The organism is Aerococcus sp. 150760013-2 (genome assembly GCF_053627715.1).
In genome coordinates, this window is record NZ_JBSEYI010000015.1 from 1 (window position 1) to 55,028 (window position 55,028).

At 40.6% G+C, this 55,028-nt stretch carries 51 protein-coding genes and 2 other annotated features; of the genes, 43 read left to right on the forward strand and 8 right to left on the reverse strand.

Translation table 11 applies throughout. The annotated features are described in order from the left end of the window. The first annotated feature begins 215 nt into the window (after positions 1–215). From ACUW85_RS08355 to ACUW85_RS08380, 6 genes are all read left to right on the forward strand, one after another. On the forward strand, positions 216–653 hold the full coding sequence (locus tag ACUW85_RS08355; protein ID WP_048727177.1) for a LytTR family DNA-binding domain-containing protein: 438 nt from the start codon (positions 216–218) through the stop codon (positions 651–653). 13 nt (positions 654–666) lie between these two features. Next, positions 667–1,074 carry a hypothetical protein gene (locus tag ACUW85_RS08360; RefSeq protein ID WP_048727180.1) on the forward strand — a complete coding sequence of 136 codons (408 nt, stop codon included), beginning with the start codon at positions 667–669 and terminating at the stop codon, positions 1,072–1,074. Between the two features lie 139 nt (positions 1,075–1,213). After that, positions 1,214–1,801 (forward strand): chromate transporter, encoded by a 588-nt coding sequence (locus tag ACUW85_RS08365; protein WP_182023586.1) that lies wholly within the window; start codon positions 1,214–1,216, stop codon positions 1,799–1,801. Continuing rightward, complete coding sequence (locus tag ACUW85_RS08370) at positions 1,798–2,367, forward strand: chromate transporter (protein WP_149256134.1); 570 nt, start codon at positions 1,798–1,800, stop codon at positions 2,365–2,367. The genes ACUW85_RS08365 and ACUW85_RS08370 overlap by 4 nt, the downstream gene beginning before the upstream one ends. A gap of 84 nt (positions 2,368–2,451) precedes the next feature. Then, positions 2,452–3,465, forward strand: a complete 1,014-nt coding sequence (locus ACUW85_RS08375) for an LLM class flavin-dependent oxidoreductase (protein WP_182023585.1) — start codon at positions 2,452–2,454, stop codon at positions 3,463–3,465. A 240-nt stretch (positions 3,466–3,705) separates the two neighbouring features. Then, positions 3,706–3,956, forward strand: a binding site (T-box leader). 77 nt (positions 3,957–4,033) lie between these two features. Then, positions 4,034–4,870, forward strand: a complete 837-nt coding sequence (locus tag ACUW85_RS08380; RefSeq protein ID WP_182023584.1) for a MetQ/NlpA family ABC transporter substrate-binding protein — start codon at positions 4,034–4,036, stop codon at positions 4,868–4,870. A 114-nt stretch (positions 4,871–4,984) separates the two neighbouring features. Here the strand turns inward: ACUW85_RS08380 and ACUW85_RS08385 are convergent, their stop codons facing one another. Further along, a complete protein-coding gene (locus ACUW85_RS08385) occupies positions 4,985–6,013 on the reverse strand; it encodes a 3-deoxy-7-phosphoheptulonate synthase (RefSeq protein ID WP_048729001.1) in 1,029 nt (342 codons plus the stop codon). A 431-nt stretch (positions 6,014–6,444) separates the two neighbouring features. Here ACUW85_RS08385 and ACUW85_RS08390 point away from each other — a divergent pair, with 431 nt between their 5' ends. The 13 genes from ACUW85_RS08390 to ACUW85_RS08450 all read left to right on the forward strand — a co-directional run bounded on the left by ACUW85_RS08390 (position 6,445) and on the right by ACUW85_RS08450 (position 17,951). Then, a complete protein-coding gene (locus ACUW85_RS08390) occupies positions 6,445–6,768 on the forward strand; it encodes a hypothetical protein (protein WP_182023583.1) in 324 nt (107 codons plus the stop codon). Between the two features lie 202 nt (positions 6,769–6,970). Then, positions 6,971–8,356 (forward strand): L,D-transpeptidase family protein, encoded by a 1,386-nt coding sequence (locus ACUW85_RS08395; protein ID WP_182023582.1) that lies wholly within the window; start codon positions 6,971–6,973, stop codon positions 8,354–8,356. A gap of 227 nt (positions 8,357–8,583) precedes the next feature. Beyond that, entirely contained in the window at positions 8,584–9,330 is a 747-nt protein-coding gene (locus tag ACUW85_RS08400; RefSeq protein ID WP_182023581.1) for a methionine ABC transporter ATP-binding protein, read from the forward strand. Next, entirely contained in the window at positions 9,323–10,006 is a 684-nt protein-coding gene (locus ACUW85_RS08405; protein WP_048728993.1) for a methionine ABC transporter permease, read from the forward strand. Before ACUW85_RS08400 ends, ACUW85_RS08405 begins: the two co-directional genes overlap by 8 nt. 111 nt (positions 10,007–10,117) lie before the next feature. Continuing rightward, positions 10,118–10,969 (forward strand): MetQ/NlpA family ABC transporter substrate-binding protein, encoded by an 852-nt coding sequence (locus tag ACUW85_RS08410; protein ID WP_016897782.1) that lies wholly within the window; start codon positions 10,118–10,120, stop codon positions 10,967–10,969. A 649-nt stretch (positions 10,970–11,618) separates the two neighbouring features. Beyond that, positions 11,619–11,856: a binding site (T-box leader), on the forward strand. Positions 11,857–11,957: 101 nt separating this feature from the next. Beyond that, positions 11,958–12,524 carry an NAD(P)H-dependent oxidoreductase gene (locus ACUW85_RS08415; RefSeq protein WP_048729004.1) on the forward strand — a complete coding sequence of 189 codons (567 nt, stop codon included), beginning with the start codon at positions 11,958–11,960 and terminating at the stop codon, positions 12,522–12,524. Next, positions 12,506–13,066, forward strand: a complete 561-nt coding sequence (locus tag ACUW85_RS08420; RefSeq protein WP_048728991.1) for a GNAT family N-acetyltransferase — start codon at positions 12,506–12,508, stop codon at positions 13,064–13,066. The genes ACUW85_RS08415 and ACUW85_RS08420 overlap by 19 nt, the downstream gene beginning before the upstream one ends. Before the next feature lie 83 nt (positions 13,067–13,149). Next, positions 13,150–13,929, forward strand: coding sequence for an amino acid ABC transporter permease (locus tag ACUW85_RS08425; protein WP_026465481.1), 780 nt, complete (start codon positions 13,150–13,152; stop codon positions 13,927–13,929). After that, a complete protein-coding gene (locus ACUW85_RS08430; protein ID WP_154836962.1) occupies positions 13,929–14,759 on the forward strand; it encodes a transporter substrate-binding domain-containing protein in 831 nt (276 codons plus the stop codon). Before ACUW85_RS08425 ends, ACUW85_RS08430 begins: the two co-directional genes overlap by 1 nt. 25 nt (positions 14,760–14,784) lie before the next feature. Continuing rightward, entirely contained in the window at positions 14,785–15,624 is an 840-nt protein-coding gene (locus tag ACUW85_RS08435) for a transporter substrate-binding domain-containing protein (RefSeq protein WP_182023580.1), read from the forward strand. A gap of 24 nt (positions 15,625–15,648) precedes the next feature. Further along, positions 15,649–16,479 (forward strand): transporter substrate-binding domain-containing protein, encoded by an 831-nt coding sequence (locus ACUW85_RS08440; RefSeq protein WP_059349119.1) that lies wholly within the window; start codon positions 15,649–15,651, stop codon positions 16,477–16,479. Between the two features lie 18 nt (positions 16,480–16,497). Then, the gene (locus ACUW85_RS08445; protein WP_059349118.1) at positions 16,498–17,211 is read left to right on the forward strand and encodes an ABC transporter permease subunit; all 714 of its coding nucleotides are present in this window, start codon (positions 16,498–16,500) and stop codon (positions 17,209–17,211) included. Then, a complete protein-coding gene (locus tag ACUW85_RS08450) occupies positions 17,208–17,951 on the forward strand; it encodes an amino acid ABC transporter ATP-binding protein (protein ID WP_182023579.1) in 744 nt (247 codons plus the stop codon). Before ACUW85_RS08445 ends, ACUW85_RS08450 begins: the two co-directional genes overlap by 4 nt. A 363-nt stretch (positions 17,952–18,314) precedes the next feature. Here ACUW85_RS08450 and ald read toward each other — a convergent pair whose 3' ends face one another. Beyond that, entirely contained in the window at positions 18,315–19,427 is a 1,113-nt protein-coding gene (ald, locus tag ACUW85_RS08455) for an alanine dehydrogenase (RefSeq protein WP_182023578.1), read from the reverse strand. A 77-nt stretch (positions 19,428–19,504) separates the two neighbouring features. Next, entirely contained in the window at positions 19,505–20,617 is a 1,113-nt protein-coding gene (locus ACUW85_RS08460; RefSeq protein WP_182023577.1) for a YkvI family membrane protein, read from the reverse strand. A 233-nt stretch (positions 20,618–20,850) separates the two neighbouring features. On the opposite strand from ACUW85_RS08460, the gene trmL reads away from it, so the two are divergent. The 13 genes from trmL to ACUW85_RS08525 all read left to right on the forward strand — a co-directional run bounded on the left by trmL (position 20,851) and on the right by ACUW85_RS08525 (position 39,711). Then, complete coding sequence (gene trmL, locus ACUW85_RS08465; protein WP_182023576.1) at positions 20,851–21,366, forward strand: tRNA (uridine(34)/cytosine(34)/5-carboxymethylaminomethyluridine(34)-2'-O)-methyltransferase TrmL; 516 nt, start codon at positions 20,851–20,853, stop codon at positions 21,364–21,366. Positions 21,367–21,987: 621 nt separating this feature from the next. Further along, positions 21,988–23,748 carry a DUF4153 domain-containing protein gene (locus ACUW85_RS08470; RefSeq protein ID WP_182023575.1) on the forward strand — a complete coding sequence of 587 codons (1,761 nt, stop codon included), beginning with the start codon at positions 21,988–21,990 and terminating at the stop codon, positions 23,746–23,748. A gap of 279 nt (positions 23,749–24,027) precedes the next feature. Then, entirely contained in the window at positions 24,028–26,121 is a 2,094-nt protein-coding gene (locus ACUW85_RS08475) for a transglycosylase domain-containing protein (protein ID WP_182023574.1), read from the forward strand. A 168-nt stretch (positions 26,122–26,289) separates the two neighbouring features. Then, positions 26,290–26,673, forward strand: coding sequence for a YlbF family regulator (locus ACUW85_RS08480; protein ID WP_026465470.1), 384 nt, complete (start codon positions 26,290–26,292; stop codon positions 26,671–26,673). 247 nt (positions 26,674–26,920) lie between these two features. Next, entirely contained in the window at positions 26,921–28,198 is a 1,278-nt protein-coding gene (locus ACUW85_RS08485) for a metallophosphoesterase family protein (protein ID WP_225968949.1), read from the forward strand. Positions 28,199–28,200: 2 nt separating this feature from the next. After that, positions 28,201–30,948, forward strand: coding sequence for an ATP-binding protein (locus ACUW85_RS08490; RefSeq protein ID WP_154836976.1), 2,748 nt, complete (start codon positions 28,201–28,203; stop codon positions 30,946–30,948). A gap of 24 nt (positions 30,949–30,972) precedes the next feature. After that, positions 30,973–32,016, forward strand: coding sequence for a 3'-5' exoribonuclease YhaM family protein (locus tag ACUW85_RS08495; RefSeq protein WP_069286246.1), 1,044 nt, complete (start codon positions 30,973–30,975; stop codon positions 32,014–32,016). A gap of 214 nt (positions 32,017–32,230) precedes the next feature. Beyond that, positions 32,231–33,355 carry an ABC transporter ATP-binding protein gene (locus ACUW85_RS08500; RefSeq protein WP_048728965.1) on the forward strand — a complete coding sequence of 375 codons (1,125 nt, stop codon included), beginning with the start codon at positions 32,231–32,233 and terminating at the stop codon, positions 33,353–33,355. Next, positions 33,352–34,242: a carbohydrate ABC transporter permease gene (locus ACUW85_RS08505; protein WP_048728962.1), complete on the forward strand. Its 891-nt coding sequence runs from the start codon at positions 33,352–33,354 to the stop codon at positions 34,240–34,242. The genes ACUW85_RS08500 and ACUW85_RS08505 overlap by 4 nt, the downstream gene beginning before the upstream one ends. Positions 34,243–34,257: 15 nt before the next feature. Beyond that, positions 34,258–35,106 carry a carbohydrate ABC transporter permease gene (locus ACUW85_RS08510; RefSeq protein ID WP_048728959.1) on the forward strand — a complete coding sequence of 283 codons (849 nt, stop codon included), beginning with the start codon at positions 34,258–34,260 and terminating at the stop codon, positions 35,104–35,106. A gap of 145 nt (positions 35,107–35,251) precedes the next feature. Then, complete coding sequence (locus tag ACUW85_RS08515) at positions 35,252–36,604, forward strand: ABC transporter substrate-binding protein (protein WP_154836978.1); 1,353 nt, start codon at positions 35,252–35,254, stop codon at positions 36,602–36,604. Between the two features lie 211 nt (positions 36,605–36,815). Beyond that, complete coding sequence (locus ACUW85_RS08520) at positions 36,816–38,111, forward strand: MBL fold metallo-hydrolase (protein WP_083227218.1); 1,296 nt, start codon at positions 36,816–36,818, stop codon at positions 38,109–38,111. Between the two features lie 22 nt (positions 38,112–38,133). After that, on the forward strand, positions 38,134–39,711 hold the full coding sequence (locus ACUW85_RS08525; protein ID WP_082148259.1) for a bifunctional metallophosphatase/5'-nucleotidase: 1,578 nt from the start codon (positions 38,134–38,136) through the stop codon (positions 39,709–39,711). 367 nt (positions 39,712–40,078) lie between these two features. On the opposite strand, the gene ACUW85_RS08530 is transcribed toward ACUW85_RS08525, so the two are convergent. The 3 genes from ACUW85_RS08530 to ACUW85_RS08540 all read right to left on the reverse strand — a co-directional run bounded on the left by ACUW85_RS08530 (position 40,079) and on the right by ACUW85_RS08540 (position 42,133). Then, complete coding sequence (locus ACUW85_RS08530) at positions 40,079–41,218, reverse strand: peptidylprolyl isomerase (protein ID WP_069286249.1); 1,140 nt, start codon at positions 41,216–41,218, stop codon at positions 40,079–40,081. 116 nt (positions 41,219–41,334) lie between these two features. Continuing rightward, a complete protein-coding gene (locus tag ACUW85_RS08535; RefSeq protein WP_016897757.1) occupies positions 41,335–41,697 on the reverse strand; it encodes a YtxH domain-containing protein in 363 nt (120 codons plus the stop codon). Between the two features lies 1 nt (position 41,698). Next, a complete protein-coding gene (locus ACUW85_RS08540) occupies positions 41,699–42,133 on the reverse strand; it encodes an HIT family protein (protein WP_026465462.1) in 435 nt (144 codons plus the stop codon). A gap of 215 nt (positions 42,134–42,348) precedes the next feature. On the opposite strand from ACUW85_RS08540, the gene ACUW85_RS08545 reads away from it, so the two are divergent. The 4 genes from ACUW85_RS08545 to trmB all read left to right on the forward strand — a co-directional run bounded on the left by ACUW85_RS08545 (position 42,349) and on the right by trmB (position 46,283). After that, complete coding sequence (locus ACUW85_RS08545; protein WP_048728953.1) at positions 42,349–43,095, forward strand: ABC transporter ATP-binding protein; 747 nt, start codon at positions 42,349–42,351, stop codon at positions 43,093–43,095. Then, positions 43,076–44,329 carry an ABC transporter permease gene (locus ACUW85_RS08550; protein WP_154836982.1) on the forward strand — a complete coding sequence of 418 codons (1,254 nt, stop codon included), beginning with the start codon at positions 43,076–43,078 and terminating at the stop codon, positions 44,327–44,329. The genes ACUW85_RS08545 and ACUW85_RS08550 overlap by 20 nt, the downstream gene beginning before the upstream one ends. Positions 44,330–44,468: 139 nt before the next feature. Continuing rightward, entirely contained in the window at positions 44,469–45,287 is an 819-nt protein-coding gene (locus ACUW85_RS08555) for a phosphotransferase family protein (RefSeq protein WP_048728950.1), read from the forward strand. A gap of 354 nt (positions 45,288–45,641) precedes the next feature. Next, on the forward strand, positions 45,642–46,283 hold the full coding sequence (gene trmB / locus ACUW85_RS08560) for a tRNA (guanosine(46)-N7)-methyltransferase TrmB (protein ID WP_026465459.1): 642 nt from the start codon (positions 45,642–45,644) through the stop codon (positions 46,281–46,283). Between the two features lie 48 nt (positions 46,284–46,331). On the opposite strand, the gene ACUW85_RS08565 is transcribed toward trmB, so the two are convergent. After that, a complete protein-coding gene (locus ACUW85_RS08565; protein WP_016897751.1) occupies positions 46,332–46,682 on the reverse strand; it encodes a hypothetical protein in 351 nt (116 codons plus the stop codon). A gap of 397 nt (positions 46,683–47,079) precedes the next feature. Between ACUW85_RS08565 and ytpR the strand changes: the two genes are divergently transcribed. The 5 genes from ytpR to ACUW85_RS08590 all read left to right on the forward strand — a co-directional run bounded on the left by ytpR (position 47,080) and on the right by ACUW85_RS08590 (position 52,032). Continuing rightward, a complete protein-coding gene (gene ytpR / locus ACUW85_RS08570) occupies positions 47,080–47,715 on the forward strand; it encodes a YtpR family tRNA-binding protein (RefSeq protein WP_065419877.1) in 636 nt (211 codons plus the stop codon). A 175-nt stretch (positions 47,716–47,890) separates the two neighbouring features. Then, the gene (locus ACUW85_RS08575) at positions 47,891–48,637 is read left to right on the forward strand and encodes a hypothetical protein (RefSeq protein ID WP_149358854.1); all 747 of its coding nucleotides are present in this window, start codon (positions 47,891–47,893) and stop codon (positions 48,635–48,637) included. Next, complete coding sequence (gene murC, locus ACUW85_RS08580) at positions 48,630–49,973, forward strand: UDP-N-acetylmuramate--L-alanine ligase (RefSeq protein ID WP_149256151.1); 1,344 nt, start codon at positions 48,630–48,632, stop codon at positions 49,971–49,973. The genes ACUW85_RS08575 and murC overlap by 8 nt, the downstream gene beginning before the upstream one ends. 81 nt (positions 49,974–50,054) lie before the next feature. After that, positions 50,055–51,032: a magnesium transporter CorA family protein gene (locus ACUW85_RS08585; RefSeq protein WP_149256152.1), complete on the forward strand. Its 978-nt coding sequence runs from the start codon at positions 50,055–50,057 to the stop codon at positions 51,030–51,032. Between the two features lie 97 nt (positions 51,033–51,129). Then, positions 51,130–52,032, forward strand: coding sequence for a UTP--glucose-1-phosphate uridylyltransferase (locus ACUW85_RS08590; protein ID WP_154836986.1), 903 nt, complete (start codon positions 51,130–51,132; stop codon positions 52,030–52,032). A gap of 56 nt (positions 52,033–52,088) precedes the next feature. Here the strand turns inward: ACUW85_RS08590 and ACUW85_RS08595 are convergent, their stop codons facing one another. Further along, positions 52,089–53,399: an alkaline phosphatase gene (locus ACUW85_RS08595; protein ID WP_154836988.1), complete on the reverse strand. Its 1,311-nt coding sequence runs from the start codon at positions 53,397–53,399 to the stop codon at positions 52,089–52,091. Between the two features lie 133 nt (positions 53,400–53,532). Here ACUW85_RS08595 and ACUW85_RS08600 point away from each other — a divergent pair, with 133 nt between their 5' ends. Further along, positions 53,533–54,540, forward strand: coding sequence for a nucleoid-associated protein (locus tag ACUW85_RS08600; RefSeq protein WP_236747934.1), 1,008 nt, complete (start codon positions 53,533–53,535; stop codon positions 54,538–54,540). 50 nt (positions 54,541–54,590) lie between these two features. Further along, the gene (locus ACUW85_RS08605) at positions 54,591–54,773 is read left to right on the forward strand and encodes a hypothetical protein (RefSeq protein WP_048726803.1); all 183 of its coding nucleotides are present in this window, start codon (positions 54,591–54,593) and stop codon (positions 54,771–54,773) included. Positions 54,774–55,028 lie beyond the last annotated feature (255 nt).

Consider the following 55,028-nt stretch of genomic DNA (forward strand, 5'->3'; position numbering starts at 1 on the left):
CTTTTCTCTTTGAAGCTTATTTACATATTAATAAATACTAAATAACGTATTCGTGATATTTGAAATTATTTACCAACACTATTTGTAAAAGAACCGTTTTTTTTATACCTTTTTTTGCATTTGAGATTTGATTCAATGCACTTCGCTAAGGATGTGTTGATTTTAAGATTTAGCAAACATAAAATGGGTTATAACAAATTGAAAGAAGGGTATGAATGAGATTATTACTGAAAGAAGATGCCAATATTGAAGAAGCGATGATAGAAGTGACTTATAAAACATATGATCGTAAACTTCAGCAATTGATTAATCTAGTAGAAGAGAAGAATATTGATTTACCGGGTAAGTATCAAGGTGAGACGCATTTTATCAATATGAAAGATGTTTGCTATATAGAAAGTGTGGATAACCTCACGTTCTTATACACAGACCAATTAGTATTTGAAAGTAAAGAGAAACTCTATTTTTTTGAAGAACGGTTATTAAATACTAGTTTCTTGCGGATAAGTAAAAACACACTTTTAAATATGGATTATCTAAAAAGTGTTTCGGTACTGCCGAATTACAAATTGGAAGCTAAATTACTGAATTTAGAAAAATTAGTGATCAATCGTCATTATACAAAGGACATTAAAGCATATCTAAACATATAAAGGAGAGCATCAAATGAAAAACTTTTTTAATTATAATCTTGCTAATATGACTTATATTTACTCAGTACTAGTTTTACTAAGTGCTATTTCCTCAGCTATTAGAACCGAGAATAAAAATATTTCAAGTTTGGATTTGATTCTAATGGCGGTATTGGTTTTATTAATGACTATAATTGCCAATATAGTGGCTACTATCGATTTTAAAACAGCTATCCAGTATCACCTTGCTAACAGTTCTGCTCAACTAGGGGGATTAATCCTACTCCAAGTTATCTTCACACCCAAACCGATAAATGTTATACCATTGCTTGGGAATATAATGGTTTTCTTATTGATATATCTTTCAGTTTATAAGATCCATAAAAATAGAATGGAATACTTGGCTACAGAAATAAATCGTAAACTTGGATACAAGCAATAACAAATGCATTTATCTATAATGAAGCATGAGTTTGGATGAAACGCATGCCACATCAAGGGGTTAATTTTTAAATTCTCAGGGCTATTTCTGTATAATGGAAGTTGTTGATAGGATACGGATTTTATTGGAAAGGAGTCTTATGGAGAATAAACAATCAGATAATAAGTTAGCGATTTTACGGCAATTATTTATATCGACCCTTATTTTGTCTGCTTTCACTTTTGGTGGGGGTTATGTGATTATCACCTTGATGCGGAAAACTTTTGTGGATGATTTGGGCTGGATTGATAAGGATGAGATGCTTGATTTGGTGGCGATTGCCCAGTCGGCGCCTGGTGCCATTGCGGTTAATGGGGCGATTGTAATTGGCTATAAGTTAGCCGGTTTGGTGGGCGTTTTAACGGCTGTAGTTGGAACGATTATCCCGCCGTTTACCATTGTCACCCTGATTTCTTTCTTCTATGACGCTTTTCGGTCTAATGTCTGGATTTCCTTGTTACTAGAAGGGATGCAGGCAGGAGTGGCTGCAGTCATTGTGGCGGTAGTCTTTCAAATGGGGAAAGAGGTCACTGATACCAAGAATCCGTGGTTGATTACGGCCATGTTCCTGGCTTTTGCGGCCAATTATATCTTCGACATCAATGTGGTCTTGATTATTTTAACGGCTGCAGTTTTAGGTTTGGGTAAATTCTTGTTTGACCATTTTAAAGGAGGGAAAAAGGCATGATCTATCTACAACTGTTTCTTTCTTTTTTAAAGGTGGGTGCTTTTAGCTTTGGGGGCGGATATGCAGCCTTACCTTTAATCCAGGATGAAATTGTAACCAACCACCAATGGCTCACCCAGCAAGAGTTTACCGACTTGATTACCATTTCCCAAATGACGCCAGGTCCGATTGCTATAAATTCGGCGACTTTTGTGGGCAATCAGATTGCGGGTGTCCCAGGTGGGATTGTGGCGACGCTTGGATCGGTCTTACCATCGATTATTTTGGTAACCATTTTGGCCTATGTTTACATGAAATACCGGAATTTGGATTCATTGCAGTATGTGCTAAAAGCTCTTCGTCCAGCGGTGGTGGCTATGATTGCGACGGCAGGAATGTCTATTCTAGTGACGAGCTTTTGGGGCGACAAAGTGGTGGGGGTACAAACCATCAACATCGTTGCGATTGCCATTTTTGCTATATGTTTAATTTTATTATTTAAAACCAAGTGGGACCCGGTGGTGATCATGCTATTGGCTGGGGTCTTGAATGTGGTGGTTTATTTAGCACAAGGATTAGTTTTTTAATTAAAGTCAGAATTAGTCAAGTCGTATTTCTTTCTAGTTCAAGATGCACCGGCTATAATAGTAGGGAGCATAAGAATAGAGAGGATGTTTTTTGTGGAATTAGGCGTGCACGATTTAGTGACGATAAATAAAGGGGAATCGGCTGAGGGTGCGGTTGAACGTACCATGCGATTTGTCCAAGAGATTGAGAAAATGAATTATAACCGGTATTGGTTTGCGGAACATCATAATATGCCAAGCTTGGCGTCGGTGTCACCGGAGATGTTGGTCGCTTATGCGGCAGCTAAAACAGACCGCATTCATTTGGGTACGGGCGGTACTATGATTATGCATTATTCACCGTTGAAGATTGCAGAAAACTTCAAGTTGCTGACGGCTTTAGCACCAGGGCGGATTGATATTGGGCTAGGACGGGCACCGGGTTCAGGACCTGATGAGATTAAGGCACTAGCTGAAGGGCGGCCACAAACCTTTACAGACATGTATGATAAAATCCAAGTCATTCTAGATTATTTGGCGGATAAACAAGCACCAGATTTTTATGGTAAGGTCCGGGCTATGCCACAAAACTTGAAGCACCTGACTGAACCTTGGATGCTAGGGTCTTCAGGTCAGTCAGCCTTGGTGACGGCACAAATGGGCTTGGGTTATGCCTTTGCTAAATTCTTTGGGATTGAAACGGACCCGGATGTTTTTAAATTATATCGGGACCGGTTTGAGCCGAGTGCATTTTTCCAAAAACCGAAAGTCATGGTGTCTTATATGATCATTGTGGGCGAAACAGATGAGGAAGCAGATTATTTAGCTAAACCCATTGAATTGATGCAAATGGGGATTCGGACTGGACAACTCTTGCCGAATATGAGTCCTGAAGAGGCTAAAGACTACAGTTTAGGTGCTGGGGCCCAAGGCTTGTTAGAGGACTACTTAGCTAAACGATTTATTATCAAGGGGTCTAAAGAAACGGTGAAAGCCATTCTGGATGATGAAATTGAAACGCTTGGTATAGACGAAATTTTAGTTTATGCGCCGATTTTTGATGAAGAGAAACGGCTACAATCTTACCGTTATTTAGCGGAGATGTTTGATAAAATTTAATTTGGTTAAGTGATAGCGATATATTATGGGGGAACTGTTTGCGGATGGTTCCCTTTTTTATGGATGAAAATATAAGCCATTTGTTTAGAAAGGTTGCAATTGAGCTAAGCTTTCTATTTACGTAGTGAGCCTATTCAGAAAATAGGATAATTTTGATAGTTTTCACCGATTATTATTGATATAAATCCCAAATCTCTCCGCCGTTGACAGGTTATAGCAATTTAGCTATTATTTAGTTAGACATTACCGAAGACGGGATAAGTAAATAGGCATCAATTTTAGAGAGGTTTCGTTTGGTGAAAGAAACTATTGGTAAGTATTGAAAATGGTCCTTGAGGTTGAAGTGATTCGAGTGACCATTTTGGTCATAAGATGAGCTCGTGTGGCGCCGTTATCCGCTAATCCTATCCTGTATTTTGAATATGGCGTAGGAGTGAGGGAAAGAATATCTTTCTAAAGTAAGGTGGTACCACGTGAAATGCGTCCTTAGTCGAGATAGCTAGTTTAGCTGTTTGGACTAAGGGCTTTTTTATTGAAAAGACTGGGAAAATGAAAAGGGGAAATAAATATGAAAAAATTTGTTAAATTAGTTGGGTTTACTTTAGGATCGTCATTATTGTTGGCTGCATGTGGTAGTACAGAAGATAACACGGTACAAATCGGGGTTGTTGGAGATGACACAACCGTTTGGGATAACGTGGCTGAACGTGCGAAAGAAGAACATGACATCGATATTGAGTTGGTAAAATTTAATGATTACAACACACCAAATGATGCCTTAGCGGACGGGTCAGTTGACTTAAACTCTTTCCAAACAATCATCTTCATGAATAACTATGAGGAAGCGTCGGGTAATGATTTCACTCCAATCGGTAATACAATCATTACACCTCTAGGGATTTATTCTGAAAAACATGAATCAATTGAAGAAATTGGTGAAGGACAATCAGTGGCCATCCCAAATGATGTAACGAATGGTGGTCGTGCTTTAAACTTATTACAAGAGGCTGGTTTTATCACACTTGATGAAGAAGCGTCTGCATCATTTACACCAACTGTTGATGATATTACCGAAAATCCTTATAATTTGGATATTCAAGAAGTGGATGCAGCGCAAACTGCCCGTACAATAAACGATGTCGACTTCTCAGTGATTAATGGTGGTTATGCAGTGGACGCAGGTTACTATCCTCAAGAGGATGCCTTATTCTTAGAGCCAAATTCTGAATCAGCTCAACAATATATTAATGTAATTGCAGCTAGAACAGATGAAGCTGATAATGAAACATTTAAACAAATTGTAGAAATATACCAAACAGAAGAAACGGCAACTTTAATTGACGAGGTATATCACGGTGGTCAAGTACCCGCTTGGGATGACTATGGTTTTGCACCAGTTGAATAATATCTGATCTTATCTCAGGTTAATAGAAGTATTCATCAGTTTACGAATTTAATAAAAAAACGAGCTACTTGAATTAAAAAATTCATGAGCTCGTTTTTTTGTTATTTTATGATTTTAAACATTTTCTGCAATGTAACGTACTAATTCTTCTGATTTTTCCCAGCCTAAGCATGGGTCAGTGATTGATTGACCAAATACGTCGCCACCTGGCTCTTGACGGCCATCTTGTAAGTATGATTCGATCATGAAACCGCGAACGTAAGCTTTAATGTCTTCGTTCCATTGACGGTTTTGTAAGACTTCTTGAACTATTCGGATTTGATCCAAGTAGTTTTTACCTGAATTATCATGGTTTGTATCGATCACAACAAATGGGTTACGGTAGTCTTCTTTTTTATAGTTGTTGATGGTTTTGATTAGGTCTTCGTAGTGGTAGTTTGGCACTACTTCTTTGTTTTCAAGGGTACCACCACGTAGGATAACGTGGGCATAAGGGTTACCACTTGTTAATACTTCTTGACCTGAATACATTAACTCTTGTGGTTTTTGCGCCGCATGTAGGGCGTTAAAGGTCACAGTGAGGTTACCTGATGTCGGGTTTTTTAAACCAACAGGGCAGTCTAAACCAGAAGCAACGAAACGGTGTTGTTGGTTTTCAACAGAACGGGCACCTACAGCGTGATAAGATACTAAGTCTTCTACAAATTGTAAGTTATCTGGGTATAACATTTCGTCTGCAGTTGTCATGCCTGTTTCAGTGATGACACGACGGTGCATGTTACGAACAGCTTTCATACCGCGGATTAAGCTTGTTTCACCAGTTGGATCTTGTTGGTGTAACATGCCTTTATAACCGTCACCATTTGTACGTGGTTTGTTGGTATAAACACGTTGTACAATAAAGACTTTATCTTTCACTTCTTCTTGTAATTTGGCTAAACGGTGTGCATATTCAACTACTGCTTCCTCGTTATCAGCGGAACATGGTCCGATAATTAATAAGAAACGGTCGTCCTCACCAGACATAATTGCACGTAATTCTTTATCGCGCGCTTCTTTAATTGCATTCTCTTCATCAGTTAACTTTGCATGTGACTTGATCACATCAAAATCAACAGTTTCACTTATTGGTTTAAAGCTCATCATTTACCCTCCTGTAATCATAGCTCTAAGTATATTCTAACAAATTTGTAACCAAATAGCATTGTTTATCAACATTTCTTGTGAATTCTGCAGTCATCCCTTTAGTAAAATAATTGAAAACGCATTCCTAATCTACTATTATCATGACATACGACATTTTGAACGGGGGACAAGAGACTATGACAACAAAAATATACTTAATGCGCCATGGCCAAACGCTATTCAATGTCTTAAATAAGATACTAGGTGTGTCAAAGAAATTTTTTAATTGACGTTAGTGTAAGAAATGCGGGTGTTTTCTAGGCAATCATCTAGAAGACAGGTTCGAAGTAAATTGGACTTTCTTTCTATTAAAGTTATATAATGCAGTCAATCGCACAAGACTCAGTGTATAAAGGCTGTAAAGTAGGGCAAGTTTAGGGAGGAAAACGATGAACAAACATGATGTAAACCGCAAAGGGACTAAGGACGACCATTCGTTTCGAAATGTCTATAAAATTGAAATCAGTGGCTTACAAGGGAACAACTACGATGAATTAGACGACAATAATTTAAAGGTTAGTGTCAAAAGTATCCTATTGAAGGTTGTGGTATTCCTACTTGTGGGTGTCATTACTTTCTTTATTTTTAAAGAAGATATGTGGTCTACAGATACCAAGGCGGCTTCCTTGGCTAGCATCTACTTTATTGTGACAACGCTGGTTGTGGGCTATTTGGGCACAGTCTTAGTAGACCTATTATTCGGTCGTAAATAGAAAAGCAAGAAATAAGCTGACTGAGTGATTGACTAGTTTTTTTATAGTCAAAGGGGTGGCTATTTGACCAATGTGGGGCTTGTCAATCGGGGATTATTTTTAAAAATACGATAAATTGAATAAATATTACAGAAATATTACAAGAAATAAGGTACAATAGGTTAAAGCTTTAGTAGAGTCAATTGGGAAGGGAGATAATTGAATGAAGAAAGTTTCGATGTGGGTATTGGGGGCAGTTTTAGCATTATTAATAGTAGGCTACGGTGTAGGTGTGTATTATTATCAATCACATTTCTTACCGGCAACGACTGTTTCTAATGTAAATGTCAGTGGGATGACAAAGTCTGACGCGGAAGCTGCAGTGGCCAAGGCCAACAATGAACGTACCATGAAAATTACTGACCAAGGTCAAGAAGTGGTTGTCATGAATTTACAAGAAGCTGGCTTTCAACCAGCAGAAAATAAAGCTTTTGATGACATGCTAAATCAACAATCAACCTTCACATGGCCAGTTGAATTTGTCAGCAATGCTTTAAAATCTGTGGATGCCAACGAAAGTAATGAGTGGACGGTTGACCGTGAGGCATTCAAGTCTTACTTTGACCAGTTAGACATTGATCAAGAAGGCGCAACACCATCAACAAGTGCACAAGTAGTCATTAATGATGAAACAAAGACGGTAGAAGTGGTGCCTGAAACACAGGGTAACCAAGTTACGTCAGATTCATTGGCGGATGCCGTTCTGGCAGAGATGAAAGCAGGAACAAGTGAGCTAGATTTAGCGGATGCTTACGTGAAACCAGAAGTGACTAGCGATTCAGAGGCTATTCAAATGGCTAAATCTGAATTGGAGGGTATCTTATCAGCAAGTATCGGCCTACAAATTGAAGATGAAGTTGTGAATATTCCAAGCGAAACGCTAGCGGCATGGGTAAGTACGAATGATAAAGGAAAAGTCCAAGTGGATAAAGAGGGGATCGACCAATACTTATACGAGTGGAATGTGGAAAATGCTGGGTTGAACCAAGACCACCAATTCCAATCTACTGAATCAGGTGAAGTGACGATTACACCAGGTATTTACGGTTGGTACATCGAGCGCGAAATGACGACGCAATTGGTTGCGGAAGCAGTCCTTGCGGGTGAAGATACAGTGATTCAGCCAAATATTTGGGGTGGCGGTTATAACCAAGATGACTTCTTCGGTACTTCTTATATTGAAGTGGACTTAAGCAAGCAAAAGATGTTCGTTTATATTGATGGCGAACAAAAGATTGCCACTGATATCGTGAGCGGAAATACCGGTACTGACACAGTTCCAGGTGCCTATGAGATTTGGAATATGGAGAATCCATCAGTATTGAAGGGGTATAACCCAAGAACAGAAAAAGATTATGCGGTACCCGTAGACTACTGGATGGCCTTTGACTTTACGGGCCAAGGAATCCATGACGCCAACTGGCAATCAAGCTTTGGTGGCGACGCCTACCAACAAAATGGGTCTTTAGGTTGTATTAATACACCACCACAAACAATGGCTAAAGTATATGAATTAGCTTATGTAGGATTACCAGTAATTGTGTTCTAAAACCTTTTTTGGAAAAAGGTAACCTTTCTTAGACTAGGATAAATGAATTGAAAACTAGCATATGCATTTTTAGTGGTCGAGGACTTAGTTTCTCGGCCTTTTTTGCTATCTGTATGAATAGTTATATAACAGAGTGCTCGTTAAATTGTAACAGTAAAATAGGCTAGACATCAATATAAAATGCTGTTAATATGGTACACATGATATAGAAGAAGGTGACGAGATACATGATAGAATTTAAGCAAGTGGCCAAAGAATTTATCAATGGTAGTAACCGCATACAAGCGTTAAACCAAGTAAGCTTAAATATTCAATATCGAGAAATATTTGGCTTAGTTGGTGAAAGTGGGGCTGGTAAATCGACTTTGTTGCGGTTTATCAATGCCCTAGAAAAGCCCAGCTCTGGACAAGTTCTAGTAGACGATGACCTAGTCAATGACTTATCTGGGAAAGACTTGCGGGCATTTCGAAAAGACATCAGTATGGTCTTTCAACAATTCAACCTATTAAACAATAAAACAGTAGCCGAAAATGTTGCCTTACCCTTAAGTTTGCACAAGTACGATGATCCTTTAACCGTGGATGAGGTCTTGGCTTTTGTGGGTTTAGCAGATAAAAAAGACCACTACCCAAGTCAATTATCAGGTGGTCAAAAACAACGAGTGGGGATTGGCCGATCCTTAATTACCCGCCCTAAAATCTTGTTGGCCGATGAACCGACATCAGCCTTGGATACCCGAACTACTGGCGAGATTGTGAAAGTATTAAAAGCTGCCCATAAAGCCTATCCTATGACCATGATTGTGGTGACCCACGAACTTGAAGTCATTAAGGCATTATGCCAACGGGCTGCCATTTTAGAAAATGGACAAGTCAGTCAAGTGGTAACAGTCAAGCCAGGTATCCAGGCTGTTTCAGACGGAAACCAGTCTTACGCTGACCATGTATTGGAGGTGCTTGAAGGTAATGAATAACCTACAAGAATATGGTCAACGGTTGATCGAATTTCTACCCGATATCATTGAAAGTCTTGGTGAAACAGGGATTATGATGAGCTTTGCTATGGTGGCAGCAATTATTTTAGGCCTACCTTTGGGAACGATTTTATTCTTAACCGATGAGGACAATCCAAGAGAAAATAAGCTGGTCTATCAGGTCTTATCCTTTATCATCAACATTATCCGGTCATTCCCATTCTTACTATTGGTTGTCTCTATGCAACCTCTGATTCGAGCGACTTACGGCCGAGCGACAGGGGACCCAGTGGCGGCATCCTTTCCAATGATGGTGATTGCCATCGCACTATATGCCCGCTTTGTTGAACAGTCTTTACTGGACGTTGACCGCGGTGTTCTTGAAACGGCCGAGGCTTTAGGGGCCAACACTTGGCAATTGGTGACCAAGTTCCTCTTCGTTGAAGCCAAATCGTCCTTAATTATTGGCTATACGACGGCATTTGTGTCCTTCATTTCCTATTCGACCATTATGGGGGTTGTCGGCGGAGGGGGTATTGGTGACTTCGCCATTCGCTATGGCTACCAGCGCTATGAAACCGACATGATGTACACGGCTATCGTTTTGATTATTGTGATCGTACAAGTTTGTCAGTGGTTAGGACTTAAACTAGCTAAGAAAGTCGACCACCGTTAAGTTAGTGGTTGTTGAGGCACAACTCATTGGAAAATAGCTTTATTTTCCTTAAGTTGGCGCCAGCTTAAAATACGGTAATCTTTTTACAAAAAAAATTTGGAGGTAAGATGTATGAAGAAAGGTTTATTGTTTACAGGGGTATTATCAGCAGGTTTGTTGCTTGCGGCATGTGGGAACGGGAGTGAAAGCGCTGAGTCAACGGCGACTGAATCAGCAGCTTCAAGTGAAGATACAGTAATCAAAGTGGCGTCTCATACGACACCAATGACTGATATCGTGGAATTGGCTGCTGAAGTGGTGGAAGAACCCTACACAATTGAATTGGTAGAAGTGTCCGATAATATTCAATACAACGAAGCGGTGCTAAATGATGAAGCAGATGCCTCATTTGCCCAACATGAGCCGTTCATGGAAGTTTTCAATGAAGAACGTAACGGTGACTTAGTAGCTATTCAACCGATTTACAATGCTGTCGTTGGTTTCTATGCACCAGAATATGAAAGTATTGAGGATATTGAAGATGGCGCAGAAGTGGCTATTCCAAGTGATATGACCAATGAAGCGCGTGCTTTACATATTTTAGACGCTCAAGGTTTGATTGACGTACCGGATGAAACTTTTGTAACAGTTGATGATATTACGGAAAATGACAAAAACCTAAACTTTACCCATGTCGACTTGTTGAATTTAAATGCTTCGTATCAAGATGGTGTGGACTTAGTCTTTAACTATCCAACTTATATTTCAGAAATTGGTTTAACACCAGAAGAGGCGTTATTCCTTGAAGAAGATGATTCTAACCGTTTCGCCTTACAAATCGTAACTCGTGAAGGCAATGCAGATTCAGAAAAAATACAAGCATTGAAAGCAGCCTTTACCTCACAAGAAGTCTATGACTATTTAGAAGAACTAGCTGCAAGTGGTCACTTAGAACCAGTCTTCGAAAATCCATCAGAACAATAATTTGAACCAGTAATTAAGTAAGATTTCGGCTTATACTTTATCTATCATCGCCTTAAAAAGCAGTGGGCATGCTAGGTAAGCTCCGTCTGAAACTCTTTCTAGTAGAGATTAATAGGCTAACTTAATAAGTAAAAGCTATTAATGTCACGTTACATATTATTGTTCAAGGCATTCTTCAATTATGAGAAACAAATATTTTGTAATATAGGCGTGATCATCAATTGGTCATGTCTTTTTTTAGGTCATTTTTGATAGGTGCTTACTATTGATCGCTTATTCAGGTCAAATGATAACCGGAAAAGTTTTCAAGTTTTTTGTCAAAAGTCTGACAAATACTGATATTAGGGTGTTTTTTAATGAATAAGATGTGCTTAAAAGGTACATGGAATACAATTATTGTATTTTGTGTACCCTTTTTTGATCGCTATTTTTGCCACTTCTATATCAGTGATGATAGCGGTTAACGATTAAAAGAAGATGATAATCAGATGAAAACCTAAGAGGGATAAAGGATTTTGTCCTTTTTTCAAAAAAAGGCGATCAGACGAAAGTGAATTCATTGATTGTTTTTCCTAGGCAGTAATATTGATGCAGATGCATGAGATTTGTTAAATTTACTGCAAGCAAAAGTTGCAAATCATTTTTATAACCAATTGCTTTGATGAGTAGAGTAGTTATGCAGGTAATCGACAGCGAGTCTGGATTTGGTGAAATCAGATGTTTACCGGTAATGAAAATGAGCTCTGAGCATCTAGTCAGTGAAAGCTGGTTAGACGGGTGGGACCGTTATTTCTTTCAGTATGTAAGGTATTTACTGGATAAGAGATTGCTCGCGAGGGCAATTTGAATAAGGGTGGCACCGCGATCGTTAACCAATCGCCCCTTCTTAATAGACAGGGTTGTTTATTAGGGAGGGATTTTTATTTTTCAAAAAATGTCTAGATGTATGAAATCAATGAAAGCAATCACCAAAGAAAGAGGGAAGGATATGACAAAAGTAACTTTAATTGTAGGCGCAAATTCATTATCTTCACGACTGAATGGTCTGGTGGCCTATGCCCAGCAGGTGTTATTCGAATATAAGATTCAAACGCAGGTGATTCAAGTCCATATGTTACCAGCTGAAGCTTTGATGACGGCGGACTATACGGATAAGACGCTTCAAGCGGTCAACCAACAGTTATTGAATTCAGATGGGGTTTTGGTATTTACGCCAATCTTTCAAGGAAGCTACTCAGGGATTTTAAAGGCATATCTTGATGTATTGCCGCCAAAGGCGCTGCAGGACAAGGTGGTTTATGGCTTGGGATTAGGTGGATCAAAACACCACTTGTTGGCCCTGCAATATGCTTTGGAGCCTGTCTTGAAAGAACTGGGTACAGAAGAATTGTTACAGTCAACCTTTGCGACGCAAGATCAAGTTGTGAAAGATGGTAGAGATTTTATTATCGAAGACAGTGTAACCAATCGAATAGATGAACAACTTTATAGATTTACCAGCCGTATCGGCCATGAGGTTATTAAGGAGGAAGCAAGATGGGAAAAGATCGTATAAGAATTGCTACTAAAGAGGACGCACCAGCATATTTAGCTCTTATTCAAGAGTCATTCCAAGAGGTGAAGGATTTAGGTATTGATTGGCCGTCAACAAACGCTACGTTAGAATCGGTCACAGAAAATATTGAAACGGGGATTGCCTTAGTCTTAGAGCGGGATGACCAGTTAATTTCAACCATCACGATTCGACAACCCTGGGAAAATAATAGCCCCATTTCACATTATCCTTTCTTGTGGTGGTTTGCGACTGCGAACGAATTTAAGGGACAAGGGATTGGGAAGAAATTCCTGAAACAAGTGGAAGAGGAATTCTTGGTGAAAACCTTAAAAGCACCAGCCTATGTCTTAGGAACTTCTGGTAAGAGACATCCATGGTTACTGGATATGTATTTGAGAAATGGCTACCAAGTCTTAGGCACAAGAGAAGATCCAAATGATATCGGGGTTTCCTTGTATAAGGTCTTGATTCCCGAACGGTTTGATGAAAGCGTCCTTCGGGTTGAAGCACCTTATTATGAGTACCAAGATTTGACTATTTAATGATTTGAAATTTTAGTGAATGAAATGATAGTGATGGCTGAATAGCCGACTTAACAGTTCCAACAAATAGGAGGAAAAAACTCATGTCAGAATTTTTTAAATGGGAATATGTTGTATCCTTTTTCCCAAAAATATTATCCGCACTCCCTACGACACTAGCCATTGTGGCAGTTGCCACTGCAGTCGGAATGGTACTCGGCTTGGCCATTGCTTTTGTGAGAATTGAAAAAGTGCCAGTCTTGTCACAAATTAGTCAGGTGTTCGTGTCTTTCATCAGAGGTACGCCAATTCTAGTGCAATTGTTCTTAATTTATTACGGGCTACCGATTGTCTTTACGGCTTTAGCCAATATTGAAAAGATTGACTATGTTTACATTACATACGGTTTGAGTACGGCGGCCTTTTTCTCAGAAATCTTCCGGTCAGCGATTTCAAGTGTCGCAACCGACCAAAAGGAAGCGGCAGCCTCTGTTGGCTTGACCAAACTGCAAACCTACCGTCGAATCATTTTGCCACAAGCAGTACGAATCGCCATTCCTGCTACAGGAACCATGATCGTTAGCCTATTACAAGACACGTCACTGGCCTTCTCACTAGGAGTTATCGATGTGATTGGGAAGGTACGGGCCCTAGCAGCCTTAACGTATCGGTCGCTTGAAGGGTATTTCGTGGCAGCCATCATCTTCATCGTCTTATCTATCGTCTTGGAGCGGGTATTTGCTTGGTTAACCAAACGATTCCAATTCCAATCGAAAGCGAAAACAGAAGTGGCACAAGCTGGACTTGATCCAGAGATTTTAATTAAAAATGATGAACTATTTAATACATATACACTTAAAAGTGGAAAAGGGGAGACCTACTAATGAAGAAGAAACCAGCTTTTATACGATGGGGATTATTAACTTTTGCAGCAACAGCAGTCCTTGCAGCTTGCGGGTCAGCTGAAGCGACGGATGAAGAAGTAGCATCGTCGAATCCAGATGCAGAGACAGTTGTCGTTGGGACAGGGAATGCCTACCAACCATTTGTTTACTTAGATGAAAATGGCGAATTAACAGGATATGATGTGGCTGTCCTTGAAGCGATTGACGAAAAATTAGACGACTACAATTTTGAATATGAGTCTTCTGATTTCAAGAATATCTTGACCTCATTGTCAGCTGGGAAGATTGATTTAGCGGCTCACCAATATGAATACAATGATGAACGAGCGGAGAAATACCTGTACGGGGAAGTGGGCTATACCGACTATACTCTCTATATTGTCAACATTGCAGGTGACGAGCAATATGCAACTTTAGATGACCTACAAGGGAAGAAAGTATTCGCTTCACCGGGATCTAACGTGGCTTACTTATTGGAAAAATATAACAGTGAACATGAAAATGCAGACGAACAAATCTCCATTATTTATAACGAAGGTGCCAATGAAATCTTTGTTTCAGGTTTACAAAACGGGACCGCTGATGCAGGAATCTTAACTAAATACGACACCAACAAATACAATGAACAATTCGACGCCAACTTAGAAATTGCCTCTGAACCGATTTCGGTATCAAAAACCTACTTCTTGTATGACAAGGCTGATGAAGAGCTGAAAGAGGCTGTTGACGGTGCCTTACAAGAGTTGATTGATGACGGGACTTTGGCAGAATTATCGGTTGAATACTTAGGTGACGATTACACCCAATAGAAATGGAAAAGGTGGACAGCACAATATGCAGAAAATTTTTGGCAATAAAATTAAAAAATGGTTTGTGTTAACGGGTATTGCCTCAGCCTTATTACTTGGGGCTTGCGGGAATGCGGATGCTTCAGAAGACGACCAAGAATCGGCGGCCAATCCGGATGCAGAAACGATTGTTGTTGGGACTGGGAATGCCTACCAACCCTTTGTTTACTTAGATGAAAATGGCGAATTAGATGGTTATGACGTGGCCGTGTTGAAGGCCGTCGATGAAAAATTAGACAAATATAACTTTGAATACGAGTCGTCAGACTTCAAGAATATCTTGACTTCCCTACAAGCTGGGAAAGTTGATTTAGCGGCCCACCAATACCAATACAATGATGAACGAGCGGAAAAATACCTCTTTGGTGAAGTTGGCTATAACAATATCACCTTACATATTATTTCGATTGAAGGTGAGGGCGAATACAACAGCTTAGACGACCTACAAGGGAAAAATGTGATCGCCTCACCAGGGGCTAATGAAGCCCATGTCGTTGAAGAATACAATAGCGAACACGGAAAAGATGAACAAATCAACATCGTCTATAACGAAGGTGGTAGTGAAATCTTTATCTCCAGCCTACAAAATGGTACGGCTGATGCAGGAATCCTAAAAGAATATGACGGTAACAAATACAACGAACAATTCGATGCCAACTTGGCCATCTCAGAAGAACCAGTTAGTGGTTCAAAAGCCAATTTCTTATATAGAAAAGGCGATGAAGAATTACAGCAAGCCGTTGATGGCGCTGTCCAAGAGTTGATTGATGAAGGAACTTTAGCAGAATTATCCATCGAATATTTAGGCGATGATTATACACAATAAAAGTGAGAAAGTGGGATTTAGAATATGAAGAAAATGATACAAGCAAGATTCAAAAAACAGTTTATATTTACGGGTATTGCCTCAGCCTTTTTACTAGCAGCTTGCGGATCAGCTGAAGCAACTGATGAAGAAGCCACAGCTAATCCAGATGCAGAAACCATTATTGTTGGAACAGGAAATGCTTACCAACCCTTTGTTTACCTAGATGAAAATGAAGACTTACAAGGTTATGATATTGAAGTCTTGCGGGCAGTGGACGAAAAGTTAGACCAATACGACTTTGAATATGAATCTATGGACTTCAAAAATATCCTAACCTCACTTTCAGCCGACAAGGTCCAACTTGCAGCCCACAACTACGCTTATAACGACGAGCGCGGGGCCAAGTACCTATACGGGGAAGAAGCCTACAACAATTACGCCCACCATATCGTAGCCGATGAATCTACCGGTCAAGTTTACCAATCTTTAGATGACCTTAAAGGCAAAAAGGTATTTGCATCCCCAGCTAGCGAGGTAGCCAATATTTTAGAGACCTATAACGCTGAAAATGACGATGCCATAGAAATTGTCTACAGTGAAGTGAATGGTGAATTATTGGTCTCTGGTCTACAAAACGGAACAGCAGACGCAGCCATTTTGACAAAATTTGACGTTGATAAATACAACGAACAATTCGATATCAACCTACAAGCCTCAGATGAAGCCCTAAAAACTGCTGGTATCTACTACGTCTTCCAACAAGGTGATGAAGAATTACAAACAGCCGTAGACGGGGCTATCAAAGAATTACGAGAAGAAGGGACCTTATCAGATCTTTCAATCGAAATCCTTGGCGCTGACTACACCGAATAAAGAAAGGAGGGCGCCACAATGCCCATCGATTTTACAGCAATAGCAGAAGCCTTTAAAGCGGCCGTTCCATTTATCCCAGTCACCTTACGCTTGGCCTTCATTCCCTTATTCATCGGGATGATCTTTGGCCTACTCATCGCACTGGCACGTTTCTTCCAAGTGCCTGTCTTAAGCAAATTTCTCGCGGGTTTAATTACCATTGGAAAAGGGGTACCAGTTGTTCTAAGTTTAATGGTTGCTTACCTACTTTTCTCAGACTTGTTCGATCAAGTAGCCACTAGCTTAAGCTTGCCGATACGTTTTTCAGATATCAACCGTGAATACATTGGCATTTTTGTCCTTAGTTTCACGGCAACCATTTCCCTTTCGGAGATTTTCCGAGGTGCCTTATCTGCGATTCCAAAAGACCAATGGGATGCAGCGGCATCCATTGGTTTAACCCAATTTCAAACCATTGCCCGGGTCATTTTCCCACAAATGATCCCCATCGCATTACCCATGATTTGTAGCCAATTAATTGTCTTAATCAAGGCGTCTTCACTAGTATCCTTGGTATCAGTGGTCGATGTCTTGAATGGGGCTTTAATTACAGCGACAACAAGCTATACCTTCCTAGAATCTTATATCGCAGCAGCTATTATTTATTGGGCGCTGTCGATTACAGTGGAACAAGTATCGCAATTATTTGAACGCAACTACACTAGAAAATTTGTGAAAGGAAGTGCCCTATGATACAAGTTGAAAACATCCACAAAAAATTTGATCAAAATGAAATCCTTAAAGGGATCGATTTAACCATTAACCAAGGTGAGGTGGTCGTAATTATTGGCCCATCTGGTTCAGGGAAGACCACCTTCCTACGTTGCCTAAACTTTTTAGAGCGTGCGGATAAAGGACATCTGAAAATTGGTGACCAACAAGTAGACTTCGAAAAAGTTTCTAAGAAAGAAATTCTAGATATTCGTAAGAAAACGGCTATGGTTTTCCAACAATATGCACTATTTTCAAACCGGACGGCTTTAGAAAATGTCATTGAAGGTTTAGTGATTGCTCGTAAAGTGCCTAAGAAAGAAGCGACAGAAAAAGGGCGTGACCTCTTAGCTAAGGTTGGCTTGGAAGGGAAAGAGGACCACTATCCACATGAACTTTCAGGTGGGCAACAACAACGGGTGGGGATAGCGCGTGCTTTAGCCCTGAACCCAGAAGTTATTCTATTTGATGAACCAACATCGGCCTTAGACCCAGAATTAGTAGGGGAAACCCTGGAAGTCATTAAAGATGTAGCCCAAAGCGGGTCTACTTTAGTCATTGTGACCCATGAAATGCAATTTGCTTATGAAGTTGCGGATAGAGTCATCTTTATGGAAAATGGCGTCATTGTTGAACAAGGGACACCTGAAGAAGTATTTGATCACACTCAAGAAGAAAGAACGCAAAACTTCCTGAAAAGAACTGCTGTATTTGCACGTTAGACTTTTGATAAACAGGTTGTAATGTCTAATGTGCATGCTAAAAATATCTTCCTTTTATATAGAAGTATTTGCAATTGATTGTGCTAGTTCTTTGTGTTCAACGACTATGTTCCGTCTTGAATAAGCAGGGGCAATTTTAAAAATGAACATCTGAAACGTAAGATTGCTTTCAACGCTATGTCACAGGTGTGATGCTGATATCTTGCCTAACTGTTTAATAATGGTCAAAAGCGTTTTGTGATACATATCTATCTTACAAGAAGTGTTAATAGAATTTGCAAGCTTAATCAAATTTATCGATAACAAAAAAACCGCTATTCTTTTAAGAAATGGCGGTTTTTTGTTGCTGATAACAGCTTTAATTTATTTGTTTAGTAGGTCTTGGATTGGTGTGTAGTCAAGGTTTTGTGATTCGGCTACGCCTTCGTGGGTCAGGTGACCTTGGTAGGTGTTGATGCCTGTTAGAATAGTTTCGCTGTTCTTGGCAGCTGCCTCTACACCTTGGTTAATGATTTGGTTGGCAAATTTCATTGTGGCGTTTGTTAAGGCCAATGTTGAGGTACGTGGTACTGCACCCGGGATATTGGCTACTGTGTAGTGGGTTACCCCATGTTTTACATAGACTGGGTTCTGGTGGGTTGTTGGGTGGGTGGTTTCAAAGTTACCACCTTGGTCAACGGCGATATCCACCAATACTGATCCAGCTTTCATCGTCTGAACCATTTCTTCGGACACGAGTACCGGCGCACGACGACCAGTGACTAATACAGACCCAACGACAACATCCGCGTCTTTGAGGACTTGACGGATATTTTCTTCGTTGGACATTAAGGTAGTAACTTTGCCATTTAAGATGTCTTCTAGTTGGGCAAGGCGACCAGTATTGACGTCTAAAATCGTTACGCGAGCGCCCATGCCAACAGCTACTTTGGCTGCGTTGTAACCAACGGTACCACCACCAATGACAACGATGTGACCCGATGCAACACCTGGTACACCTGAAAGTAAGATCCCAGAACCGCCGTTTTGTTTTTCTAGGTAGTGAGCACCAATTTGGATTGCCATTCGTCCAGCAACTTCAGACATAGGTGTTAGTAGGGGCAGGCTGCCGTTTTCCACCATGGTTTCGTATGCGATAGCCGTCACTTTATGGTCTAACAGGGCGTCAGTTAGTTCAAGTTCTGGCGCTAAATGGAAGTAGGCAAACAGAATCAAGCCTTCGTGGAAGTAGTCGTATTCAGACGCTAGCGGTTCTTTGACTTTGATAACCATCTCGCTGGCCCAAATTGTAGCTGGTTGATCTTCAATGCGCGCACCAGCTGCAGCATATTCGTCGTCTGTAAAGCCCGCGCCGTCACCAGCACCCGCTTCAACCAATACATCGTGACCATTATTGACCAAAGTTCGTACATTACCAGGCGTTAAACCAACGCGGTCCTCTTGCGCCTTAATCTCTCTTGGTATACCAATCTGCATGTAAACATCCTTCTTTCTATTTAATGTTTGTATCAAGAACATTATACCACGAAAAAAACAATTACCAAATTCACCTATTATTTGGCCAATAGTCTAGTTAAAGCCCGCCAAATCATCAGCAATAAGAAGATAATCCCGAAATAACCCGCCACCACATAGACGATATTAACAAGTTGGTCAAAAGGTAGAAATAAGCCGATTGCCGTCGCGATGAAACCTAAAACGGCCGTCGCTAACTTATTACTTATTGTGCCATCAGACGTTACGGATGCTGCCACATTCCACAACATGGACACAACCGTCGAGTAAATCGCCAATAGGATGATCACGATGAAGGCATAGCCAAGCCAAGGATGAAGTTGGTTAGCGATGGTTAAAGTCGGTACTTGTACACCCGCAATCAGTGAGAATGCCCTCATAAAAGCCATGTATAGGATGAAAATTCCCAGGGCATAGATCCCAGATGAGAAAAGAGCTGCTACCTTCGTTTCTGTCTGGTTATTGGCTTGAATACCAATTTGGGCAATAAAACCAGCGTTTAACATAATGATCAAGCCCACATAGTTTAAAGCGGACACCAACCAATTTCCAGAGGCAGCTTGAATAGTGCCTGAAGCTACAGCATTTTGGACCATAACAGAAGCTTGATCAAGGTCACCGTTATTAGTGGATAAACTGAGTAAACCTAAAACAATGGCAAAACCGGCAATCGTCGGGCCAATATTTCCTAAAATCCTGGTGATTTTGTCCATACCCAACATCACGGTTAGGGCGGAAGCGATATACATGAAACCAGATCCTATATATACGGGGACACCAAATTGTTGTTGGATGGTGGCACCTGCGCCAGCAACCATTACGGCATAGGTTAAAAATAGGGTGATTAAGGCGATGTATTTATACAAGCCACCGATTTTATCACCGGCAAATACTTTGAAGACGTCATTTGGACTATCAAGGTTTTCTTTGCTGGCTAAACCTGCTTTAAAGAAGGCATCGCTTGTAAAGCCTACTGTTAGGAAGGTGACGATGACTCCTAAAATACCTGTCCATTCGTGGGCTACAAAGTATTGCATAATTTCTTGGCCGGTCGCAAAACCTGAACCGATTAGAGTCGCAGTCATGGCGCCAGCCATCACAAAGACTAGCCCCCAATTGGTCGTGCTAGTGTGTTTTTTATTGTCTTTCATAGTCAATCCTTTCAAAACGTTTTAGATGTAATTGCATCTAACGGCGATGATCTTTCTTTTTTCCTAAAGAGTATCATAACAAAATTTAGGACCGGTGTAGATAAAAAGGCAATGAAGGCAATCATTAGAAGGGACCGAATAACTTTCAAATATGATATAATTAATGGGCGAAAGAAGCCATTTGGTTTCATATACGTGATGAAAACAGTATTTATATAGAAAGAAGCGACATAATGACTAACCATATTGTATTATTTGAACCAGAAATTCCAGCAAATACAGGAAATATTGCCCGTACTTGTGCAGCGACTGATACCCACCTACATTTGATTGAGCCTTTAGGGTTTAAAACAGATGACAAGCATTTAAAACGTGCTGGGTTGGACTATTGGAATGCTGTAGATATTACTTACCATGCGAATCTAGACGCCTTCATGGCATATCTAGGGGACAAGCAATTATATTTAGTAACAAAATTTGCTAACCATGTGTACTCAGATATTGATTACGGTAATAATGATCAAGACCAAGATATCTTCTTGATGTTTGGAAAAGAAACAACAGGATTGCCTGAAGCGTTTATGCGTGCGCATGAAGACAAATGCATTCGTATTCCAATGGATGATACCCATGTTCGTTCATTGAACTTATCGAATTGTGCGGCCTTGGTGATTTATGAAGTACAACGTCAACAATCTTTTAATAAGTTAGAGTTGACCCACCATTATGAAAATGACAAATTAGATTAATCCAACTAAGCATGGTTAGGACAAATAAATCCTAATCACGCTTTTTTTGTATCATAAGTTGTCAAGAAATTTGACGGTCTTTGGTTTTATGTCTTCTCTATCATTACCTTAAAATCAGGATGTGATCCAGGGTGTTCAGGCTGGTAACACTGGAAGGAATATGCCTTGGCAAGTGTAATTGCTGCAAATATTTATGAAGTGGAGACCTGCTTGCTCTTTAGAGCTCAACTTGCAGTGGCACCGCTAAGGCAAGATAGGAAAGCTCCGCCTCTGACAAAATAAATGTGAAAATGAAATAACATTTAAACAGTGATAAATCCAAGCAAATGCATAATCTTCAATATCGATTTCACTGCAAATTTTACTAATTACGGATGTCTTGCTTTTCGATACATTGTCACCGGTGAAATTAGGAACCAATCCAAGTAAATCTAACCTTGGTAAATCGTACTAACTTCGATGGGGGAATATTTCCAAGGAACACAGATAATAGAATCACTAAGACTCGACTATAAACCAATTTTCTGCCGTATTGTGCCTACCTTCTATAATCTTAATGGTATAATAGATGAATAATAAAGCGATTTCAAAATTTATTTACCTATTTGGGAGGAGGTGCTGATGATGCGGAGGTTTCAATCTCTAGATGAATGGAAGGGTAGTTTACTACGATTTCCAATGGTAGTCGTGTTCGGTTTTATTGCGGCTACACTATCCATGTATGTGGAACGTATGCCTTACGACCAGCCAACGATGACGGCTGAGGTGGGGATTTATGCTAGTACGGTCGGCATGTTGCTGGCGACTGTGGTCCAGGTGGCTTATGAGCGTTTTTTAAAAGATGGTAGTCGGGTTCAGGCGCTTGGCCTTCAAGGTGTGGCCGGCTTTGGGGCAGTCGTTTATTACCTCTTTGCCAGTCGGACGGGGGATTTCTACTCTAGCCACCTGTTTACCCGAACCAATATTGCCATGTTCTTGCTAACTTTATTGATTATTTGGCTACCATCGATTAAGAATGAAGGGCTGGATTTTGCCCAGAGTTTCCGAATTTGGTTTAAGGCTTTCTTTGTGTCGGCGGTCTATACCGGTATCTTAATGATCGGCATTAGCTTGGTCTTGGCTGGTTGGTCCATCCTAATCTCTAATGTTGAGGGTGAATTGTATTGGGATATCTTTTCGGTACTTATATACATTTTCTTCCCTTGGTACATCTTGTCTCAGCAGTCAGTATTCTCCCGACCTTTTGTCGAAGAAGAAGGTAAGATGTCATCTGATGTCAGCAAATTCTTAGATGTCCTTTTAACCAAAATATTTATCCCAATTGTAACGGTGTATACGGTGATTATTTCCATCTATTTCTTCTCGACTTTGGGGAATTGGACGGATATTACGATTGAAATTGTGATGGTGTCCTACTTGGTGGTGGGCTGGATGGTTCTCTTCTTAGTAGCAGCGATTGAACGGGCTTTTGTGGTCCGGTTTACTCAGATTTATGCGGTGGTAGTTCTGATTGCCTCGGTATTTCAAATTTACCGGTCAGTCATCTATTCTAATGTATATGGGGTGACCATGAGTCGGTATATGTTGATTCTCTTCTGCTCGATTTCAGCTGTTGGGGCGATTTTATACCTGATGAAAAATGAGTGGTTGCCGCTGGTGCTTGCGGCCGGTTTATTTGTGGCTATGATGCCACCAGTTGATGCGATTTCTGTGTCAGTGGCTAGCCAAGGGGAAATAGTCAATGATATTATTGCTGACTATCCTGATTTGGTAACGGACGGCCAATTGCAATTAACGCCTGAAAATGTGGAGCGGTTGGATGAAACGACGGCCCAGAAAATGAAGCAATCGCTGAGATATTTAGATAAGTACAATGAATTAGGGCGGGTGTCGTCAATACCAGAAGATTTTGATGTCTACCAGGACTTGCGGGCCTTTGACGGGGTTCATACGGACGATGATTATGACTATGACTATTCAGATAGTTATTATTTCTCAGCCCACTTAAACTTTGACGAAGGGTCTTCAACTGCCTTTACAAGTAGTGGTGGCGGTGAATTGGTCTTATTGAATGCTTACGATAGCCCGGTGACTTTCACTGCTTTAGGTAAAAATTTTAACCATGAAATGGTGGACGTGACTAGGTTACAAGTGACCGATAAGGATAGCGGTGAAGCCTTAACCTTTGACCTATCTGGTCTTGAGGATTTAACGGAAGCGGAGAATATTTCTTTAACGATTGACCAAGCGACATTTAGCCAAGAATCTGATTCTTATACGGCTACCTTGGTGGTCCAAGACTTCTCTATCTATTCGTCAAGTGGTGTGGACAGTGACCGGACGGGGTCAGGCTATTTTATCTTGATACTGTCTGAAAAATAAATGTTAATTTGAATGAGGGCAAGTAGCTGGCAATTTTTGTAAAAGAAAATGCTGGTTACTTTTTTTGCTATCTTACTAAATTTATGTTAATAATCGCTTTATCCTATTGTGCTTTGTTTTGCAGCGTGCGAGAATAGGTTAAAATGTTCGGCTGATCGCTTTTTAGGCAAGGCATTTTTTGCAATATCCAACCAGAGTCCGAGTGATTGTATGGGATTTCTGGTAAAATAGTAATGAAAAATGGAAAATACTGTAGACAAATAAGATAGGAAGAAAACAATGCGAAATAATTTTGAATCGAATGATCGAGATATGTATTCGGATGATTCAAATCCCACTTTGTGGCAAAAGTTCCGCAGCTTGTGGCAACGATATCGGATTACCCGATGGTTGATTTTGATCATCTTGGCACTTGGTTTTGTCTTGGAGTCCTATTTACTAATAGGGGCCAAAACGACTGATGTGAGTGACTTGCCTGCAAAACTGCAAGTGACAACGGAGTTTTATGACCAAGATAGCGAGTATGCTGGTGAAATTTCCAATGATGCCGGTACCTATGTTGAGTTGGCAGATATATCGACCAATATTCAAGATGCGGTCATTTCAACAGAGGATAAACGATTTTATGACCACCAGGGGTTTGACCCTATTGGGATTGCCCGTGCGGCTTTTGGTTATTTAACAAGTGGACAAATTGTCGGTGGTGGGTCAACCATTACCCAACAATTAGTGAAGAATGCCTTTTTGGACAATGACCAGTCCTTGATGCGTAAGTTAAAAGAGTTGTTCTTGGCTTTTGAAATCGAGAAGAATTATACAAAAGATGAAATTTTAGAAATGTATTTAAATAATGCCTACTTCGGTAACGGTGCTTACGGGGTAGAAGATGCCAGCTTGAAATACTTTGGGGTGTCAGCATCCGAGGTGACTGTTGATAATGCAGCTGTCATTGCCGGTGCATTGAAAGGACCAACCCTGTATAACCCAGTGGATGATTATGATGCGACGGTGGAACGCCGTAATACCATTTTACAATTAATGGCCGATAATGAATTCATCACACAAGAGGAAGTCGATGCCGCGATCAATACAGAATTGGTGCAAATGAACAATGACACCTCTAGCGATACCTATGCTTATCCTTATTACTTCGATGCGGTAATCAATGAGGCAATCGATAAATACGGCTTATCTGAAGAAGATATTATGAACGGTAATTACAAGATTTATACCAACTTAAATCAAGCTTACCAAACGGAACTAGAGGCTTCATATGAGAATACATCGCTATTCCCAACGTCGCCATCTGGTGAATTGGCCCAATCAGCGTCCGTTGTGATGGACCCAGCAACTGGTGGGGTAATGGCCTCAGTCGGTGGTACCGGTGACTATTCATTTAGGGGCTTTAACCGGGCGACACAAATTTCAAGAAGCCCAGCCTCAACCATCAAACCATTATTGGTTTATGCCCTAGCCTTGGAAAAGGGCTACACTGCTCAATCTGTCATCCCTGATGAAGTACAGTCTTACGGGACCGATAACTATACGCCTGAAAACTGGAACTTTGAATCTGTGGGGGAAATTCTACTATGGGATGCCGTGGCTAAGTCGAAAAATACGTCAGCTGTTTGGTTGATGAATGAGCTCGGTGTGAATGCAGCTGTATCCAAATTAGATGACTTTGGGATTCCATATAGTGATGCCGATAAGAACTTGAGTTTAGCTTTAGGTTCATTCAGGGATGGCGGGGTATCGCCACTGCAAATGGCCTCTGCCTATTCTGCTTTCGCTAACGGTGGGGTGCGTTCTGAAGGTCAATACATTACCCGAATTGAAGACCAACAAGGGAATGTGGTTGTAGAGGAACAAGAACCGGTTCAAAACCAAGCAGTATCAGAAGAAGTAGCAGACGAGATGACTGCTATTCTAATGTCTGTTTATGATGAAGGGGGTACTGGTTCAACTATGGAACCTGAAGGATACAAGATTGCTGGTAAGACAGGTTCAGCTGAATCTGCAAACTTCTCTTCAGGGAACAAAGATGAATGGGATATTGCCTATACACCAGATGTGGTCATTGCCACATGGTTTGGATTTGATGATACCGATGAAGATACTTACTTATGGTATCAGTCAGAAGGATCATCTAAATTGGCCTTCTCAGACATCCTAGATGGCGTCTTGAATGCTAGCCCAGGAACTGAATTTACGGTGCAATCAGCTTATGATGAATATAATCAAATTCAATCTGAAGAAGCTGCAGCATCTGAAGAGTCATCGTCTGAGGTACCAACTTCTGATAGTGAATCAGAGGGCGGATCAGTCCTTGATTCTGTACAAGAATTCTTCCAAGGATTATTTGGCGGACAATAGGCCACCCCTTTTGGCTTTCAATGATTCTGAAAGCATGTTATATTGGAAAATGTAGTTGAAAAGAAGCGGCGCGACATTAAGTCGCCTGACGCTCGATTTGATAACTATTGTTAAATAGCAACTAAGGACGTGACCCAGTTGTCACATACCTAAGAACATTTTTGAGGAGTGAACATTTTGTCAAATATTTACGATACAATTAACCAATTAGAACGCGACATTCGTGAAGAAGCAGCTTATAAAGATTTAGTAGCAGCTGTTGAAGCATTAAAAAATGACCAAGAAGCATTCGATATCTACACTGAATTCCGTGCATTACAATCAAGCTTCCAATTCAAGGCTCAATTAGGGCAAGAAATTACTGAAGAAGATGAAAAAAATGCCAATGAATTACAAGAAAAATTAGCGAACAACGAAGTAATTTCTAGCTTGATGGATAAAGAACGTGCTTTAAACACTTTAGTTGAAGACATTAACAAAGGTGTTTCTGGTCCAATCAACGAAGTATACCAATCATTAGCAGAACAAGCAGAAGGACAAACAGAAGCGTAGTTCTAGTTGATTGGCAAAAATTAAATTAAAAGCGAAGCTAGTTTAACAGAGGCTTCAAGTTTAAAAGAGGGCGAGATGATCATCTCGCTCTTTTTTTATGGTTATTTTGCCAAGTTTTAGATTCTTTAAAATCCTTTAAGACGGCGTCATCTTTCACAAGTTTCTGGTCTGTATGTTAAAATAAGAATAAGGCAATTTAACAATTTCTAAGCAAGATGCCAATAAATTTATGAACGGAGTAATCAATATGGTGAGATTTATACACACAGCAGATTTGCATTTGGACCAGACCTTCAAAAATTTACCAATCAAAGACGATTACTTGCAATATGCTTTATCAGAAGCAACTTTAAATTCATTCGACAACTTAATTCAAACAGCGATTAATGAACAAGTAGACTTTTTCTTAATTGCCGGTGATATCTACCATGGGGCGCGTGCTACTTTGCGTGCGCAATTTGCCTTTTCCAACGGGATGCAACGGTTAGCTGACGCGGATATTCCAGTATACATGATTTACGGTAACCACGACTTCGATGCTGACGCTGATCACCGCTTGAAGTTACCTAAGAATGTCTATATTTTCGGGGCTGAACCTGAAACGAAATACCTATCAACACCAGCTGGGGAAAGTGTGGCTATCACAGGTTTCTCTTATGATCAGCAATGGATTTCAGAAGACCGTTCAGAGGCCTATCCGAATCGTGACACCTTAGTCGACTACCACATCGGGTTGCTACACGGAGACAATTCATCTACTGATGGGCAAAAGCGGTATGCACCTTTTAACCCAAGTCAATTAGCTAGTCACGGCTATGACTACTGGGCGCTTGGTCACATTCATAAAGGACAAGTGATCTATGAAAATCCTGCTATGGTGTACCCAGGAAACATTCAAGGGGCTAGCTTCAAGGAAGACGGGGCTAAAGGCGCCTTAATCGTTAACTTAGCTAAGGGCGTCCCAGCTGAATTAGAATTTATTGAAACAGCTGAATGGCAATTTCAACATTCAACTCGTGATTTAGGTCCAGTTAACAGTCTGGATACCTTACGTAACAACATTGAAACGGCCTTGCATGAACATATCATGTTCGCAAAAGATGAGGCAGTCAATGTAATTTCTCGCATGACCTTCCTGACAGACGGAAATGAAGAGGCGCTTTACTGGTGGAATACCTATGCGGAAGAGTTATTGGAACAATTACAATGGTCTCTTCGCAATCAAAATGCCAGTCGTGAACAGAAAGTCTACTTGGTTTCACTTGATATTGAGGTGAAAGATCAGGCTGTATGGTCACCTTCACCAGTCTTCAACGAGAGCATGAAACAAGCCTTCGAAAATATTGTCGAAGACACTGACCAATACCAAAAAGTCATTGAAGACCTTGAGAAGAACGGACAATGGCAGCGACTAATTGGTTCTGCAATCGACCCAGACCAATTCAAGGCAGATATTTTGGCCAAGGCGAAAGAGAAAATCATTTTAGAGCAAGCAAGTTATAGCCAGGAACAAAGGAGATTTTAGCCATGCATATTCAACGCTTTGAGATTTTTGGGTATGGAAAATGGGTTGACCAATCCTTCCAGCTAACACCCAATTTAAATATTTTTTCTGGTTTGAATGGGTCTGGAAAAACCACCCTAATGTCATTCCTATTAAGTGTCATGTTTGGTTTCCCAAACACACGCCGTAAAAATGCTAGAAATTATGATACCAATGATAATATCAAATACGGAGGCCGTTTATACCTTACAAATACTAAATACGGGGATGTCATGATTGAACGAACCAAAACAAATGGCAAACAACAACTGACTTACACAATTAACGAAGGGGAGAAACAAGTCACAAACGATGTTTCTTTCTTGTGGAATGATTTAAGTAAGACAGATTACCTTGCCTACTTCGGTTTTTCAGAAGATGATTTAATGGACTTTGTGTGGGATGATGAAGAAGACTTTGCTAAAAGCTTGATGTCAATTGGGATGTCGGGACGCCAAGTCTTAACCGATATCACCCCTCATATGGCTAAACAGGCTGAAGAAATCTACAAGCCAAACGGTAAGAACCCAGTCTTAAACCAAAAGATCCAAGAGATTGAAACAGCTGAAGGCAGACTAACAAAGGCGCAAGATAAGGAAGCAGCTTACTTTGATTTACGCCAATCATATGAGCAAGAATCTAGTCGTTTAAGCCGTCTGCAAACCAGCTTAAAGGACGCAACAAGTGGTGAAATTCAACTGGAATTAGCCAACCAACAGTCTACATCAATGAACGAATATCTACAATTGCATGATGAACTGGAATCATTTGAATTTGTGGACTTTGAACCTGAATTGGCCAATAAATGGTTACAACATGAAAATCAAAGCCAACACATTACCCAACAATTGGCCGAATTAACGGACGAAAATGATGGGCTAGCAGCAGATGATCAAACTGCTGCAGGCAATTCTTCTGGTATGGACTGGATTTTGAACCATCCAAATGTCAGTGAACAAATGGTGGTTGAAGCCCGTGCCTTTAGAGACCGTATGCGTCAGAACGAAGAATTCAGTCAAGAATTGATTGAACGTCGTTATGAGAAGCAACGGTTAATGTCCTTACTTGGTGCTGAAGAAATGGCCGAGTTACCGGATGAATTATCCGCAGATGAAAGATCTTACTGGCAACAACGATACAAAGAATTAGAAAACAAACGCATTTTCTATAACCATAGCCAAAGTGATATGACAAACTTATCTGAAAAGGCTAGCTCTTTGGAAAATGAATACACTCAGTTATCTTATGAACGGGATGAACTTGAGGCTAATGGCCGACAAGATGACCGTTGGATCCGCTTATTTGGTAGTGTCCTTGCAGGAATGGGGATTGTCTTACTCGTTGCTTACTTTGTGACGTCAATGACCTTCCTATTTGGTGCTGGTGTGACAGCGACTATCGCAGGTATTATTATTTTGATTATTGGTATGATGGTACAAAATGCCAAGTTAAAACAATATGAAGATAAACTTGAAGCCTATGATTTAGATTTAGAAGACATTCAATCTGAATTAAACGAAGTCCACCGCAACAAAGAAATTCAAGAAGAACAATTAGCCCATTTATCTTATGAATCAACCGATATTGTGACTGAATTAGATAAATTATTAGCAGAAAAAGGTGGTTCTTCAAATATTTCTTCTCAAGTATGGTTAGAAGATACTTATGTAGATGAAATATTTAACCTAGACCACAAAATCCAACAGTTAGAAATGACCCTTGGTGTCTCTAACTTTGGTAAAGCCCACGAACAACAATGGGCTGAATATGCTAATTCACTAGAAGTTGGGGAAATCAGCGAAGATGCCTACTTCCAACAATTTGAAGATGACTATTTAGCTTTAAGACGTCAACAAGCGGACCAAGACTATGCTTCATATGAAGAACAAAGTCGTGCTAACCGTCGTCAACAATTACAAGCAGAACTATCTGCTATTAAGGCTGACCAAGAGCGAATCCTTGATCAATATAATTACCGGTCTGGTGACGAGTTACTAGCAGCCATTGACCAGCAAAAACAAATGAAACAAAAACAAAATCGTCATGATATCTTAGCTAACCACTTAGACTTAAACTTGGCCATCTACTTACAACAAGACCGTCCAGTCGACCAACAATTAACTGACTTACGTCAAAAGATTGCGGACATGGAAACAGAAATTGCGGACCTAACTCGGTCAACTGCTGACAAACGTAGCCAAATCCAGGAGATTGCTAGCGAGGGTATGGCACCAGATTTATTGCAAGCTTATCAAGCACAAGTGGATGAAGCTTATCAATTGTCTGTTGAATGGGCAGCCAACAAGTTGGCCATTGCGACCTTTGAAAAGGCTACTGTTGGGGAATCGTCAGATGTCAAAGAACGTGTTTTAACAAACGCATCGCGGTTCTTGGTTGATTTATCGGATAGCCGTTTTACCAATTTAGCCTTTAGTGAAGAGGGGATGACGGTTCGTCTAGCGGATGATTCTGAAGTGTCTGTAAACCAATTGTCTCGCGGGGAGAAAGCCTTATTATTCGTGGCTATGCGGTTCGCCTTTATGGATGCACAGCTTGGTAACATTGAATTACCGATCATTATTGATGAAGCCTTCTCACATTTAGACCGTAAATACCGGTCAAACATTTACCGCTTCTTACAAAAATTTGCGGCATCGCACCAAATTATTTTCTTCACGGTTGATGACACCTTGTTAGACCTTGTAGAAGCGCCAGCGCAACACGTACTCTAGACGTGTGCGATAGAAAGGATACACATGGACAACTTACAACTTTTTGATGTGGCTTTAGACCAAAATTTCGATATCTTTGTATTGATTAAAGTTGCCGAAGTACGGGAAGACCGTAACGGTAAAAAGTACATCTCATTCACATTCCAAGACCGGTCTGGCTCAATCGAGGGCAAGTTTTGGGGAGCAACTGACGAAGATATTGAACAATATACTTCTGGCCAAGTAGTTGCCTTAGCGGGTAAACGAGAACTTTATAACGGGAAACCACAAGTTCGTATTAATGGTCTTCGCCTAGCCACTGACGGGGAACCCAATGATCCCTCTGACTATGTTGAACGTGGGCCAATGACCAGAACGGAAATGGTGAACGAAGTATTGGCTGCAGTGGAAGGTTTTGAAAATACCACCATTGACGCCATCGTTCGTTACCTATTACGTGAAGTGTCATGGGATTTCTTTACCTACCCAGCAGCGAAGAAGAACCACCACGCCTATGTAGGTGGTTTAGGCTTTCATACCATTTCAATGCTTCGCTTAGCCCAAGCCGTTGTCAGCCAATACGATAACATCAACAAAGACTTATTGTATGCTGGTGTGATTATTCATGATATCGGCAAAACAGTCGAATTCACTGATCCGATGTCTACTGAATATACTGTTGAGGGGAATCTTATTGGACATATCTCAATTGTCGAAGAGATGATAACTCTTGCCGTTGATAAATTAGGGTTCGACCAGTACAGCGAAGACGTTGTCTTGTTGAAACATATGGTATTAGCCCATCACGGTAAACAAGAATGGGGCAGCCCAGTGTCACCGCATTTATTAGAAGCTGAAATCCTACATCATTTAGACAACTTAGATGCTTCTATTCAAATGATGACAACTGCTTTGGACCATACAGAACCTGGCGAATTTTCAGCCCGCATTTTCGGTATGGACAACCGGGCCTTCTATAAGCCGAAAGGGCAAGTAGCTACGGAAGAAAGTCAAACTCTAGACCAAGAAGACGAGGAAATTACCCTAGATTTCCAAGATTCAAATGATGACCTGCCATTTTTTGAATAAAGCATTTTAACCAGAGAACCAAGTTTTACCTGCAAGCAATCGGGTACAGACTTGGTTTCTTTTTTTGCATAAATTTCGTGTAAATTTCGAATTTACGCAAACAATATCCAAATTTTACGGAGAATTAACGTAGGCGTGATATTCTGTATTACTGCGAAAGAAATGGATCTATTCGCGGTTTAAAAATTGTTAGGACTATAAAGAGGTGACTAGGGTGCAAGTAAAATTCCAAGATGTACAAATGCGCTACAACGATAAACAAAACAATGTACTTGATGAAATTAATTTTGAGATTCCAGAAGGTCAACTAATCTCCATTTTAGGGCCAAGTGGTTGCGGTAAATCAACGACATTGATGTTGATTTCAGGACTTATTTTCCCAAGTGAGGGCAAGATTTTCTTCAATGGTGAAGAGGTAACTAGTAAAGATGCCGTTCAACGTAAGGTAGGCATGGTCTTTCAAAACTATGCCTTATATCCACATTTAACTGTTTTAGAAAACATCATGTTTCCATTGAAGATGGCCAAAATGTCTAAGCATGACCGAAAAGCACGTGCTTTAGAATTAGCTCAATTGGTGAAAATTGAAGATCATATCAACAAGAAACCAGCAGCGCTTTCAGGTGGACAACAACAACGGGTAGCTATAGCCCGCGCCTTGGCTAAGAAGCCGTCTATTTTATTGATGGATGAACCATTGTCCAATTTGGACGCTAGACTGCGAATTGAAATGCGGCAAGAAATCCGCCGTATCCAGTTAGAAACAGGGATTACCACTATTTTTGTCACCCATGACCAAGCGGAAGCTTTGAGTATTTCAGACAAGGTCATGGTCTTAAACTCAGGACAAATCCAACAATACTCGGACCCCGTATCCTTATATGCTAAACCAAACAACCGGTTTGTGGCCGAATTTATCGGAACCCCAGTTGTCAATATGCTTGAGAAAGACGCCTACCGGACATTGTGGGACAAATTACCTTTAAATGCGGAGAATAAGGCAGCTTGCCAAGCTATCGGGGTGCGGGCAGAGGACTTATTCAGAATTCCAGAAGCCAACAAAGACCAAGCCATCATCACTGGTCAAGTGACTATGGTCGAACATATTGGAAAAGACATTACCATTCATTCAACGGATGGTGTGTCACAATTCGTAGTGTCTAACCAAGATCAAGCACCACAAATTGGCGACCAAATTTACCTCGATATCTTGCCGGAAAATATCTTGTACTTTGATACGACAGGGCAGGCAATTGAAGCTCGCGCAATAGATGGACCGAGTGCTGAAACCCTCGTTCAAGATCCAGTTCAACTTGTTAAAGTTGGTGATCTCCAATGATCGATAAACCGACTTGGCGTTCAACTTTAAAGGCTTACTTATATTTATTACCTATGCTCTTAGTCATTGTGACTTTTAATATCCTGCCCATATTTAGGTCGTTTGAAATGAGTCTGTGGCAAGATTACAACTTCTTCACCCAAGAGGTCTTTGAATACGGATTTGGCCCTTTTCAAGAAATTTTCCAAGATAGTGATTTTTGGTTAGCTATTCGAAATACCTTCATTTTTGTTTTAGGTGTTGTGCCGGTTTCTATCATGATCTCTTTAGGGATAGCTGTTTTACTCAACCAGATTAAATTTTTATCCGGCTTTTTCCGGTCGATTTATTTCTTACCCTTTGTCACGTCAACAGTCGCGGTATCCATTGTCTGGCGCTGGCTTTATCATTCAGACTATGGCTTGATTAATTACTTTTTATCATTTTTCAATATAGAGGCCATTGCCTTTATGGAAGACCCTAAATTCGCCATGTTAGCCCTTGTTATGATGTCCATTTGGAAGGGGTTAGGTTTTAACATTGTTATTTTCTTGGTGGGCCTAAATAATATCTCGGATACTTATTATGCTGCCGCTAAGATTGATGGGGCAGGCCCTTGGCAACGATTTACCAACATTACCCTGCCACTCCTAACACCAACCATGTTTTTAGTATCCATTATGGGGGTCATCAATTCATTTAAGGCTTTTGATGAAGTATACGCCTTGTTTAATGGCCGTCCGGGGCCAGCCAACTCAGCTTTGACCATGGTTTACTATATTTTTCAAAAATTTTACGAAGAGAGTCAATATGCCCTCGCTTCAGCAGCCGGCATCATCCTCTTCTTGATTATCTTAGTCTTTACTTTAATGCAGATGGCCGTCAATCGTTACATCAACCAACAATAGCCTGGAGGTGACCCTATGGAACACAAACAACGCATTCAAAAACGGAAGCTCTCTGCTGGGCAAATCATCACTTTCGTATTGCTCACAATCGGTGCCTTTTCAATGATACTGCCATTCTTTTGGATGGTATCAACGTCCATTAAAACAACCGGGGAGACCTTGGCTATTCCACCGGTCTGGCTACCAGAAAACTGGCAGTGGTCAAATTATGAAACAGCCCTAACCATGGCGCCCTTTGACCAATACTTTATCAACTCGGTCATCATCACCCTGTCGTCAACAATTGGGGAAGTAATTACCTCGATATTAGCCGCCTTTGCTTTTTCTAAATTGCAATTTTTCGGTAAAAATATCTTATTCACTATTTTGATTTCAACTATGATGGTGCCCTTTGAATTACTCATGATTCCAACCTACTTAACCTTATCTAAAATGGGCATGATCAATAGCTACTGGGCCATGATAATCCCATTCTTAGCCAGTGTATTTTCAGTCTTTTTACTCAAACAAAACTTTGAGGCTGTACCAAAGCAATTATATTATGCTGCCAAGGTAGATGGGGCTAGCGACTGGCGTTTCTTATGGCAGATTTTAGTTCCTATGTCTAAGTCGTCTATTGTAACAGTAGTTATTTTGAAGATGATTGGGTCTTGGAATTCATTCATGTGGCCTTTGATGGTGACTAATGAAACCCACTTACGCCCGCTACCAGTTGGGCTACAAGCCTTTACAACGGAAGCCGGGACTTATTTTGAACTCTTGATGGCTGCGGCGACGATTGTCGTCTTGCCAATGATTATCATTTACCTGTTCTTACAAAAATACATCATCAAAGGGATTTCCAACACGGGAGTAAAGGGATAGACGTTATTGGGATGAAAGTCATTAAAGGGGGTGGTTGTGTCAAAGGATCATTGTAGTCACGGTTACTTGTCATTATGAGCGTTATGAATTAAGTTCAGCATCAAAAATTGCTTAAGGGATTTTATCATAAGGAGAGAAGAAAATAATGAAATTAGAAGTGAAATGGTTAAAAGCGGGATTGGGATTATTGTCTGCAAGTTTATTATTAGTAGCATGTGGCAACGCTGGCTCAAGTGAGTCAGGGTCAAGTTCAACATCTGTCGACGCGCCTTCATCAGAAACATCTTCATCAAGTGCTGACGGGGAAAAAGTTGAGTTAACTTTCTGGCACGCTATGACTGGGCCACAAGGGGACGCGTTAACAAGATTAGTAAATGACTTTAACAAATCGCAAGACAAATATACCGTAGTAGAACAAAATCAAGGTGACTACAATACTTTGGCACAATCTGTGACGGCAGCAGCAGTTTCAGGTGATTTACCAACCATGTCTCAATTAACAGCGACTGATGTGGTGGAATATGCCTCAAATGACTTATTATTACCAATTTCAGATGACTTATTAGCGGCTAACGATTTTACTCAAGAAGATATCGACGATGTTTATGAAGGATTCTGGGGATCAACTCAATATAATGGTGAGCGTTATGCGATGCCATTCTCAAAATCAACGCGTGTCATGTACTACAACCAAGACTTATTAGATGAGTACGGAGTTGAGGTGCCAGAAACTTGGGAAGATGTGACTGCCCTTGGTGAATTAATGGTTGAAGCAGGCGACGATGCCTACGCTATGGGCTTTGAAAACGGCTTTGAAATGGAATGGGAAACAATGGCCCGCCAAAACGGATCAGACTTTATCGACGCTGAAGCGGGTACTGCTTCTGTTAATGATGAAGCGGCAGTTGAAGCTTTAACCATCATCAAAGATGCTTTAGACAATGGCTATGCACGTACTGCCGGTGAAGATGGCTACATGTCAACACCTTTTGCAAACGGCGCAACAGCCTTATATATTGGTTCTTCAGCAGGTATGGGCTTTGTTGAAGAAGGGGCTGCTGAATCAGGTATCAACTGGGCGGTAGCAGAAATTCCAACATTAAATGACACAGAATTAACCTTGTTTGCAGGGAACGATTTAGGTCTATTCGCTGATGCTTCTGAAGATGAACAAGCAGGATTTGTGGCCTTTACAAACTTCCTATTAGAACCTGAAAATACAGGCTTCTGGTCAATGGAAACAGGTTACTTACCAGTTCGTCAATCAGCTTTAGAAGATGAAACTTACGCGACTTACCTAGAAGAAAACCCACAATACCAAGCGGCAACTGAAGAGCTAGCATATGGTACGTCATCAGAAACTTTCGTTGGCTACGGCGAATTCCGCAACCAAGTGGTCGCGGTAATGGAAGAAATCGCTGTAAATGGTGCCGACCCACAAGAAGTGTTGGATAACTTGCAAGCAGAAGTAGAAGAAATATTAGCAGACAACCAATAATGGTTGCACTGTGGTAAAAGGTGTGCAGACCTAACGGTTTTTGCACATATAGACAAGGGAACATACAGAGACAAAACTAGGTTCGAGCCCAATATTATGGCGAATTTGTGATTTAGCGCCTATCCGCCTAAATGCATAAGAAGAGTACTGTGTTATTTTTCAAACATCCCCTCTTTGCGGTGGCTCTTCTACCTTAAGAAAGGAGACCGGTATGACAACATTTCAAATATGGAGTGGCATTGAAACAATCGGTGGCAATATCGCGGAAATTAGTACCCACCAAGCTAGGGTCATTTGTGATTTTGGCTTAAGCGGTGGGGCCAATAAAGACCAACCACTAGAGAATTTAACAGACTTAGAAAGTACCTTGGTAGAAGGGAAATTGCCACAAATTCCAGGTTTATTTGATACCAGCGATTTTCAAACAATCCAGCTAGCAGGTGTTGAAAACCAAGAATTGAAGCAAGCGATTTTCATCTCCCATCTCCATATCGACCATATGGGCGGGTTAAAATTCCTGCCAGCTGAGGTTGAAGTTTACTTGACCAAAGATTCGCTCACCTTATATGAAGCCTTGATTGAGGTAGGCGATGAAGTGGCGCCAGTTGCCAAATTACATGGGGTCGACTACGGTGAAGTAGTGAGGATTGGGGACATTCAAGTTTTTTTCCAGGAGTCAGACCACGATATCAAAGGAATTGCGGGCATTTTTATCCAAACGCCTGAAGCCAAATTTGTCCATACGGGCGACTTTCGTTTGACGGGCTACCATCCTGAAAAGGTTGACCAGTTAGTAGAGGCTATCAATCACTTTGAACCGGATTATGTCTTCATTGAAGGGACCTCATTCTCTTTTGATGTGGAAGAAGACCGGATCACTTCAGAAGCTGATTTGTTGGACGATTTAAAAAAGGGTTTGACCGAATATGCCAATGATTTAATTGTCTTTAACCCTTATATGCGAAACGTCGAGCGTATTCACTATTTTAATCAAGCAGCAAAGGTAGTAGGTCGACAGCTGGTTCTTGAACCAGCTTATGCCAAGGTCTACCAGGCCTTTTACCCGGATGTGGATTTTCTGATATTGTCCGGCGATTTGTCAAACGATGTGGGTTCTAGTTTGGAAAATAAACCGGGCTACATCAGCCTAAGATCACTGAAAAAAGACCCAGAATTGTATCTTTTACAAAATGCTTTTGAAAATATTTCAATCTTGGCAGACTTAAAACCAGCGATTTACCTACATACAAATGGGGAGCCAATTGGAGAATATATGCTAGCTTATAGCCAAATGATTGCTTATTTACAAAGTATAGACATCCCTTTCGTGTCATTTGGGGTCAGTGGTCACGCTAACCAGACGGATTTACTCTATATCGCCAATCGAATTCGGACAAAAAATATCATTCCTTGGCATACATTCAAACCGGATTACTATGGTAAACTAATAGCAAATTTAGGGTTGCAAGTTGTATATCCGAAATATAAGAAAAGCTATATAGTTTAAGGGGGGGATCCTCATCAAACAGGTGACAATTTTTCAAACGAGTGATATTCACGGGTATATCTATCCTACAAGTTACTTGGCTAGAGAAGAAAACCAGCCATTTGGCCTGTTAAAGGTCAATGAAAACTACTTACGAGAGAAAGGTCGCTTGGCCGATAAAAGTAGTTTACTGATTTCTACAGGAGATATAATTCAAGGATCGCCACTAACCCATTACCTACAAAAGCACCGCCATTCAGCGGCAGCCATTGTAGAAAATATGAATCGGATGGGTTACGACATGGCGGTGCCGGGAAACCATGAATTCAATTACGGGCAAGAATACCTGTTGAATTCATATCAAATCGCACAATTTCCCATTCTGTGCGCTAATATTTTAGACGACACTGACCAACCATTTTTCGGTCAACCCTATAAAATATTTGAACGCAATGGGATTAAGATTGCCGTTTTGGGGCTAACCACTCAATGCATTCCCAACTGGGAGCATCCTGCCCATATCACTGGCCTGCAGTTTAGGTCAGCTGTTGAAACAGCCAAGGAATACGTGCCCGTGTTAAGCAGTATGGCTGACGTAGTCGTTGTCGCTTACCACGGAGGCTTTGAGTGTGAACTAGACACCCTTGAACCAGTAGAACAAGGCGCCGGGGAAAATGAGGGTTACGCCTTAACCCATGAAGTGCCAGGGATTGATGTCTTATTAACTGGCCACCAACACAATGAAATTGCCCGCGTCGTGAACGGTGTGGCAGTTGTCATGCCAGGAGACAAAGGCCGCCATCTTGGTAAAGTTACATTAGACTTAAACAAATACGATGGCGATGAGCACTGGACCTTAGTAGATGCAGTGCCTGAATTAATAAGCTCGACCGTGGACACACCAATTCAAAAAGAAGCCGCCGCAAGATTAGCGGACCTACAAGCAGAAATTGAAAACTGGTTGGACCAACCGGTAGGGACCATTCAAGGGGACATGAAGATTGACAGTGTGGATATGGCCCGCATCCATGATCATCCATACGTCGAATTTGTCCACCGGGTACAGAACTATTACGGGCAAACAGAAATCTCGGCGGCAGCCTTATTTAATAATGATGCCAAGGGATTTCCAAACGCAGTAACCGTCCGTGACGTACTCAATAATTACCCATTCCCTAACACCTTGGCAGTGGTTAAAATCACCGGAGCAGAATTGAAAGCAGCTATCGAGCAATCAGCGGAATTTTTCATTTTGAATGAAGACCAAGAAATCGTCATGTCTAAAGATTGGCTATATCCCAAACCAAAGCCCTATAATTATGACATGTATGAAGGGATTGACTACATCATTGATGTATCAAAGCCAATTGGTCAACGGGTAACCAAATTAAACTACCACGGCCAGCCATTGGATTTAGAAGCTGAATTCGAAGTGACCCTCAACCAGTATCGGGCTGTAGGCGGCGGTGACTATCACATGTTTGATTCATCAAAAATTGTCCGTGAAGTCAACCTGGAGATAAACCAATTGATCGCTCACTACCTTGAAACACATCAAGAAATCAAAGCCACTTGTAACAACAATTTCCAAGTGGTGAACGGCAATAATTGTCCAGAATAGTAACAACGGGATACCTCGTTTAAGGGGTATTCCGTTTTTTATTATGCTAGCTAAAAGTATGCGAATTAAACCTAAATGTGATATGGAGGATTAATGAGTTTAGACTTATTCGACGCAGTTTACATACGCGCAACACGTACAAAAATCAGTCCCTTATTGATATCGACGATGAAGTAGCTGATTTAGGCAAAATGGCAACTGATAATCAAGTTGTATTCTTCATGGCAGACAGTTGTCTACTTCAAAATAGTTTGCAAATATCATTACATAAAGTTCTGCCGAAGGCTGATGAATAGATAGAAGAATTAGTCATCAAAAAAGCCCATCCGAAACCGGATGGACTTTCCATTTAGGTATGTCTGTTAGCTTATTCAGCTGAAGAGGATGCTTCGCTTGGAGCTGCTTCTGATGATTCAGATGATTCAGTTGAAGAAGACTCTGTTGATGATTCCTCTGTGCTAGATTCTTCTGAAGTTGATTCTTCGTTAGAAGATTCAGTAGATTCAGATGTTTCTTCGCTTGATGCTGCAGATTCGCTAGCAGCTGATTCACTTGCTGCGGCAGCTGACTCAGCTTCAGCATCTAATGATTCTTGTTCTTCTTCAGTGATGATCACGTCATCTAGCGCAGTCTTCAAGTCATCGTCTTTAATGTCGATGTTGTGAGCTGTCATGATGTCAGAAACGATACCAGCAACTAAAGTAGAATCAGTTAATTTTTCAGCAGTAATAGATTCTTTCAGTTGTTCAGTTTCGTCTTCTAGGGAACCTTTTTCAGGTTTTTCGTCCATCTTGATAATATGGTAACCGTAGTCAGTTTCAACTGGTGCAGTTGTGTACTCGCCTTCAGCTAGTTCTTGTGCTGCTGCGAAGAATGTTTCATCTAGCCCAGAATCAGCATTAACTTCACCTAATGAACCACCGTTTTCAGCAGATGCTGTATCTGTTGAGTTTTCAGTTGCTAACTCAGCAAAGTCCGCACCATCATCTAATTGAGCAATTAAGTCATTAGCAGTTTCTTCATCATCCACTAAGATATGTGAAACAGTGAATGAAGGTGTGTAATCATCGTAGGCTGTTTGAATTTCTTCGTCAGTCACTTCGATGTATTTAGATACAGATTCACTCATTAATTTGTAGTAGTAAACTTGGTGTTCGTAGTCTTCACGGTCTGAGAAACCAGAAGATGCTAATACAGTATTGAATTCGTCTTCTCCGCCATAAGTAGCGACTAGCGTTTCAACTTCAGTTGTTGCTTCTTCTTTTAATTCTTTAGCTCGGTCATCGCCGACTTCGTTTACGAATACTTCTTCCATAATTAACTCTTGCAATACGGTGTTACCGTATGTTGATTTTAATTCGGCTTGTAGTTCTTCGTTGGTTACTTCAACACCATCACCAGTTGCAACGGCGCTTGAACCATCACTTGAGCCAGTTGAGCATGCTGCTAGGGCAACAGTACTTAATAAGGCAATTGAAGTAAGTTTGAATTTCTTACTAATCATCATTTTCTCGATTCACTCCTGTCAAATCTTCATAATACAAGTCTTAATATAGCATACCAAAAATGCTATACACAATGATTCAGAAGATTAATCAAGAAATCTTCATATTTAAAACATCATTAAAAATCAGTGTTTTTCTCGTTAGCACGGATATCCGCTGCCGATAAGTCATTTTGTAGTTTTGCCACTTGTTTTTGAATTTCTGAAATTTGTGGGACTGCTGATTGGTTGAAATCATTAATTGCTAGTGTGATTTCGTCGCGGGCAACTTTTGCAGAAGATAAACCTTGTTGAGCTAAATCTGTAACTGCATTTTGTGCTTGAGCGATTGAGCCAGTTAGATCATTGGCTGCAAAAGTGACATCGTCTAAATAGTTTTTCAAACGTTCTCTATTTTCAGTACCTGAGTGTGGTGTTTTTAATAGAGCGTAGCCTGCACCAGCAATGGCGCCAAATAGAATACCAGTAATAAATTTTTTCATATTATCCCTCGATTTGTTGGTTGATTGTGTTGGTAATGTTCTTCAAGTCTTCATCAGAGTATGTGCCTTCTTGGGCTGGTTCCCATTTCAAACCAAAGCCGTCACTTTCCCCGTTGTATCTAGGGATTAAATGGACGTGTGAATGGAAAACAGATTGGTAGGCCATCTCGCCGTTGTTGTTTAAAATGTTTAACCCTTGCATATCTGAGAAGGCATCTTTTAATGCGTTGGCAACTAATGGGATGCGTTTGAAGACTGCGCCAGCGTCATTTGATGAGTAGCCGAAAATGTCTTGAATGTGTTTTTTAGGTACCAGTAAGGTATGGCCTTTTGTGACTTGGCTCATATCTAGGAAGGCTATCACCACTTCGTCTTCGTAGACTTTGTTTGTGGGGATTTCACCGTTTGCAATTTTACAGAAGATACAATTATCCATGAATAGTCCTCGCTTTCAATATTGGGTTAACTTTGGCCGTGTTAATTCATCGCATTTACTTGGAAATAGTGTTAAATTAAAGGCTATAATTGTATTAATTTTAACATAAATGATGGGAAGGGAACAATTTCAGTGCTATGCTAGATTGGAAATGATTTCTTTATCATTAAACTTAAATGCTAGATTAAATCTAGATCAATAAAAGGATGAACAAAATGACATTAACAGTTAAAGGACTTACAGGGGGCTATTCTAGTCAACCTGTACTAAAAGATATTAATTTTGAAATTGCATCAGGTGAAATTGTTGGCCTGATTGGGTTAAACGGTGCGGGTAAATCGACTACCATTAAACATATTATTGGCCTGATGCGGGCGATGAAGGGTGAGATTGCTATTGATGGTCATCAGTTAACCGATGATGCCAATGCATACCGTCAATCCTTCACTTATATTCCTGAAATGCCGGTACTATATGAAGCCTTAACTTTGAAGGAACATATTGAATTAACGGGTATGGCCTACGGTTTAGGGAAGGAAGAGGCACTAAGAAATGCCCAACCTTTACTAGAAACCTTTCGTTTAGATAAACGGTTAGATTGGCTGCCGATTCATTTTTCAAAAGGAATGAAGCAAAAGGTGATGATTGTCTGTGCCTTCCTAGTGGAGACGTCTTTATATGTAGTGGATGAACCGTTTCTTGGTTTGGACCCACTGGCTATCCATGATTTTATCGATACATTGAAAGCCAAACGTGATGCGGGTGCGTCGGTATTGATGACCACTCATGTCTTAGCGACAGCTGAACAGTATTGTGACCGATTCTTATTCTTGGCGGACGGTGAGTTAGTGGCGGCAGGTACTTTAGATGAAATCCGAGTGCAATATCAACTGCCAGGAGCTACTTTAGATGACCTATATCTACACTTAGCGAAGGGGGCAGATGACCATGCGTCTGCTTGATACTTACCAGAAACGTCGGCAAGAAGGGCAAGATTTATTTCTAAAGAATGCTAAATATATTTTTAATGACCATGCCGTAATCGTCCTCTTCTTCCTATTTGGCGCATTGGCTTACCAGTATTCCAACTGGCTATCAGGCTTGTCACAAGGATTGGTCGGGGTTTGGGTCCACGTAATTTGGGCGGTTCTGATGACGGTTGGGGTATTTATTACCGGTGTGGCTTCACATATTGTGGCAGCAGACTTGGTCTTTCTCTTACCTATGGAGTCGAAATTTACGGACTGGTTCCGGTCAGCCTTGAACCATTCATTACTGTTACCGAGTGCTATGATTATCCTGTTGATTGCTGCTTCTTACCCACTGCTGATGGCTATGGTGGGCTATTCGATTTTTGAATTGATTGTCTTGGCCGTGATTTTGATTTGCTTTAAGACCGCCCACTTAAATACTATTTTGGAAAGCTGGCGTTATACCAGCGACCGGGTGATTAAAATTCACAAGGCAATCTTGTATCTAGCAGTTTTTATCACGCTATTATTAGCTTCCTTTGTGACACCATATCTCTGTTTAGGCGTTGCACTGCTGTATTTAATCGCCATTCATTTTACCGGGATTCGTCCTTTTTCAGATGGGAAAAAGGGTTGGCACTGGGATAAGATTGTCGCAGTGGAACAAGACCGTCAGCAACAAATAAAACGCGGACTGGCCTTGTTTGTAAATATGCCACAAGATGCCGTTTCAAGTAAACGACGCAAGTATTTGGACGGCTTTATTAAAGGGATCAACCGTGGGGACAATCCTTACGCTTACTTATACAGTCGGGCCTTTTGGCGGGCGAGTGATTATTTCCCACTTTGGGGCCGGATGACTTTAGCAGGGATTTTGTATTTGGTCTTTGTAACCAATAGTCACTGGTTGAACTTAGTGGTGATTTTATTGATTCAATACTTCAGCCATTTCCAAATTTTACCTATGGCTAAGAAAATCAACCAACATGTCTTATTACAGGTCTACCCGATGGATCAAAGTTCACAGGTGACTGGCTTTAAACAGATGATGGCTCAGCCAATTTGTACGCAAATTGTATTATTTGCTGTAACGAGTTTGCTTACCCACGATTGGATTTTTGCCGGTGCAGTGTTACTTTCTACCATTATACTAGGCTTATTCTTTCTTTATCTCTATTTACCGCGTTTTATCCGCAAGAAAGAAAAAAAGGTTAGAATACGCTAAGTCTGTTGACTAAGTCCTGTTTTCCAACTAAAATAACTAGTACTCAAGAAAAAAGGAGTAAGCATCTCAAGGGGGAGTCGCTGCTCACTTTTTTCATTTATACAGTAAGTTAACACTACTTGGGCAAAAGAGAGGAGGAATGGTTTTGGAATACAAATTTGATCGCGAGTGGATTCTCGAACCCATTGGAGGGGATACTGGTCAAGCCTATGTTGGCTATAATGACGCCAACGATGAACGTGTATTTTTAAAACGTAATTCTTCACCCTTGTTAACCATCTTGTCGATGGAAGGTTTTGCGCCCAAGTTGAAATGGACTAAGCGTGAGTCTAGCGGGGACATTATGACAGCCCAAGATTGGGTGTCTGGTAATGTTTTGTCGCATTTTGAAGTGGCTCAATTGCCGGTAGTCAAATTGATGTATCGTTACCACCATTCGGATAATTTATATAACATGCTGGTTAAAATCGACGGCGAGGTTTACGAGCCAGACCGCTTTTTACAGGATTATGAAAGTGATTTGGCAAAAGAATTACGTCACCACCAGTTACTAGCCGAGGTGACTACTTGTCTATGGGACACTCTTCATTTGGTTGATGGGGTCCGCAAAACGGTGTGTCACGGAGACTTGAACCGCCGGAACTTTATCCGAGCTGAGGACAATCAGTTATATCTAGTGGACTGGGAAATGGTGAAAATCGCTGATCCTATTCTAGATATCAGCCAATTGTTGGTGCAATATGTTGATTTTAAAAATTGGGATGTCTGGTTTGACTTATATGGCTTACACATTACATACGATATTTACCAACGTATTGAATGGTATTCGATGTTGAATCTCTTGAATATGATCAAAAAAGACTTCAGAGAAAATCGGATGATTGCCATGAACCATAAAATCTTAAAATTAAAACATATCTACAACAACCGTTACTTACATCAAGTAGGGGAAATGTAAGGAAGGTGTGACAAAAGTCGTTAAAACTCGACGCTTCTATCGCATTTAGGAGAGTAAACGCTAAAGCGTAAACTCTCTCATAAGTTGGACCAAAATCGGGTTTGACCCTCCAGAAAGGACTGCTTTTCAGATTAGATTGCAAAGTTTCCTTTCTTGGCGTCGGCTCTTACACCTTCAAAAGCCGAACAATTACTGCGAGTAATTGGCGCATTTTGGGAAGTGTCGGAAGAACTTGACTTATGAAGCCCAATATAAGACCGTTATTGGCCAAAAAAAGGGGGATGTGAACTTCATGTCACGTCTCTTTTTTCTTGGAACGACATCATTTATAAAACAAATCATTAGGAGGATATTATGCGCGTAAGAAATAAACCGTGGGCAAAGGACGCCATGGCAGAACATAGAGAATATGTCATTTTAGAACCGGAAACAATGCAAGGGAAATGGCAATCTGAATTTAAAAACGACCATCCTGTTCATTTAGAAGTGGGAACTGGTAAGGGGCAATTCATTATTGAGATGGCCCGCCGTAATCCAGACGTGAACTTTATTGGTCTTGAATTACAAGATTCAGTATTAGTGATGGCGATGGAGAAAGCTTTGGAAGGTGAAGTGTTACCTAATTTACGCTTTATTTTAGGGAATGCCCTTGAACTATCTACTTATTTTGAAGAGGGTGAAGTGGCCAAGTTATTCTTAAACTTCTCTGATCCATGGCCAAAAGCGCGTCATGCGAAACGTCGTTTGACTTTTAAAACCTTCTTGGACCAATATAAACATGTCTTACAAACAGAAGGTTACCTGCAATTCAAAACAGATAACCAAGGATTATTTGAATATTCACTGACTTCAATGTCACAGTATGGCATGGATTTCTTAGAAATTTCGTTGAACTTGCATGAGTCGGATATTGAAGGCAATGTCCAAACAGAGTACGAAGAAAAATTCTCAGCCCGTGGCTTTAGAATTAACTATATGTTGGCTAAATTTAAATAGAAAAAATGAGGGACTGTGACTTCAATTGTCATAGTCCCTCAATTATTCTTACAGCTTATAAAAATCTAGAAAGTTGCCGGTACTTGGGTCTGCCATAAATTCGTATTGAACTAATTCGTTGTCTTCTGTACGAGAGATTCCGCCGTAGAAGACTTCTTGTTTTTGGCCAAAGCGTTCTGCTTGAATGGGTTGTAATTCAATCCAAGAACCTTCGATGGTACCTGGGTCGGTGAATAGGGCTTTGGCTTTTTGAAGGACGTCATTGCCGTCTACTTTTTTAGAATGGTCGGCTACTAATGCGCCTACAACGCCACCGATAACTAGTCCGCATCCAAATAGGAAACCTGCTAGTAGGACGTCGTCACGTTTTGTTGGTTGTTGGTTGTATTGATTAGACATATAATCGCTCCTTTGTTGTCATAAGGGTGAATAAGTGAATCTATTTCGATAAGTGATCATGAACATATTATAACAATCATGGCTGGCAAAATATAGTTTTACCTATTCATAATTGTTTGGCGTATATGGCGGATTTGATTTTGTGAAGTGATTTCAAATAATGGCGGAACCATTTATGCCATGGTGGAAAGGCTTGGCTGTCGGGGAAAATGATTATTTTTCACAGTCTATTATTATTTGCACTTTTATGACTAGGAGTATATAATCGAGTAGAATATTATACGTTTTAATAGGACATTACCGGTCTAGTTGATGACTAGGCTTTTTTATTGGTTTATGTCGTAAGTTTTACTTAATTTTATTTTAAAAAAGAAATATGAAGGGGATTTTAACGAGTATGTGGATTAGTATATATAATCGAGATGGCGTCGGTGACGTTATCATGTTTTCCAAAGGGACATTAACGAGAGATCGTATTGCGACTTCAACAGTTGGAGATGTGACGCGTATTTTCAATAATGAAACGAAAGAAACAATGGGTTACAATATCCAAAATATTTCTAAAATGATTCAAATTGAAGGAAAGGGGCGTGTTCATTTAAGTCAAACACAATTAGACTTAATCAACCAATCCTTATATGAACAAGGTTTTGATACAATTCCTTTCAATGATAATCCGCGTTTAGTCGTGGCTGAAGTTTTAGAAGTGAAGGATTTAGAAGGTTCTGACCACTTGCATATTACGCAAACCAAAATTGGCCCAGATGAGGTTGTTCAAATTGTTTGTGGTGCGCCAAATGTCCGCGAAGGGATGTTTGTAGTGGCGGCCTTGCCAGGTGCTGTAATGCCAAATGGTCAAGTGATTTGGGAAGGTGAACTGCGTGGCGTTTCAAGCTACGGTATGTTAACTTCTGCATTTGAATTAGGTGTCGACCCTGAACATGTACGAAAAGGTATCCTTGAAATTAAAAATGACGTGCCAGTTGGGACATCATTTGATAAAATTAACAGTGAACATTTCGTTGAAGCTTAGCAGATATTATAAAGTCTGATTAGGCAAACTATACATGTATTGTGTTGGGGGTGAGTAGTTGAGTCGAGAGCATGACAAACTGAGACATTCTAAGGATAAATGGCAGCGATTTGAAGAGAAGTCCGCAAATCAGCCTGAACAATTTGTCCCATTTTATCATAAGGAGAATGATTCTTTGTTACACGAGAAAAATGACAATCCAATTACTTTCCCCAATTACATGAACTGGTATAACCAGGGGGAGGACCAATCTTCTGGACGGCAAATTCCGCCTAAAAAGACCTATCAAAGAGAGGGTCAAGGAGACGACCGTCAGCAGATGGATTATTATCTAGCCGAAAAAGATCATAATCACCGCTACCAACCCTCATATAGCAATTTTAACTATGCCAACAACGAAGACCGGGACACAAGACCAGTCGAAGATTCAGGGGTGCAAGAGGTCTTTAAAGCGGCCTCTGTGGACGACAAACGCCAGCAAAAATTGGACCGTTTACGTCAAGAGTTGCAGGAATATCAAGATTACCAATTCCGCAGACCTTTTCAACCGAATGATTTGCCGACAAATTGGACCAGTAACCGCCAAGATGCCAAGGCTGCTCGGTCATCCAAACGCAGCCATTTTCATTTTGAAGAGGCGGTTTCTGAACCTAAAGGATTCCAAGAAAAACGGCAAGCAACACCGGTTTCTGAAACCACGCCTGCAAGGGCCACTGTCCCTAAACGAGGGCATTTAAACCGTGGTCTGCAGAGTATTATGGCAGAGGAACCAGGGGGAAGCTTTAACCAGCCAGGAAGACAAGCTAAGTCGGGACATTATTCCTATTTTCCAGGCCAGGACAAGCCATCATTGACCCCATATTTAAAGAATAAACAAGCACAATCTAATCGAGGAAATGGAGATTTTAACGAGCATGAATAAAGAATTAACGTATCACTTCACAGGGATTAAAGGATCAGGCATGAGTGCCTTAGCCTTAATCTTGCATAATATGGGCTATAAGGTTCAGGGTTCAGACCAAGAAACTTACTTCTTTACCCAAAGGGGTTTAGAGAAAGCTGGTATTGAATTACTACCTTTTAACGCTGACAACATCCAAGAAGGTATGTTTATCATTTGTGGGAACGCTTTTGGCGATGACCATCCTGAAGTTGTCCGTGCGAAAGAATTAGGTCTTGACGTGATGCGCTACCATTTCTTCCTTGGTGAATTAATCAAAGACTACACTAGTGTAGCGATTACTGGTTCTCACGGGAAAACATCTACCACTGGTTTGATGGCACACGTGATGTGTGGTTTACAACCAACAAACTTCCTAATCGGTGATGGTACTGGTGCTGGTCAAGAAGACGCTGAATACTTTGTGTTAGAAGCGGACGAATACCGTAAACATTTCTTAGCTTACCACCCAGACTACGCGATTTTTACTAATATCGATTTTGACCACCCTGACTACTATGAAAACATTGACCAAGTATTTGCAGCGAATACGACTTTTGCTCACCAAGTGAAGAAAAAAGTCATTGCATACGGTGGCGATGCTTACTTACGTCAATTTGCTGACCAATCTGACTTGGATGTTTGGTACTACGGTCTTGAAGGTGGGGACAACCATATTGTGGCTTCAAATGTCGATCTAGCTACTGATGGCTCTCATTTCGATGTGCATGTAATGGGTGAATTCTATGGTCATTTTGACATTCCAACGTTCGGTGAACATAATGTGATGAATGCTTTATCTGTGATTGGTTTCTGCTACTTCGAAAACTTCCCAGCAGACCGTGTTGCAGAAGAATTACGTACTTTCGGTGGGGTTAAACGTCGTTTCTCTGAGAAGAAAATTGGCGATATGACTTTAATCGATGACTATGCTCACCATCCATCAGAAATTAAAGCGACGATTAATGCTGCCCGTCAAAAATACCCGAACAAGAAGATTATTTCTGTCTTCCAACCACACACTTTCAGCCGTACAATTGCATTAATGGACGAATTTGCGGGTGCTTTGGACTTGTCAGATGACGTGTTCTTATGCGAAATTTTTGCCTCTGCGCGTGAGAAGGACAATAAGCAAGTGTCTGTTTCTGACCTAGCTAATAAGGTAACAAAACCTGTGCAAGTATTACCATTGGAAAATGTATCACCATTATTAGACTATGATGATGCAGTCATGATCTTTATGGGTGCTGGCGATATCATGAAATTCGCTTATGCTTATGAAGACCTATTGGCAGACAGCCAATCAACTATCCACTAGAATAAAAGAATTGAAAGGTCAGCATTGTGCTGGCCTTTTTGCGAAGAGAAAGATTTTTATCAGCCTTGAGAGGAGGATTAGATGGTTTACCAAAAAGTGATTCAATTTGACCAAGAGAACCAGTTTCAAGATGGCTTGGCCAATGAAATCAAGCAACTAACCTGGTTGCATTATGAAAATCCGGATAAGGGGGAAGTCCGGCAGGTGCTTGAAGACTACCACTTGCCAGTCCATTTCGGGGAGTATGTCTATGACCAGTTTGAAACGTCTTGGATTGAGTATTACCGAAATGATGCCGGCGACCTATTTACCTATATCATTATCCAGTATCCTTATGGTCATGAGGTAATTAGCGAGAATACCTATCACACAGCCCCTCTGGTGATTGTTATGGGCAAGAATTTGGTGATGACTTTTATGAATCATACCAACATGCCTTTTATGTTGGATATCCAGCGGTTAAATTTTCCTTCTGACTTTCCGATGACCTCTGCCTACGCCTTTGTCATGTACATGTTTTATGAGGTGGCTCAGGCCCATATCGATGCGGTCACCATTATGCATGGCTTGATTAAGCAAGCTGAGGAGGAAGCCCGTCATTCTACTAAAAATAACGTGTCTTATGCCTTAATTAACGTCAATAAGGGGCTGGTATACTTATCCACCGCGGTCCATAATAACGCCAAGACTTTGAGCCGGATTAACCAATACTTTAACCAATTGGAAAACGACACCCGCTACCAGGAACGAGTCCTCAATAGGGTACAAATCGAGATGAACCAGGCAGTAACCATGATTGAAAACGACATGGCGGTCATTAATAAATTGAACGATATGCTGTCTAATGTCATTTCAAATAACTTGAACGATGTCATGAAACGGCTAACGGTTATTACCATTATTATGACCGTGCCAACGATTACAGCAGGTCTTTGGGGGATGAATGTGGCTTTACCACTTGAAGATAATGTCCACGGTTTTTCCATTATTTTAGTCGGTTCGATTATCTTGTCGGTTATTATTTACTTTATTATTGACCGGATCAATCTGTTTAAATGATTGCTTGGATTGTAAATTTTTTGAAAAATGACCGTTTACCTACCTAGTTGAAAGTAAATTATGCTAAGATAAAGACAATATAATCAAGGAGGCTATTATGGCTAAACAACAGATTAAAAAAGCAGTAATTCCAGCTGGTGGTTTAGGAACGCGTTTCTTACCAGCAACTAAAGCGATGGCAAAAGAGATTATTCCAATCTTGGATAAACCATCCATTCAGTTTATTGTTGAAGAGGCAATTGAAAGTGGTATTGAAGAGATTTTAATTATTACCGGACGTAACAAACGTTCAGTAGAAGACCATTTTGATGCAAACTTTGATTTAGAAGACAACTTGAAGCAAAAACACAAAGATAAGTTGTTGAAGATGGTTGAAGACACATCATTATTGAATATTCAATTCAAACGCCAGCACTATCCAAAAGGGTTAGGGGACGCTATTTTCCAAGCGAAATCATTCGTTGGTGACGAACCCTTCTTATTACTATTAGGAGACGACATCATGGTGAGTGCGCCAGGTGAAAAACCATTATCAAAACAAATGATTGATTGCTACCAAGAGCAACTAGATAATGACGTTGTATTGGTTGCCGGAGCAACTGTTTCAGCTAAAGAAACATCTTCTTTCGGGATTATGACGACATCTGGTGACGGCGAAGCGGGTATCTACAATATTGATAAATTTGAAGAAAAACCACAAAATGAAACCGAAGAAAAATTAGCGGCAGTAGGTCGTTACATTTTACCACCGGAAATTTTTGATGCCATTGAAACCGTTCCAGAAAATGACTTCTCAGGTGAGTTTGAATTAACAGATGCCATCAACCACTTAGCCAAAGGCAACAAGTTAAAAGCCTATGACTATCAGGGTGAATGGTATGAAGTTGGCGAACCATTAGGTTTATTAAAAGCCAGCATTCAATTCGCCTTACGTCACGAAGAAACGGCAGACGGTTTCCGTGACTACTTGAAAAATGACATTATTCCTACGCTAAAATAATTGAACTTAAAAAGCAGTAGCGCAACTTCAATCGCGCTACTGCTTTTTTCGATATTTTAATAGTTATCATCGTCTGGTGATAAGCCAGCGGCTAATATCTTCAGTAGTTGCCCGTTTTCCGCATTTTCATGCCAGCCTCTAAAGTGGTCAGACCCGGGTCCATAAGCATAGACATTGACGTCTTCACCCGTATGGTTACCTGTCGTCCACCCTGTATTAGAACGGCGGTCTACAATGTCTCGAATGGCTTGGGTCAAGCGGCTGACCTTTTCTTCGTAAGTATAGACATAAGTATGGTAGATAGACCGTAACTGGTTTTTCTCAGTAGAAGATAATTCAAATTGGATGTTACGACGAATTACTTCAACCCAGTCATTGGTTTCTTGGGTTAACTCAGCAATGTGTTGAGGAGTTGCTTTGACTTTTCGAATATAATCAGGCAACCAGGAATCGATATTATTAGTCCCCATAGACATCCCACCGGTTGCATGGTCAGACGTTGCAATGACAAGGGTATCTCCGTCTTGCTTGGCGAAATCAATGGCCACTTGAAAGGCGCCGGCGAAATCATCAATTTCACTCATGATCCCAACGACATCTTTATGGTGGGCAGCCCAGTCAATTTGACTCCCTTCAACCATTAGGAAGAAACCTTCATCACCAGTATCCAATCGGCGGATGGCAGAATGGACCATTTCACCAAGACTAGGGGTCACATTTGACCAACGATCAATAGCCATTGGAACCCCAAATTCGGAGAATAAACCAAGAACTTGTGGGTTGTGAGAATTGAAGAGTTCATGTTTGGTATGGACGATATCATAGCCAAGATTTTCAAATTCTTGGGCTAAATTTCGGTCTGGGCGGATAAAATGGTCACGACCCCCGCCAAGCATGACATCAATTTTTTGCTTACCTTCAATGGTATCGTCTAGGTATTGATCAGCAATATCAAAATAATCTAAGCGGCTTTCTACATGGGCCGCAAAACCTGCAGGCGTTGCGTGGCTGATTTCAGCGGTCACGACAATCCCTGTTTTTTTATTGTTCAATTTGGCAATCTCTAAGGCAGAGTCTACCCGGCTCAATTGTTTGTCTAGGCCAATGACACCATTCATGGTTTTGACACCAGTAGCCATGGCTGTTGAAGAGGCGGCAGAATCGGTAATTGTCGCCCAAGGGTCAAAGGAATAAGTGGATTGTTGGCCAACCAAATACTTGTTAAAGATACTTGGGTTTCTAAAGTGACCAACGTCTTGATGAAGATATTCCCGGTAGGCTGAGGCGAGTGAAACGCTCATCCCGTCGGACACCATGAAAATAATGTTCTTCGGTTGGTGGGGAAATTGCTCATTACTAGCTACCATAATTTATGCTGCTTCCTTTCAGTAATCACTTGTCAAATTGATGGTATTTTTTCAAATCAATACCATCTTTTCTATCCTATAATCCTATTATAAGTTAAAATAGAAAGGAATGCTAAAGAAAGAGGGATATAACATGTTACGGATTGATGCCGCAGTTTTACATATCTTTGATACCAACACCAACGAAGCGGTCTTATCACAGACACTTTTAGACCATAAAGAACAATATATGATTGAATATATTGACAAAATGATGACCAAAATCATGTACACGGCACAGCAAAAAGTAGGCAAGCTACCCGACAGAAGTCCAGCTAAGGAAATTTTAGTGGGCATGAATCAAGCAGAAAACTTCCTACATGGCACACAAAAACTGACCAACCGATTTTTCAATTTCACTAAATTAAACCCGGATATCAAACCAGCGGATTTACTGTGGACAGGATTCTGGCTAGACGAAGCCTATTTTATCGGCATGTTCAAGTTAAACCACAACGAATCTTACACCCACTATGTAGAGTATGACCAGGACAACTTGAAGAATGACCTGATTATCAACCGGGCCATTCTACCTAGCCCAACCCAAGCTATCGACGAAGGGTTCTTATACTGCATCGATACAGAAGAGTACTTCTTAATTGAGAAGAAACACCTGATCGAAGAATATGGGGAGCGAATTAACTATTTAAGTGAAATCTTCTTGGATATCCAAACCAACCCAAGTATGAAAGAATCAGTGAATATTATCAAAAAGGCCATCGCTAAAACCGCCAAGAAGTTTGGGGAAGATGACTATCAAGACCTGGCCGAGGTAAAACAAATTCTGCATGACACTATTCATGAAACACAAGCGATTGATAACCAAGCCATTGCTGAAGTTATGTACGGGGACAATTTCTCTCGTAAGCAAGCCTACTTTGAAGAAACCAAAGAGCAAGGTTTGGCTGATGAAACACCTTATATGCCGGAACTTTTGGGGAACAACATGCAACGACAAAAATTCAAGTTTGAAAACGGGATTGAATTATCCATTCCCTTAGACTTGTTTAATGACCCAGAAGTGGTTGAAATCAAAAATAACCCGGACGGGACACTTTCAGTCGAAATTAAAAATATCGAAAAAATCAAAAACATGTTCTAGATCATCATCATGGTCTATATGACGAATCACAATAGAAAGGGTCTACCCATATGTGGCAAAAATTCAAAGACTTAGGTTGGCGTGCCGCCTTAATCGTCTTCTTCGTGGTTTATATGATCACGATTTTAACAGTACCAAACCCAGAACAATTCCAAACGCCATTCCGCTTCATCTTCGCGGCCATCATCATCGTTGGCTTTGTAATGGAATTAGAAAAGAAACGAAAAAAATAGAGAGGTGTAACGAAAGTCGTTAAGACCCAACATGCTGGACAAAAAGCCGAAAAATTACTTCTGAGTAATTGGCGTATTTTGGGAAGCATCGGAAGCGTTTGACTTTTTGAACCCGATATTAAGACTATATGCATGATAAAAGGTCGCGAATTGTTTTTCGGGTTCTTTTACAAATAGTGTTGGTAAATAATTTCAAATATCACGAATACGTTATTTAGTATTTATTAATATGTAAATAAGCTTCAAAGAGAAAAG

Bases quoted from the DNA above. Each gene is read 5' to 3' on its own strand.
- ACUW85_RS08355 (WP_048727177.1), top strand. From the start codon at position 216: ATGAGATTATTACTGAAAGAAGATGCCAATATTGAAGAAGCGATGATA.
- ACUW85_RS08360 (WP_048727180.1), top strand. From the start codon at position 667: ATGAAAAACTTTTTTAATTATAATCTTGCTAATATGACTTATATTTAC.
- ACUW85_RS08365 (WP_182023586.1), top strand. From the start codon at position 1,214: ATGGAGAATAAACAATCAGATAATAAGTTAGCGATTTTACGGCAATTA.
- ACUW85_RS08370 (WP_149256134.1), top strand. From the start codon at position 1,798: ATGATCTATCTACAACTGTTTCTTTCTTTTTTAAAGGTGGGTGCTTTT.
- ACUW85_RS08375 (WP_182023585.1), top strand. From the start codon at position 2,452: ATGTTTTTTGTGGAATTAGGCGTGCACGATTTAGTGACGATAAATAAA.
- ACUW85_RS08380 (WP_182023584.1), top strand. From the start codon at position 4,034: ATGAAAAAATTTGTTAAATTAGTTGGGTTTACTTTAGGATCGTCATTA.
- ACUW85_RS08385 (WP_048729001.1), bottom strand. From the start codon at position 6,013: ATGAGCTTTAAACCAATAAGTGAAACTGTTGATTTTGATGTGATCAAG.
- ACUW85_RS08390 (WP_182023583.1), top strand. From the start codon at position 6,445: ATGAACAAACATGATGTAAACCGCAAAGGGACTAAGGACGACCATTCG.
- ACUW85_RS08395 (WP_182023582.1), top strand. From the start codon at position 6,971: ATGAAGAAAGTTTCGATGTGGGTATTGGGGGCAGTTTTAGCATTATTA.
- ACUW85_RS08400 (WP_182023581.1), top strand. From the start codon at position 8,584: ATGATAGAATTTAAGCAAGTGGCCAAAGAATTTATCAATGGTAGTAAC.
- ACUW85_RS08405 (WP_048728993.1), top strand. From the start codon at position 9,323: ATGAATAACCTACAAGAATATGGTCAACGGTTGATCGAATTTCTACCC.
- ACUW85_RS08410 (WP_016897782.1), top strand. From the start codon at position 10,118: ATGAAGAAAGGTTTATTGTTTACAGGGGTATTATCAGCAGGTTTGTTG.
- ACUW85_RS08415 (WP_048729004.1), top strand. From the start codon at position 11,958: ATGACAAAAGTAACTTTAATTGTAGGCGCAAATTCATTATCTTCACGA.
- ACUW85_RS08420 (WP_048728991.1), top strand. From the start codon at position 12,506: ATGGGAAAAGATCGTATAAGAATTGCTACTAAAGAGGACGCACCAGCA.
- ACUW85_RS08425 (WP_026465481.1), top strand. From the start codon at position 13,150: ATGTCAGAATTTTTTAAATGGGAATATGTTGTATCCTTTTTCCCAAAA.
- ACUW85_RS08430 (WP_154836962.1), top strand. From the start codon at position 13,929: ATGAAGAAGAAACCAGCTTTTATACGATGGGGATTATTAACTTTTGCA.
- ACUW85_RS08435 (WP_182023580.1), top strand. From the start codon at position 14,785: ATGCAGAAAATTTTTGGCAATAAAATTAAAAAATGGTTTGTGTTAACG.
- ACUW85_RS08440 (WP_059349119.1), top strand. From the start codon at position 15,649: ATGAAGAAAATGATACAAGCAAGATTCAAAAAACAGTTTATATTTACG.
- ACUW85_RS08445 (WP_059349118.1), top strand. From the start codon at position 16,498: ATGCCCATCGATTTTACAGCAATAGCAGAAGCCTTTAAAGCGGCCGTT.
- ACUW85_RS08450 (WP_182023579.1), top strand. From the start codon at position 17,208: ATGATACAAGTTGAAAACATCCACAAAAAATTTGATCAAAATGAAATC.
- ald (WP_182023578.1), bottom strand. From the start codon at position 19,427: ATGCAGATTGGTATACCAAGAGAGATTAAGGCGCAAGAGGACCGCGTT.
- ACUW85_RS08460 (WP_182023577.1), bottom strand. From the start codon at position 20,617: ATGAAAGACAATAAAAAACACACTAGCACGACCAATTGGGGGCTAGTC.
- trmL (WP_182023576.1), top strand. From the start codon at position 20,851: ATGACTAACCATATTGTATTATTTGAACCAGAAATTCCAGCAAATACA.
- ACUW85_RS08470 (WP_182023575.1), top strand. From the start codon at position 21,988: ATGATGCGGAGGTTTCAATCTCTAGATGAATGGAAGGGTAGTTTACTA.
- ACUW85_RS08475 (WP_182023574.1), top strand. From the start codon at position 24,028: ATGCGAAATAATTTTGAATCGAATGATCGAGATATGTATTCGGATGAT.
- ACUW85_RS08485 (WP_225968949.1), top strand. From the start codon at position 26,921: ATGGTGAGATTTATACACACAGCAGATTTGCATTTGGACCAGACCTTC.
- ACUW85_RS08490 (WP_154836976.1), top strand. From the start codon at position 28,201: ATGCATATTCAACGCTTTGAGATTTTTGGGTATGGAAAATGGGTTGAC.
- ACUW85_RS08495 (WP_069286246.1), top strand. From the start codon at position 30,973: ATGGACAACTTACAACTTTTTGATGTGGCTTTAGACCAAAATTTCGAT.
- ACUW85_RS08505 (WP_048728962.1), top strand. From the start codon at position 33,352: ATGATCGATAAACCGACTTGGCGTTCAACTTTAAAGGCTTACTTATAT.
- ACUW85_RS08510 (WP_048728959.1), top strand. From the start codon at position 34,258: ATGGAACACAAACAACGCATTCAAAAACGGAAGCTCTCTGCTGGGCAA.
- ACUW85_RS08515 (WP_154836978.1), top strand. From the start codon at position 35,252: ATGAAATTAGAAGTGAAATGGTTAAAAGCGGGATTGGGATTATTGTCT.
- ACUW85_RS08520 (WP_083227218.1), top strand. From the start codon at position 36,816: ATGACAACATTTCAAATATGGAGTGGCATTGAAACAATCGGTGGCAAT.
- ACUW85_RS08530 (WP_069286249.1), bottom strand. From the start codon at position 41,218: ATGATGATTAGTAAGAAATTCAAACTTACTTCAATTGCCTTATTAAGT.
- ACUW85_RS08535 (WP_016897757.1), bottom strand. From the start codon at position 41,697: ATGAAAAAATTTATTACTGGTATTCTATTTGGCGCCATTGCTGGTGCA.
- ACUW85_RS08540 (WP_026465462.1), bottom strand. From the start codon at position 42,133: ATGGATAATTGTATCTTCTGTAAAATTGCAAACGGTGAAATCCCCACA.
- ACUW85_RS08545 (WP_048728953.1), top strand. From the start codon at position 42,349: ATGACATTAACAGTTAAAGGACTTACAGGGGGCTATTCTAGTCAACCT.
- ACUW85_RS08550 (WP_154836982.1), top strand. From the start codon at position 43,076: ATGACCATGCGTCTGCTTGATACTTACCAGAAACGTCGGCAAGAAGGG.
- ACUW85_RS08555 (WP_048728950.1), top strand. From the start codon at position 44,469: ATGGTTTTGGAATACAAATTTGATCGCGAGTGGATTCTCGAACCCATT.
- trmB (WP_026465459.1), top strand. From the start codon at position 45,642: ATGCGCGTAAGAAATAAACCGTGGGCAAAGGACGCCATGGCAGAACAT.
- ACUW85_RS08565 (WP_016897751.1), bottom strand. From the start codon at position 46,682: ATGTCTAATCAATACAACCAACAACCAACAAAACGTGACGACGTCCTA.
- ytpR (WP_065419877.1), top strand. From the start codon at position 47,080: ATGTGGATTAGTATATATAATCGAGATGGCGTCGGTGACGTTATCATG.
- murC (WP_149256151.1), top strand. From the start codon at position 48,630: ATGAATAAAGAATTAACGTATCACTTCACAGGGATTAAAGGATCAGGC.
- ACUW85_RS08585 (WP_149256152.1), top strand. From the start codon at position 50,055: ATGGTTTACCAAAAAGTGATTCAATTTGACCAAGAGAACCAGTTTCAA.
- ACUW85_RS08590 (WP_154836986.1), top strand. From the start codon at position 51,130: ATGGCTAAACAACAGATTAAAAAAGCAGTAATTCCAGCTGGTGGTTTA.
- ACUW85_RS08595 (WP_154836988.1), bottom strand. From the start codon at position 53,399: ATGGTAGCTAGTAATGAGCAATTTCCCCACCAACCGAAGAACATTATT.
- ACUW85_RS08600 (WP_236747934.1), top strand. From the start codon at position 53,533: ATGTTACGGATTGATGCCGCAGTTTTACATATCTTTGATACCAACACC.
- ACUW85_RS08605 (WP_048726803.1), top strand. From the start codon at position 54,591: ATGTGGCAAAAATTCAAAGACTTAGGTTGGCGTGCCGCCTTAATCGTC.